The sequence below is a fragment of the Sulfurimonas sp. NW7 genome (genome assembly GCF_051132265.1).
Classification (GTDB): Bacteria; Campylobacterota; Campylobacteria; order Campylobacterales; family Sulfurimonadaceae; genus Sulfurimonas; species Sulfurimonas hydrogeniphila.
The window spans coordinates 690,496-748,166 of record NZ_CP093235.1; the positions used below are offsets into that span (position 1 = coordinate 690,496).

The 57,671-nt window shown below is 37.4% G+C and carries 51 protein-coding genes, 1 tRNA gene and 3 rRNA genes (2 of these 55 only partly in view); 41 read left to right on the forward strand and 14 right to left on the reverse strand.

Annotated features, from left to right (window positions below):
- From flhF to ccoS, 16 genes are all read left to right on the forward strand, one after another.
- Nucleotides 1–970 carry the 3' portion of a flagellar biosynthesis protein FlhF gene (gene flhF, locus MLC35_RS03755; protein WP_346389562.1) on the forward strand. The gene continues 311 nt to the left of window position 1, outside the view, so only the last 970 of its 1,281 coding nucleotides appear in the window; its start codon lies beyond the left edge, outside the window; its stop codon occupies nucleotides 968–970.
- Complete coding sequence (locus MLC35_RS03760; RefSeq protein WP_151900778.1) at nucleotides 967–1,845, forward strand: MinD/ParA family protein; 879 nt, start codon at nucleotides 967–969, stop codon at nucleotides 1,843–1,845. Before flhF ends, MLC35_RS03760 begins: the two co-directional genes overlap by 4 nt.
- Before the next feature lie 18 nt (nucleotides 1,846–1,863).
- Complete coding sequence (locus MLC35_RS03765) at nucleotides 1,864–2,199, forward strand: hypothetical protein (RefSeq protein WP_151900777.1); 336 nt, start codon at nucleotides 1,864–1,866, stop codon at nucleotides 2,197–2,199.
- Nucleotides 2,196–2,882 (forward strand): RNA polymerase sigma factor FliA, encoded by a 687-nt coding sequence (locus tag MLC35_RS03770; RefSeq protein ID WP_151900776.1) that lies wholly within the window; start codon nucleotides 2,196–2,198, stop codon nucleotides 2,880–2,882. The genes MLC35_RS03765 and MLC35_RS03770 overlap by 4 nt, the downstream gene beginning before the upstream one ends.
- A gap of 1 nt (nucleotide 2,883) precedes the next feature.
- On the forward strand, nucleotides 2,884–3,984 hold the full coding sequence (fliM, locus tag MLC35_RS03775; RefSeq protein WP_151900775.1) for a flagellar motor switch protein FliM: 1,101 nt from the start codon (nucleotides 2,884–2,886) through the stop codon (nucleotides 3,982–3,984).
- A 3-nt stretch (nucleotides 3,985–3,987) separates the two neighbouring features.
- Nucleotides 3,988–4,872 carry a flagellar motor switch protein FliY gene (fliY, locus tag MLC35_RS03780; protein WP_418641174.1) on the forward strand — a complete coding sequence of 295 codons (885 nt, stop codon included), beginning with the start codon at nucleotides 3,988–3,990 and terminating at the stop codon, nucleotides 4,870–4,872.
- A 20-nt stretch (nucleotides 4,873–4,892) separates the two neighbouring features.
- Nucleotides 4,893–5,918 (forward strand): tRNA 2-thiouridine(34) synthase MnmA, encoded by a 1,026-nt coding sequence (gene mnmA, locus MLC35_RS03785; RefSeq protein WP_346389564.1) that lies wholly within the window; start codon nucleotides 4,893–4,895, stop codon nucleotides 5,916–5,918.
- A gap of 449 nt (nucleotides 5,919–6,367) precedes the next feature.
- A 16S ribosomal RNA gene (locus tag MLC35_RS03790) occupies nucleotides 6,368–7,888 on the forward strand.
- Between the two features lie 137 nt (nucleotides 7,889–8,025).
- Nucleotides 8,026–8,101: transfer RNA gene (locus MLC35_RS03795), tRNA-Ala, on the forward strand.
- Between the two features lie 287 nt (nucleotides 8,102–8,388).
- Nucleotides 8,389–11,282, forward strand: a 23S ribosomal RNA gene (locus MLC35_RS03800).
- A gap of 249 nt (nucleotides 11,283–11,531) precedes the next feature.
- Nucleotides 11,532–11,648, forward strand: a 5S ribosomal RNA gene (gene rrf, locus MLC35_RS03805).
- The 16S, 23S and 5S rRNA genes sit together here with 1 tRNA gene alongside, the layout of an rRNA operon.
- 120 nt (nucleotides 11,649–11,768) lie before the next feature.
- Complete coding sequence (locus MLC35_RS03810) at nucleotides 11,769–12,362, forward strand: D-sedoheptulose-7-phosphate isomerase (protein WP_346388491.1); 594 nt, start codon at nucleotides 11,769–11,771, stop codon at nucleotides 12,360–12,362.
- A 3-nt stretch (nucleotides 12,363–12,365) separates the two neighbouring features.
- Nucleotides 12,366–12,878, forward strand: a complete 513-nt coding sequence (gene gmhB, locus MLC35_RS03815; protein WP_418641176.1) for a D-glycero-beta-D-manno-heptose 1,7-bisphosphate 7-phosphatase — start codon at nucleotides 12,366–12,368, stop codon at nucleotides 12,876–12,878.
- Nucleotides 12,862–13,365, forward strand: a complete 504-nt coding sequence (locus MLC35_RS03820; RefSeq protein ID WP_230973246.1) for an asparaginase domain-containing protein — start codon at nucleotides 12,862–12,864, stop codon at nucleotides 13,363–13,365. Before gmhB ends, MLC35_RS03820 begins: the two co-directional genes overlap by 17 nt.
- Nucleotides 13,355–15,748 (forward strand): heavy metal translocating P-type ATPase, encoded by a 2,394-nt coding sequence (locus tag MLC35_RS03825; RefSeq protein WP_346388493.1) that lies wholly within the window; start codon nucleotides 13,355–13,357, stop codon nucleotides 15,746–15,748. The genes MLC35_RS03820 and MLC35_RS03825 overlap by 11 nt, the downstream gene beginning before the upstream one ends.
- Nucleotides 15,749–15,751: 3 nt before the next feature.
- The gene (gene ccoS, locus MLC35_RS03830; RefSeq protein WP_151900769.1) at nucleotides 15,752–15,994 is read left to right on the forward strand and encodes a cbb3-type cytochrome oxidase assembly protein CcoS; all 243 of its coding nucleotides are present in this window, start codon (nucleotides 15,752–15,754) and stop codon (nucleotides 15,992–15,994) included.
- 40 nt (nucleotides 15,995–16,034) lie between these two features.
- Here ccoS and MLC35_RS03835 read toward each other — a convergent pair whose 3' ends face one another.
- Nucleotides 16,035–16,322 carry a c-type cytochrome gene (locus MLC35_RS03835; RefSeq protein ID WP_151900768.1) on the reverse strand — a complete coding sequence of 96 codons (288 nt, stop codon included), beginning with the start codon at nucleotides 16,320–16,322 and terminating at the stop codon, nucleotides 16,035–16,037.
- A gap of 362 nt (nucleotides 16,323–16,684) precedes the next feature.
- Here MLC35_RS03835 and MLC35_RS03840 point away from each other — a divergent pair, with 362 nt between their 5' ends.
- The 4 genes from MLC35_RS03840 (at nucleotide 16,685) to MLC35_RS03855 (ending at nucleotide 21,302) form a co-directional block, all read left to right on the forward strand.
- Entirely contained in the window at nucleotides 16,685–17,920 is a 1,236-nt protein-coding gene (locus MLC35_RS03840; RefSeq protein WP_434636480.1) for an IS110 family transposase, read from the forward strand.
- A gap of 374 nt (nucleotides 17,921–18,294) precedes the next feature.
- Complete coding sequence (gene rfaD / locus MLC35_RS03845) at nucleotides 18,295–19,302, forward strand: ADP-glyceromanno-heptose 6-epimerase (protein WP_434637878.1); 1,008 nt, start codon at nucleotides 18,295–18,297, stop codon at nucleotides 19,300–19,302.
- Nucleotides 19,303–20,733 (forward strand): D-glycero-beta-D-manno-heptose-7-phosphate kinase, encoded by a 1,431-nt coding sequence (rfaE1, locus tag MLC35_RS03850; RefSeq protein WP_434637880.1) that lies wholly within the window; start codon nucleotides 19,303–19,305, stop codon nucleotides 20,731–20,733.
- Nucleotides 20,727–21,302, forward strand: coding sequence for a YfaZ family outer membrane protein (locus tag MLC35_RS03855; RefSeq protein ID WP_151900765.1), 576 nt, complete (start codon nucleotides 20,727–20,729; stop codon nucleotides 21,300–21,302). The genes rfaE1 and MLC35_RS03855 overlap by 7 nt, the downstream gene beginning before the upstream one ends.
- On the opposite strand, the gene waaF is transcribed toward MLC35_RS03855, so the two are convergent.
- Nucleotides 21,299–22,273, reverse strand: coding sequence for a lipopolysaccharide heptosyltransferase II (gene waaF, locus MLC35_RS03860; RefSeq protein ID WP_434637882.1), 975 nt, complete (start codon nucleotides 22,271–22,273; stop codon nucleotides 21,299–21,301). The genes MLC35_RS03855 and waaF overlap by 4 nt on opposite strands.
- 1 nt (nucleotide 22,274) lies before the next feature.
- Nucleotides 22,275–23,564 carry a glycosyl hydrolase gene (locus MLC35_RS03865; RefSeq protein WP_434637884.1) on the reverse strand — a complete coding sequence of 430 codons (1,290 nt, stop codon included), beginning with the start codon at nucleotides 23,562–23,564 and terminating at the stop codon, nucleotides 22,275–22,277.
- A 189-nt stretch (nucleotides 23,565–23,753) separates the two neighbouring features.
- Here MLC35_RS03865 and MLC35_RS03870 point away from each other — a divergent pair, with 189 nt between their 5' ends.
- The gene (locus MLC35_RS03870) at nucleotides 23,754–24,719 is read left to right on the forward strand and encodes a glycosyltransferase family 9 protein (protein WP_434637886.1); all 966 of its coding nucleotides are present in this window, start codon (nucleotides 23,754–23,756) and stop codon (nucleotides 24,717–24,719) included.
- 193 nt (nucleotides 24,720–24,912) lie between these two features.
- Here MLC35_RS03870 and MLC35_RS03875 read toward each other — a convergent pair whose 3' ends face one another.
- Entirely contained in the window at nucleotides 24,913–25,686 is a 774-nt protein-coding gene (locus MLC35_RS03875) for a glycosyltransferase family 2 protein (RefSeq protein ID WP_434637888.1), read from the reverse strand.
- Entirely contained in the window at nucleotides 25,676–26,416 is a 741-nt protein-coding gene (locus MLC35_RS03880; protein ID WP_434637890.1) for a lipopolysaccharide kinase InaA family protein, read from the reverse strand. Before MLC35_RS03880 ends, MLC35_RS03875 begins: the two co-directional genes overlap by 11 nt.
- A 58-nt stretch (nucleotides 26,417–26,474) precedes the next feature.
- Between MLC35_RS03880 and MLC35_RS03885 the strand changes: the two genes are divergently transcribed.
- Genes MLC35_RS03885 through MLC35_RS03895 form a run of 3 tightly spaced genes read left to right on the forward strand, consistent with a single transcriptional unit; the run spans nucleotide 26,475 to nucleotide 29,114 of the window.
- On the forward strand, nucleotides 26,475–27,500 hold the full coding sequence (locus MLC35_RS03885; RefSeq protein ID WP_151900760.1) for a glycosyltransferase family 9 protein: 1,026 nt from the start codon (nucleotides 26,475–26,477) through the stop codon (nucleotides 27,498–27,500).
- A complete protein-coding gene (locus tag MLC35_RS03890; protein ID WP_434637892.1) occupies nucleotides 27,490–28,569 on the forward strand; it encodes a glycosyltransferase family 4 protein in 1,080 nt (359 codons plus the stop codon). The genes MLC35_RS03885 and MLC35_RS03890 overlap by 11 nt, the downstream gene beginning before the upstream one ends.
- A complete protein-coding gene (locus tag MLC35_RS03895; RefSeq protein WP_151900758.1) occupies nucleotides 28,566–29,114 on the forward strand; it encodes an acyltransferase in 549 nt (182 codons plus the stop codon). The genes MLC35_RS03890 and MLC35_RS03895 overlap by 4 nt, the downstream gene beginning before the upstream one ends.
- Here the strand turns inward: MLC35_RS03895 and MLC35_RS03900 are convergent.
- On the reverse strand, nucleotides 29,111–29,779 hold the full coding sequence (locus MLC35_RS03900; RefSeq protein WP_151900757.1) for an acyltransferase: 669 nt from the start codon (nucleotides 29,777–29,779) through the stop codon (nucleotides 29,111–29,113). The genes MLC35_RS03895 and MLC35_RS03900 overlap by 4 nt on opposite strands.
- Entirely contained in the window at nucleotides 29,769–30,977 is a 1,209-nt protein-coding gene (locus MLC35_RS03905) for an O-antigen ligase family protein (RefSeq protein ID WP_434637895.1), read from the reverse strand. Before MLC35_RS03905 ends, MLC35_RS03900 begins: the two co-directional genes overlap by 11 nt.
- A gap of 110 nt (nucleotides 30,978–31,087) precedes the next feature.
- Between MLC35_RS03905 and MLC35_RS03910 the strand changes: the two genes are divergently transcribed.
- The 6 genes from MLC35_RS03910 (at nucleotide 31,088) to lgt (ending at nucleotide 37,414) form a co-directional block, all read left to right on the forward strand.
- Nucleotides 31,088–32,020: a glycosyltransferase family 2 protein gene (locus tag MLC35_RS03910; RefSeq protein ID WP_434637897.1), complete on the forward strand. Its 933-nt coding sequence runs from the start codon at nucleotides 31,088–31,090 to the stop codon at nucleotides 32,018–32,020.
- Nucleotides 32,010–32,381: a GtrA family protein gene (locus MLC35_RS03915; RefSeq protein ID WP_434637899.1), complete on the forward strand. Its 372-nt coding sequence runs from the start codon at nucleotides 32,010–32,012 to the stop codon at nucleotides 32,379–32,381. The genes MLC35_RS03910 and MLC35_RS03915 overlap by 11 nt, the downstream gene beginning before the upstream one ends.
- A 184-nt stretch (nucleotides 32,382–32,565) precedes the next feature.
- Nucleotides 32,566–33,852, forward strand: coding sequence for a 3-deoxy-D-manno-octulosonic acid transferase (locus tag MLC35_RS03920; protein WP_434637901.1), 1,287 nt, complete (start codon nucleotides 32,566–32,568; stop codon nucleotides 33,850–33,852).
- Between the two features lie 118 nt (nucleotides 33,853–33,970).
- Nucleotides 33,971–35,341 carry an oxygen-independent coproporphyrinogen III oxidase gene (hemN, locus tag MLC35_RS03925; protein WP_151900753.1) on the forward strand — a complete coding sequence of 457 codons (1,371 nt, stop codon included), beginning with the start codon at nucleotides 33,971–33,973 and terminating at the stop codon, nucleotides 35,339–35,341.
- Between the two features lie 2 nt (nucleotides 35,342–35,343).
- A complete protein-coding gene (locus MLC35_RS03930; RefSeq protein WP_151900752.1) occupies nucleotides 35,344–36,627 on the forward strand; it encodes a (Fe-S)-binding protein in 1,284 nt (427 codons plus the stop codon).
- A gap of 1 nt (nucleotide 36,628) precedes the next feature.
- Entirely contained in the window at nucleotides 36,629–37,414 is a 786-nt protein-coding gene (gene lgt, locus MLC35_RS03935; protein WP_434581365.1) for a prolipoprotein diacylglyceryl transferase, read from the forward strand.
- Nucleotides 37,415–37,498: 84 nt separating this feature from the next.
- On the opposite strand, the gene MLC35_RS03940 is transcribed toward lgt, so the two are convergent.
- Entirely contained in the window at nucleotides 37,499–37,987 is a 489-nt protein-coding gene (locus MLC35_RS03940) for a DUF2062 domain-containing protein (RefSeq protein WP_151900750.1), read from the reverse strand.
- Between the two features lie 79 nt (nucleotides 37,988–38,066).
- Nucleotides 38,067–39,917: an EAL domain-containing protein gene (locus MLC35_RS03945; protein ID WP_434637903.1), complete on the reverse strand. Its 1,851-nt coding sequence runs from the start codon at nucleotides 39,915–39,917 to the stop codon at nucleotides 38,067–38,069.
- Nucleotides 39,918–40,070: 153 nt separating this feature from the next.
- On the opposite strand from MLC35_RS03945, the gene MLC35_RS03950 reads away from it, so the two are divergent.
- Nucleotides 40,071–41,345 (forward strand): DEAD/DEAH box helicase, encoded by a 1,275-nt coding sequence (locus MLC35_RS03950; RefSeq protein WP_434637905.1) that lies wholly within the window; start codon nucleotides 40,071–40,073, stop codon nucleotides 41,343–41,345.
- On the opposite strand, the gene MLC35_RS03955 is transcribed toward MLC35_RS03950, so the two are convergent.
- Entirely contained in the window at nucleotides 41,342–43,150 is a 1,809-nt protein-coding gene (locus tag MLC35_RS03955; protein ID WP_434637907.1) for an EAL domain-containing protein, read from the reverse strand. The two genes, MLC35_RS03950 and MLC35_RS03955, sit on opposite strands and share 4 nt — an antisense overlap.
- 210 nt (nucleotides 43,151–43,360) lie before the next feature.
- On the opposite strand from MLC35_RS03955, the gene pepN reads away from it, so the two are divergent.
- The 5 genes from pepN to MLC35_RS03980 all read left to right on the forward strand — a co-directional run bounded on the left by pepN (nucleotide 43,361) and on the right by MLC35_RS03980 (nucleotide 50,934).
- Nucleotides 43,361–45,922 (forward strand): aminopeptidase N, encoded by a 2,562-nt coding sequence (gene pepN / locus MLC35_RS03960; RefSeq protein ID WP_434637909.1) that lies wholly within the window; start codon nucleotides 43,361–43,363, stop codon nucleotides 45,920–45,922.
- A 169-nt stretch (nucleotides 45,923–46,091) separates the two neighbouring features.
- Entirely contained in the window at nucleotides 46,092–47,561 is a 1,470-nt protein-coding gene (locus tag MLC35_RS03965; RefSeq protein WP_151900745.1) for an NAD(P)/FAD-dependent oxidoreductase, read from the forward strand.
- Between the two features lie 15 nt (nucleotides 47,562–47,576).
- Nucleotides 47,577–47,753, forward strand: a complete 177-nt coding sequence (locus tag MLC35_RS03970) for a hypothetical protein (protein ID WP_188109968.1) — start codon at nucleotides 47,577–47,579, stop codon at nucleotides 47,751–47,753.
- Nucleotides 47,754–47,810: 57 nt separating this feature from the next.
- The gene (locus MLC35_RS03975; protein WP_151900744.1) at nucleotides 47,811–48,629 is read left to right on the forward strand and encodes a peptide deformylase; all 819 of its coding nucleotides are present in this window, start codon (nucleotides 47,811–47,813) and stop codon (nucleotides 48,627–48,629) included.
- A 10-nt stretch (nucleotides 48,630–48,639) separates the two neighbouring features.
- Nucleotides 48,640–50,934 carry an ATP-binding protein gene (locus tag MLC35_RS03980; RefSeq protein WP_434637911.1) on the forward strand — a complete coding sequence of 765 codons (2,295 nt, stop codon included), beginning with the start codon at nucleotides 48,640–48,642 and terminating at the stop codon, nucleotides 50,932–50,934.
- Here MLC35_RS03980 and MLC35_RS03985 read toward each other — a convergent pair.
- A complete protein-coding gene (locus MLC35_RS03985; protein ID WP_151900742.1) occupies nucleotides 50,931–51,683 on the reverse strand; it encodes a response regulator transcription factor in 753 nt (250 codons plus the stop codon). The two genes, MLC35_RS03980 and MLC35_RS03985, sit on opposite strands and share 4 nt — an antisense overlap.
- Before the next feature lie 159 nt (nucleotides 51,684–51,842).
- Between MLC35_RS03985 and MLC35_RS03990 the strand changes: the two genes are divergently transcribed.
- Together MLC35_RS03990 and MLC35_RS03995 are read left to right on the forward strand one after the other, a co-directional pair.
- Nucleotides 51,843–52,103 (forward strand): GIY-YIG nuclease family protein, encoded by a 261-nt coding sequence (locus MLC35_RS03990; RefSeq protein WP_434637913.1) that lies wholly within the window; start codon nucleotides 51,843–51,845, stop codon nucleotides 52,101–52,103.
- On the forward strand, nucleotides 52,093–52,299 hold the full coding sequence (locus MLC35_RS03995; RefSeq protein ID WP_434637915.1) for an RNA-binding S4 domain-containing protein: 207 nt from the start codon (nucleotides 52,093–52,095) through the stop codon (nucleotides 52,297–52,299). The genes MLC35_RS03990 and MLC35_RS03995 overlap by 11 nt, the downstream gene beginning before the upstream one ends.
- A 4-nt stretch (nucleotides 52,300–52,303) precedes the next feature.
- On the opposite strand, the gene MLC35_RS04000 is transcribed toward MLC35_RS03995, so the two are convergent.
- Complete coding sequence (locus MLC35_RS04000; protein WP_346388515.1) at nucleotides 52,304–53,011, reverse strand: DUF445 domain-containing protein; 708 nt, start codon at nucleotides 53,009–53,011, stop codon at nucleotides 52,304–52,306.
- Between the two features lie 75 nt (nucleotides 53,012–53,086).
- Between MLC35_RS04000 and MLC35_RS04005 the strand changes: the two genes are divergently transcribed.
- Nucleotides 53,087–53,560 carry a hypothetical protein gene (locus MLC35_RS04005; RefSeq protein WP_434637917.1) on the forward strand — a complete coding sequence of 158 codons (474 nt, stop codon included), beginning with the start codon at nucleotides 53,087–53,089 and terminating at the stop codon, nucleotides 53,558–53,560.
- Nucleotides 53,561–53,689: 129 nt separating this feature from the next.
- Here MLC35_RS04005 and MLC35_RS04010 read toward each other — a convergent pair whose 3' ends face one another.
- Nucleotides 53,690–54,088 (reverse strand): rhodanese-like domain-containing protein, encoded by a 399-nt coding sequence (locus MLC35_RS04010; protein ID WP_151900737.1) that lies wholly within the window; start codon nucleotides 54,086–54,088, stop codon nucleotides 53,690–53,692.
- Between the two features lie 78 nt (nucleotides 54,089–54,166).
- Here MLC35_RS04010 and MLC35_RS04015 point away from each other — a divergent pair, with 78 nt between their 5' ends.
- Nucleotides 54,167–54,538 carry a hypothetical protein gene (locus MLC35_RS04015; RefSeq protein ID WP_151900736.1) on the forward strand — a complete coding sequence of 124 codons (372 nt, stop codon included), beginning with the start codon at nucleotides 54,167–54,169 and terminating at the stop codon, nucleotides 54,536–54,538.
- 9 nt (nucleotides 54,539–54,547) lie between these two features.
- Here the strand turns inward: MLC35_RS04015 and MLC35_RS04020 are convergent, their stop codons facing one another.
- A complete protein-coding gene (locus tag MLC35_RS04020) occupies nucleotides 54,548–56,461 on the reverse strand; it encodes a methyl-accepting chemotaxis protein (protein WP_434581377.1) in 1,914 nt (637 codons plus the stop codon).
- 181 nt (nucleotides 56,462–56,642) lie between these two features.
- Here MLC35_RS04020 and gdhA point away from each other — a divergent pair, with 181 nt between their 5' ends.
- Nucleotides 56,643–57,671 carry the 5' portion of an NADP-specific glutamate dehydrogenase gene (gene gdhA, locus MLC35_RS04025; RefSeq protein ID WP_347400469.1) on the forward strand. The gene runs 321 nt beyond the window's last position, so the window shows 1,029 of its 1,350 coding nt (coding positions 1–1,029); the start codon lies at nucleotides 56,643–56,645; its stop codon lies beyond the right edge, outside the window.

Below are 57,671 nucleotides of genomic sequence, written 5' to 3' on the forward strand. Positions count from 1 at the left end.
ATATCAGCCTTCACCGTTGCAACAAACAGCTGCTTCTGTTGAACCCAAAGAGCTAAAAGAGATAAAATCTGAAATCAATAAACTGACAGATAAGGTAAAAATTATTCAAAATATGTTTTGGGATGAAAAGTCACCAAATCTTTCGAGTCAAATTCCGCCGGAATTTTCTGAAATTTATCGTCTTGCCTCACAAAGCGGAATGAACAGGGAACATCTGGATACTCTCATGCAGGTTACTTTGGAACATATGCCGTTGAAAATGCGAGAAAACTCTTCCACTGTAAAAAGGTATTTTCAAACAATACTTCGAAAAATGGTTCCTATCCGAAGAGAAACACTGCCTAATATAGGTGCGAAAAAAGTTATTATGCTTGTCGGACCAACAGGTGTGGGAAAGACAACTTCTATTGCCAAACTTGCTGCCAGATACTCTTTTTTAATGGAAAAAAAGTACAAAGTCGGACTGGTTGTGCTTGACACCTATCGTATAGGGGCAGTCGAGCAGTTGATGCAGTATGCACGAATGATGAAACTTGGAATTGAAACAGTTGTTGATCCTCCGGAGTTCTCAAGCGCTCTGGAATCTCTCAAATATTGTGATTATATATTGATTGATACAATGGGATCGAGTCCTTATGACAGAGTGAAAATTGAAAAAATATATGAGTGTCTGAATGCAAACAACACGCAATACAATGTGGATGTAGTACTGGTAATGCCAAGTTCAATTAAATATGAAGACTTAAAAGTGACCTATGACAGCTTTTCAACACTGGGCGTAGATACACTGATGTTTACAAAGCTGGATGAGACAATGGGTTTTGGAAATATTTTTTCGCTGGCTTATGAAACAAAAAAACCGATAAGTTATTTTTCTGTAGGTCAGGAAGTACCGGAAGATTTAGTATGTGCGAGCAGTGATTTTTTAATTGAGTGTCTTTTGAACGGATTTAACAGGAGTAAGGTATGATTGGGAATCAGGCGCAAAAGCTTGAAGAACTAGTTGCTTCAAATTCCCAAAAGAAAAAATCAAAAAAAACACGTTTTATCGCAATTACAAGCGGTAAAGGCGGGGTAGGCAAAAGTACTATAAGTTCAAACCTTGCCTATGCGTTGTCTCAGCAGGGTTTGAATGTGGGAATATTTGATGCAGATATAGGACTGGCCAATCTGGATGTTATGTTTAATGTAAAAATCAAAAAAAACATTTTACATGTACTCAAAGGTGAAGCGACGGTTAGCGATATTTTAATTCCTATTACCCGTAATCTTATTCTGATTCCTGGTGAGAGTGGTGATGAAATATTAAAATATTCCGATATGGCACTGTTTGACAGATTTATGCAAGAAGCACAGGTCTTGAACAAACTTGATGTAATGATTATAGATACGGGAGCCGGGATTGGAGAGCATATTCAAATGTTTTTAAATGCGGCAGATGATGTAATTGTTGTAACCGTTCCCGATCCTGCAGCAATTACCGATGCATATGCAACGATTAAAACAATTGCGACACTCAGAAATGATGTATTTATGATAATGAATCAGGTGAAAAATGAAAAAGAGGCTTTTGGTGTTTTTGAAAAAATTAAAAAAGTTGCCAAGGCAAATATAGGTGAAAAACTGGATTTGCAGTTGATTGGGAAAATGAATGCTGATGCAAAAGTTTCAACATCGGTAAAGCAGCGTGCACTTTTTAGAATGCTTTATCCTGCATCACAGCCGAGCAAAGACATAGATGCAATTGTGCGTAAAATTACACAAAAGCTGGAACGAAATGTGCTGGTTACATCCAATGAAAGTGGATTGTCAGGTCTGTTTAAAAGATTAATGGATCATTTTTAAGTCTTATTTGGGGTAGTTATGTTTGGTGAAAACTTTGTTTATTTTTTTACTGTTCAAGGGTTTTTTGTAGGAATAATCTTTGGGTTGTTAAAATCTTTTGATGCTGAAGGGTTATTACTTTATACATTTTTTATTACCATCTTTTTTTATCTTTTTTCACATGTAATTGTTGCACTTTATTACAGAACAATAACGGTTAAAGCCTATAATTTTCCAAAAGAAACCCATGAAACAGAACTAGATGTTTTTGTAAAAGAGATAAACAAAAGAGAAAAACTGATAGACTCAGCGTGTAAAATTACAGATATTGCTGTCAAAATGAACTCTGAAGATGTAGCCGGACAAAAATTATGACAAAAAATGCTTACCTTCAAGATCTCAAACACAAAGAAGATGAACTGGCACTGCAATATCTTCCTGCCGTAAAAGCAATGGCTTTTCGGCTCAAAGAGCGGCTTCCAAGTTCGGTGGATTTTAGTGATCTTTCAGCAATCGGGACAGAAGAACTTATAAAACTGGCAAGGCGATATGATGAAAAGCTCAATGACTCTTTTTGGGGCTATGCAAAAAAAAGAGTTTATGGTGCAATGCTTGACTATTTGAGAAGTCTGGATATTTTAAGCCGTGCCAGCCGTAAACTTGTAAAAGCTATAGATTATGCAGTTCAAGAATATATGCTGACACATGATGAAGAACCGAGTGATGAAGAACTGGCAGATATACTGGGCGAAAGTATTGAAAAAGTTCATGAAGCACGCATCGCTTCAAATATTTATACAGTCATGCCTCTGCATGATCAGTTGCAAATTGGTGATGAGGGTGCAGCGCTTGTTCAAATTGAAAAAGAAGAGTTGATTGGCGTAATAAAAAAAGTTCTTTCCTCTTATAAAGAGAGAGAACAGATGATAATTCAGCTATACTACTTTGAAGAGTTGACTTTAAAAGAAATTAGTGATATTTTAGATATAACTGAGTCCCGTATCTCACAAATTCACAAGTCTGTAATCCAAAAAATTAAAGAGAGTATAGGAGCATAACATGGCAGATATACTATCACAGGAAGAAATCGATGCGCTTTTGGATGTTGTTGAAGATGAAGGTGAAAATGTCTTAGAGAGTGATGAAGATGCTCTTTTGCCTCAACGGCAGGTAACTCTCTATGATTTTAAACGTCCAAACAGGGTTTCAAAAGAACAGCTTCGTGCATTTCGCGGTGTTCATGACAAAATGGCCAGAAGTCTGGCTTCTCAGATATCTTCAATTATGCGTTCTATTGTTGAAATACAACTGCACTCTGTTGATCAGATGACCTATGGTGAATTTTTGATGAGTTTGCCAAACCCTACAAGTTTTAATGTGTTTTCGGTGAAGCCTCTTGAGGGAAGCGGCATTATAGAAATCAATCCTTCCATTGCTTTTCCTATGCTTGACAGATTGCTTGGAGGAAAAGGAGAACCTTTCGATGCAAGTCGGGAATTTTCAGATATAGAACTCAGCCTGTTTGAAACAATACTTCGTGTTATGATGAGCACGCTAAAAGAGGCATGGGCTCCTGTTATGGAAATTTATCCGGCAATAGAATCCAAAGAATCTTCTCCGAATGTCGTTCAAATTGTTGCACAAAACGAAATTGTTGTTATGGTGGTAATGGAAATCATCATAGGGCACAGTTCCGGTATGATGAATATATGCTATCCTGTTATCTCATTGGAACCTGTTTTGCCAAAACTTGCAAGCCGTGATTTAATGTTAAACGAAACAAGTTCTAAAAAAAGCAGAAATATGGAGCTGAAGGTTCTTCTCGGTGGGGCAAAAGTAAATGTAGAAGCAAATTTGGGTGATGCAGATTTAACTATGCATGATATACTTGAATTGAAAATCGGTGATGTAATCAGGCTCTCAAGTGCTGCAGATGACATTGTGACTGTTGCAGTAGATGGAAAAGAGAGATTTCGTGGTGAAATAGGACTGCGGAGGTTCAGAAAATCAATTAGTATTACAGAGATTATTGAAACAGAAAAAGATACCGTCAAGCGTGCACTTGAGAATTTAGAAAAACAAAGACACGAAAAAATTTCCGGGGTTAAAGATATAATTCATGAAGGTGAAACGGAATTTGAAAACAAATATGAGGAGTAAAAAATGAGTGACTTTATAAAACTATTTGAAGATGAAACAGTTGGTACTATTGAAGCACTTATTGGAACTGCTCCAACTTTAGAGTTAAAAGAAGAACAGGAATTAAGCATCATTTCAAACATTGTTCCGCCTATTGTTTTGGTGAAAATCAAGGTAAGCGGAGATGTGGATGCAGAGGCAATGGTAGCGTTACCACCAAATCTGGCAGCATCACTTTCAGATATGATGATGGGTGAAGAAGCCAGTGAGAGAGAAGATGTAAGCGAAGACGATATGGATGCTACAAAAGAGATAGTATCAAATATTTTTGGTGCTATTGCAAATACGCTCTCTGCTCAAAAAGAGTTGCCTGTATTGTCTTTCAGTATTGAAAATATAGAATTGGTCGGCGATAATGATGAAGTAAGTCTCGAAGCTTTCAGCAGAATGTATGTATATAAGTTTAACCTGGAATCCGTGCATTCATTACTGATGTTTATTATAGATGAAAAATTAAAAAATGTCCTGTTTCCAGCAGAATCTTCAGAAGAAACAGTAAATGCACATGACCATGCGAGCAGTGCCGATACTTCGGAACATGTAATATCAAATTGTGAAGAAGATATTACCTTGAGCAGTGAAGAGATGAAAAACATTGCTCTTATTATGGATGTAAAACTTCCTGTAAAGGTAAGAATCGGGAAAAAAAGAATGTTGCTAAAAGATGTACTGAATATGGATATCGGCTCGGTTATTGAATTAAACCAACTGGCAAATGATCCGTTGGATATTTTGGTAGATAATCATGTGATAGCACAGGGTGAAGTAGTTATTGTAGATGGTAACTTTGGAATACAAGTAACAACGATAGGCACGAAAAAAGAAAGATTAACACAGCTTAAAGGTTAATAAGAAAGTTTGAGGACATAATGAAAGAAAAAGTTTTAGTGGGAATGAGTGGAGGGGTTGATTCAACAATTACTTCTTTATTGTTAAAAGAGCAAGGGTATGAAGTTGAAGGATTATATATGAAACTTCATTCAAAACCCGGATATCATGAAATTCACCAGGCACGTGCACAAAAAGCTGCTGACTTTGTCGGTATTAAATTGCATGTACTGGATTTACAAAAAACATTTAATGAAAAAGTATTTCAACCGTTTATTGATACATACGCTGAAGGAAAAACTCCAAATCCGTGTGCCCTGTGCAACAGAAATCTTAAGTTTGGTGAAATGATAAAATTCGCTGATGAAATCGGTGCAGAGTATTTGGCAACCGGACATTATATTAAAACAGATGGAAAGTATCTCTACTCTGCAGATGATGATACAAAAGATCAAAGTTATTTTCTTTTTTATATTAACAGAGAAATTCTACCAAGATTAAAATTTCCATTAGGTGAAAGACATAAAAAAGATATAAAAGCGTTGGCTGCATCCATAAAAGGATTGGAATCATTTTCATCTCAGGCAGAATCAAGTGAAATCTGTTTTGTGGAAACAACATATACGGACCTTTTAAAAGACTATGTTCAGGTTGATCAGCCGGGAGAAGTTCTTGATCAAAATGGCAATGTTATAGGTGAACATAAGGGATATATGCACTATACGATTGGAAAGCGTAAAGGCTTTACAGTACATGGTGCCCATGATCCTCATTTTGTACTGAGTATTAATCCGAAAAAAAATCAAATAGTTGTCGGGAAAAAAGAAGATCTGGCATGTTATGATGTGAAACTCAATAATCTCAATATGTTTGATGACAGAAAAGAGTTTGACACAACAGTGAAACTGCGTTACAGAACTAAAGCAGTCAAGTGCCATGTAAAAATAGAAGCAGATGTAGCCTATCTGAAACTCGAAGAGAGTGTATTCGGTGTTGCAGTCGGACAGGCCGCGGTATTTTATGATGATGATAAACTTATAGGCGGCGGCTGGATTATAGAGTCTTAGCTGCCAACAAACTTCTATAAAAAGTAACAAATAAAAAACTTCAAAAACTTTTTCAAAAACCCACCAAACATTAAGCAGTCTCTAAGCAACACTCCCCTATAATTCCCATCCACAAACAGAGAGACCTTGTTTAAAAGGCCTGAAGAGACTTCGAGTAGAAGCTTTTAAAAATGTTTGAGATCATTGAAAACTAAGCAAGTAAGAGACTCTTTAACTTTAGAGTTAAAGAGATAAATTACTTAGAAATAACTAATAAACAACAACCGTCTATTCTATTTTGAAATCCATACAGGCTTGCCTGTATGGTTCCCTTAATAGTAATAGATAACTATACAGTCTAGTAATAGAACCTTAAGCAGTTTTATTAAGACTTAAAATAACAAAGCCAATGATTTAATAATCTTGGGCAAAAGATCAGTAATAAGTTTACTTATCTTTCTGTAATAACAATTATGGAGAGTTTGATCCTGGCTCAGAATGAACGCTGGCGGCGTGCTTAACACATGCAAGTCGAACGGTAACAGATGGTAGCTTGCTACTATGCTGACGAGTGGCGCACGGGTGAGTAATATATAGATAATGTGCCCCTTGGACCGGGATAGCCATTGGAAACGATGATTAATACCGGATACTCCTTCTTACCATAAGGTAAGTCGGGAAATGGATTCCGCCAAGGGATCGGTCTATATCCCATCAGCTAGTTGGTAGTGTAAGAGACTACCAAGGCGATGACGGGTAGCGGGTTTGAGAGGATGATCCGCCACACTGGTACTGAGACACGGACCAGACTCCTACGGGAGGCAGCAGTGAGGAATATTGCACAATGGGGGAAACCCTGATGCAGCAACGCCGCGTGGAGGATGACGCATTTCGGTGTGTAAACTCCTTTTATATGTCAAGAAAATGACGGTAGCATATGAATAAGCACCGGCTAACTCCGTGCCAGCAGCCGCGGTAATACGGAGGGTGCAAGCGTTATTCGGAATCACTGGGCGTAAAGGACGCGTAGGCGGGTTGGCAAGTCAGATGTGAAATCCTACAGCTTAACTGTAGAACTGCATTTGAAACTGCCGACCTAGAGTATGGGAGGGGGAGATGGAATTAGTGGTGTAGGGGTAAAATCCGTAGATATCACTAGGAATACCGAAAGCGAAGGCGATCTCCTGGAACATAACTGACGCTAAGGCGTGAAAGCGTGGGGAGCAAACAGGATTAGATACCCTGGTAGTCCACGCCCTAAACGATGTTCACTAGTCGTCGCTCTGCTAGTCAGGGCGGTGATGCACTTAACAGATTAAGTGAACCGCCTGGGGAGTACGGTCGCAAGATTAAAACTCAAAGGAATAGACGGGGACCCGCACAAGTGGTGGAGCATGTGGTTTAATTCGAAGATACGCGAAGAACCTTACCTAGCCTTGACATTGAGAGAACCTGCCAGAGATGGCGGGGTGCCCTTCGGGGAGCTCGAAAACAGGTGCTGCACGGCTGTCGTCAGCTCGTGTCGTGAGATGTTGGGTTAAGTCCCGCAACGAGCGCAACCCTCGTCCTTAGTTGCTAGCAGGTTAAGCTGAGCACTCTAAGGAGACTGCCTTCGTAAGGAGGAGGAAGGTGAGGACGACGTCAAGTCATCATGGCCCTTATGGCTAGGGCTACACACGTGCTACAATGGGGCGTACAGAGTGTTGCGATACCGCGAGGTGGAGCTAATCACTTAAAGCGTCTCTCAGTTCGGATTGGAGTCTGCAACTCGACTCCATGAAGCTGGAATCACTAGTAATCGTAGATCAGCAATGCTACGGTGAATACGTTCCCGGGTCTTGTACTCACCGCCCGTCACACCATGGGAGTTGATTTCACCCGAAATCGGGAAGCCAACCTTCGGGGGGCTACCGCTTACGGTGGAATTAGCGACTGGGGTGAAGTCGTAACAAGGTAACCGTAGGAGAACCTGCGGTTGGATCACCTCCTTTCTAGAGTAAAGAAGAGTCATTCGTTTGACTACTTCATTCAAAAGAAAATCTCACAGAGATCGTTTATTGGTTATCTTTTAAGTCTTACTTGCTTAGTTTTCAGTGATCTGTGTTCATTTGAATTACGATTATAAAATGGGGAATTAGCTCAGCTGGGAGAGCGCCTGCCTTGCACGCAGGAGGTCAGCGGTTCGATCCCGCTATTCTCCACCATTTCTTAGCGATTTGCACTTAAAAAAGAAACTCACATACTAAAGTATGCTTCGCTTCTTTTTTAAGCACAACTCATCTAAGAAACAAGTTTTAAATTAAATATAAGTTCTTAAAGTCATAAGAATTTATATTTGGTTTAAAAACCAAACGATCATTAAATTACAATTGTTAAAGTCAACAACTTTAATTATAGAGATATAATTAAAAACTAAATAACTACAATAACAGATCATTCATCTTGTTTAATGTATTCATACATTAAATAAGGTAGTGAACGCAACATAGAATAAAAAGATATTAAGGGCCATAGGTGGATGCCTTGGCTAGTAGAGGCGATGAAAGACGTACTAGGCTGCGAAAAGTCTCGGGGAGCTGCCAAGAAGCTTTGATCCGGGAATTTCTGAATGGGGCGACCCAGCACGGAGCGATTCGTGTTACCACCTTCGGGTGGGGCGAACTTGGGGAAGTGAAACATCTCAGTACCCAAAGGAAGAGAAATCAAACGAGATTCCGAGAGTAGCGGCGAGCGAAATTGGAATAGGGCGCATACATTTAGCATATTTGTTAGCAGAACATTCTGGAAAGGATGAGCATAGAGGGTGATACTCCCGTAAGCGAAAACATTTATGTGGAACTAAGGTATGGAACGAGTAGGTCGGGACACGTGTTATCTTGACTGAATATGGGGGGACCACCCTCCAACCCTAAATACTACTACTAGACCGATAGCGAACAAGTACCGTGAGGGAAAGGTGAAAAGGACCGCGGTGAGCGGAGTGAAATAGAACCTGAAACCTATGGCTTACAATCATTCGGAGCACTATTAAATAAGTGTGACGGACTGCCTTTTGCATAATGAGCCTGCGAGTTGTGGTATCTGGCAAGGTTAATCGAACGAGAAGCCGTAGCGAAAGCGAGTCTTAATAGGGCGACATAGTCAGATGCTGCAGACCCGAAACTGAGTGATCTATCCATGAGCAGGTTGAAGCTGGTGTAAGAGCCAGTGGAGGACCGAACCCGTAGAAGTTGAAAATTCTTGGGATGACTTGTGGATAGGGGTGAAAGGCCAATCAAACTCAGTGATAGCTGGTTCTCTCCAATATATTTAGGTATAGCCTCGAGCATTAGCGTATAGGGTAGAGCACTGACAGGGCTAGGGCTGCTTACCGCGCGTACCAAACCCTATCAAACTCCGAATACTATACGTGTAACCTCGGGAGTCAGGCGTAGGGGTGATAAAATCCTATGTCGAGAGGGGAACAACCCAGACTAACAGCTAAGGTCCCAAGTTTTATCTAAGTGGAAAAGGATGTGGAGTTGCTGTGACAACCAGGAGGTTGGCTTAGAAGCAGCCATCCTTTAAAGAAAGCGTAACAGCTCACTGGTCTAGCATTCTGCGCCGAAAATATAACGGGGCTAAGATAAACACCGAAGCTTTAGATTTTACAGTTTTACTGTAAGTGGTAGGAGAGCGTTCCATTCAGCGCTGAAGGTATACCGGTAAGGAGTACTGGAGCGGATGGAAGTGAGCATGCAGGCATGAGTAGCGAGAAAAGAAGTGAGAATCTTCTTCGCCGTAAACCAAAGGTTTCCTACGCGATGCTCGTCATCGTAGGGTTAGTCGGGACCTAAGTCGAGTCCGAAAGGGGTAGACGATGGCAAATCGGTTAATATTCCGATACCGACATTACATCGTTTGAGTGATGGGGGGACGCATAGAGTTAAAGGGGTCACTGATGGAATAGTGGCTCGAAGGACGTAGGTCGACGAGTAGGCAAATCCGCTCGTCAAGCGACCGAGATCTGACAGGCTGGTCAATCTTTTCGGAGAGCGACCAGAACCCTTGATACTGTCGTGCCGAGAAAAAGCCTCTAAACGAGATGTAATGTTGCCCGTACCGTTAAACCGACACAGGTGTGGTGAGATGAGTATTCTAAGGCGCGTGGATGAACCCTTGTTAAGGAACTCTGCACAAACTAGCACCGTATCTTCGGTATAAGGTGTGCCCTAAGTGTTATGGGATTTACTCCCAGAAGCACTGACGGGTCGCAGCAAAGAGTCCCTCCCGACTGTTTACCAAAACACAGCACTCTGCTAACACGTAAGTGGATGTATAGGGTGTGACGCCTGCCCGGTGCTCGAAGGTTAAAAGGATTGCTTAGCGCAAGCGAAGGCATGAATTGAAGCCCGAGTAAACGGCGGCCGTAACTATAACGGTCCTAAGGTAGCGAAATTCCTTGTCGGTTAAATACCGACCTGCATGAATGGCGTAACGAGATGGGAGCTGTCTCAACAAGGGATCCAGTGAAATTGTAGTGGAGGTGAAAATTCCTCCTACCCGCGGAAAGACGGAAAGACCCCGTGCACCTTTACTATAGCTTGACACTGCTATTGGGATATTCATGTGCAGGATAGGTGGGAGCCGTTGAATCCAGGACGCCAGTTCTGGAGGAGGCAACCTTGAGATACCACCCTTGAATATTCTGATAGCTAACTCCGTACGATTATCTCGTGCGAGGACAATGTCTGGTGGGTAGTTTGACTGGGGCGGTCGCCTCCTAAAAAGTAACGGAGGCTTACAAAGTTCGGCTCAGAAGGGTTGGAAATCCTTCGTAGAGTATAATGGCATAAGCCGGACTGACTGTGAGACATACAAGTCGAGCAGAGTCGAAAGACGGTCATAGTGATCCGGTGGTTCTGTGTGGAAGGGCCATCGCTCAAAGGATAAAAGGTACGCCGGGATAACAGGCTGATCTCCCCCAAGAGCTCACATCGACGGGGAGGTTTGGCACCTCGATGTCGGCTCATCGCATCCTGGGGCTGGAGCAGGTCCCAAGGGTATGGCTGTTCGCCATTTAAAGCGGTACGCGAGCTGGGTTCAGAACGTCGTGAGACAGTTCGGTCCCTATCTTCCGTGGGCGTAGGAACGTTGAGGAGAGCTGACCCTAGTACGAGAGGACCGGGTTGGACGTGCCACTGGTGCACCAGTTGTCCTGCCAAGGGCATAGCTGGGTAGCTACGCACGGATGAGATAACCGCTGAAAGCATCTAAGCGGGAAGCCAACTCCAAGATGAACGTTCCCTGAAGTACGCTTGAAGACTACAAGCTTGATAGGCTGGATGTGTACGCACAGCAATGTGTTTAGCTGACCAGTACTAATAGTACGTTTGTCTTTTTACCAAGTTCTTAAATGAACACAATTGCTTCACTACCTTATTTAGTGTATATATACTAATAAGAGATATGTTAGTAGTTATTTGGAACCGGTACTTTAGTGCCGGCTGTTGTTGATTTTACCAATTCTAACTTAATGAGCAATCATTTATTCTATGTTTCGAAATGACATAGAACATACAAAAACTCACTCAACTGGTCCTTGTAAGATCAGATATAAATACATCAGTCAGATGTCTTTATATCTGATCTTGTCTAGGTGGCTATAGAGAGAGGGAAACGCCTGGTCCCCATTCCGAACCCAGAAGCTAAGCCTCTCATCGCTGATAATACTGCAGGTTTCACTTGTGGGAATGTAGGTCGCTGCCTAGTTGATCAGATTTTTCTTTCTAACTTTCAATCTTTTTAATCAAACAACTGACTTTTTTACCAAATCTACCTTTTACTAAGTAATTCTATGATATTATTTTATATATAATTTTAGGATGATATATGAAAAAATATATAAAAGATCAAATTAAAAAATCATATGAAACAAAACAGGCTATTTATGAAAATGATGATTTACTTTCTAAGATAGAAAAGGTGGCGTATGAGTGCGTGAATATATACCGTCATACAAACAAAAAAACAATTCTTGCAGGAAACGGAGGCAGTGCTGCGGATGCACAGCATATTGCTGCGGAACTTGTGGGCAGGTACGGTTTTGACAGACCTTCCATTCCTTCATTGGCGCTTACTACAGATACATCAAATCTTACTGCCATTGGCAACGATTACGGATATGATCAGGTCTTTTCCCGTCAACTTGAAGGAATGGGACAAGAAGGTGATATTTTTATCGGTATTTCAACTTCTGGTAATTCACTTAATATTATTAAGGCATTTGAGTCTGCAAAGAAAAAAAAGATTATGACAGTTGCTCTCACGGGTCGTGATGGTGGTGAAATGGCAAAAATGGCTGATATTGCCCTTATTGTTCCTTCAAATGCAACACCTAGAATTCAGGAAGCTCATATATTGATAGGACATATTCTTTGCGACATCATTGAGAAAGAGATATTTGGTGAGGGTGTTGGCAGATAAGAGATGAAAAAAGCACTTTTTTTAGATAGAGACGGTGTTGTCAATGTTGAAATAGAGTATCTCTATAAGAGAGAAGATTTTGAATTTATTGATGGTATATTTGATTTGTGTAAACATTATCAGAATTTAGGATATTTGATTATTATTGTAACAAACCAGTCTGGTATAGCGAGAGCATATTATACAGAAGAAGATTTTGAGTTGCTTACAGACTGGATGATACAAGAGTTTAAAAAGAGAAATATTGATATTGCAAAAGTCTATCATTGCCCGCATCATCCGGATATTAATATAAAATGTAGTTGCAGAAAACCTGAACCGGGAATGATTTTGGAAGCACAAAAAGAATTTAATTTGGATTTAACACATTCTTTAATGATTGGTGATAAGGAACGGGATATTGAGGCTGCCATAAATGCCGGTATTTCAGAAACATATTTATTTGATGAAATGAATCAGATCAGAAGTTCCAAAGCAACAAAAACAGTCAGTAAACTTGATGAAATATGGAAATAAAATGCTGATACTCAACAGTGGTGGTACATTTAACAAACGATACAATGAAATAAGCGGAGAACTTGAAGTTCCTTATGACAATGCAGCTATTGAAAGAATTTTATTCAGTGCTCAGGAAGTGTACAATCTTGCAGGAGTCGTTTACAAAGACAGTCTGGAGATGGACAGTAATGACAGACGTATGCTTGCTGATATTATACGGGAATCAACAGAAGATACTTTTGTGATAGTGCATGGCACCGACACTATGGAGCTCAGTGCCGAGTTTTTGGATGAAGTATTTGATGACAGAAAAATCATTATTACGGGCGCTATGAAACCGTTTGAAATTGACAATATTGAAGCATCCTTAAATCTTGGTATGGCTATCGGATATGCAAAAGCGGTAGAAAAAAATGGTGTTTATATATGTATGAGCGGCTTAGTCGAACCTTGGAAAAACATTCAAAAAAACAGAAATATAGGGAAGTTTGAAGTTGTCAGATAAAATAGCCTGTGATCACTGTCATTTAGAATTTTCAAAAGATGTAATGATACAAGAGGATGAACATTACTTTTGCTGTAACGGCTGTCAGGGTGTATTTCATTTACTTTCAGATGAAGGATTGGACGGTTTTTATGATAAGCTGGGCAATAATAAACTTGCACCGCCTTCACAGCAGTACGAAGACTCTTTAAATTTTGATTCGCCGGCATTTTATGAACGCTTTGTTACACTCAATAAAGATGGCTTCTGTGAAGTTTCTTTGGTTATTGAGGGTATTCACTGTGCTGCATGTGTCTGGCTGAACGAAAAAGCTTTGACAAATATGCAAGGTGTTATTGCTACGAACATCAATTATACAAACAACAAAGCAAAGATTGTCTGGGATGATGATACGGTCAAACTCTCCAAAATTATAGATATGATTCGTGCCATCGGATATGATGCATACCCTTATGATGCTTCACTGCAGGAACAAAAAGCAGATAAGGAGCGAAAGGAATATTACACACGGATGGCTGTTGCTGTTTTTGCGACGATGAACATGATGACGATTATGGTTGCGCAGTATGCCGGTTATTTCAGTGGTATATCTGAAAATATCAAACATATACTCAATATCGGAGAGTGGGTTTTAGCAACTCCTGTACTTTTTTACAGTGGATGGCCTTTCATTCGCGGAATGTATTACGGGATGAAGACAAAAACAGTAAATATGGACACACTTGTTGCTACTGGGGCGATACTAACCTATATATACTCTATTTATATTACTGTTACGCGCAGTGGTGAAGCCTATTTTGATTCGGTGACGATGATTATTACTTTTGTACTGGTTGGAAAATTCTTAGAGGTTTTAAGTAAAAAAAGTATTGCCGATACTTTGGATATTATGAATCATCATCTGCCAAATGATGTTAAAGTTGTTGTGGATAAAAAGATTAGTACGAAAAATGTCAATGATGTCATTGTAGGCGAAATTGTTTTGGTAAATTCAGGAGAACGTGTTGCTCTTGACGGTGAGATACAAGAAGGAAGCGGAAATTTTGATGAATCAAGCCTGACCGGTGAGAGTGAGCCTGTTTTTAAAACTGCAGGAGAGAATATCATCAGTGGAACGGTAAGTATTGATGCCGATGTCAAATATAAAGTTACGAGAGATTTTGCACACTCCACAATGAGTAATATTGTAGCCTTGCTGGAAAATGCAATGAATAACAAGCCAAAAATTCAGCAGTTGGCAAACAGGCTGAGTGAATATTTTTCCGAAGTGATACTGGCACTCTCTTTTATAACTTTTATCGGATGGTATCTTTACTCATCCAATTTTGAGCAGTCTTTTATGATCAGTATTGCCGTTATAGTGATAGCCTGTCCCTGTGCCCTTGCTCTGGCGACACCTGTCGCAACACTGGTCGGTCTCTCTATCGCTTCAAAAAGGGGGATACTTTTTAAGGAAGCTGCTCAGCTTGAGACAATGGCAAAGGCAGATGTTTTATTACTTGATAAAACAGGAACGATTACAAAAGGTCGACCTGAGGTTGTCAAAGAGGAGATATTTCTGCCGTTTCACAAGTCTATGCTTTATTCGTTATTGCTTAACTCAAAACACCCTGTTGCCAAAGGTGTGGAAAAATATATTTTTGATGAGGATTTGGATCCCTTAGAACTGGAAAGCTTTCAAAATATACCTTCGCAGGGTTTGAGCGCGATGTATGACGGTAAGATGCTTGCAGGCGGGAACGCGAAACTCATGCAAACCATAGGGATTGACGTCTGTAGTTCAAGCCAAAACAGTGAATTTTATTTTGCGTACGGCGGAGAACTTTTGGCTAAATATGAACTTTTTGACATACCGCGTGAGGATGCAAAAGAGGCTATAGCCAAAATTAAAAAAATGGGTATAGAGATAATTATGCTCACAGGAGACCATGAAGAGAGTGCCAAAAAAGTAGCGCAACTCGTTGGAATTGAACAGTACAAATATGAACTGACACCTCAGGACAAAGCCGTATTTATAGAAAACCTGCATGAAGATGCCAAAGTAACCGTTATGGCCGGGGACGGGGTGAATGATATTTTAGCTTTGGCAGGTTCAGATATTGCAATAGCAATGGGCAACGGAAGTGATATTGCCATAGAGGTGAGTGATGTGGTGCTTTTAAATGATACATTCAGTTCACTTTATGACAGTTTTAAAATCTCTAAAAAAACATTTACAATGATAAAAGAGAATCTTGCACTCTCTTTTATTTATAACGCTATTACAATTCCGTTGGCAATGGCAGGATATATTATTCCTCTTATTGCCGCAATTTCTATGAGTATCAGCTCATTAATAGTAGTAGGAAATTCAATGAGAATCAAATTTGGGTATAAGGATTAGAGTATGAGCAGTTGGGTAATAGGTATGATGCTTGGAGTGTCTATTTTTTTAGGAAGCATAGCTGTTGTGGCTTTGATATGGGCGATAAAGAAAGGGCAGTTTGATGATTCGGAACATTTTTTAAATGCGGTAAAATTTGACGGAACAGATGATTTAAATGATGCTTATGAAAAAGAGCAAAGAGTAAAAGAGTTAAAAGATAAAAAGAAAGAAAGTCTGCGAAAGAAAGATTACAGACCTGAATGACGGTAAGAATGAGTTACCTAAAAAGGTAACTCTAAAAATACTATTTACCGATTGTTTGAGCAAAAGCTTCTAAATCAGCGTCAGAATAACGAGCAACCTGCCCTTTCATGATACCTTTCATTGGTCCGCCGAAAGTTCCAGCTTTATACCCTTTAAGAGCCTCAGCAATTTCAGCGTGAGTCATGTTAGCAACAACTTTAGATTTACCCATTGCTTTCTTTTCCCAGTTAGCACCATGACATGCAGCACAAGCTTTCCCGTTTACTGCAGCAGATGCAGCTGTAACTAATGCTAATGTAGCGATTGAAGCGATTACGATTTTTTTCATTTTGTTTCCTCGTATAATTTATTTTATGAGTAAATAGGTTCTTTTATTAAAGTTTTTTGACTTTTTTATCAAGAAATATTACTCTTTTAAGATTGAAGTACTAACTTCAAATCTTGTAACTATCACAGTCTATGACTAAAGGTAAAACAACATTTTTCTCCTTATAGCAGAATATAAAATTTACCAAATTTGATCTACTGACTACATCATTAAGCCAGTTGGTATCTTTAGTTGTTAATCACTTATTACAAGCTGTTGGGGTAGCTGTTATTTTAGCACTTACAACATATAGATTAACGAGGCTGTGAACTCTAACATTAAGTTGTTAGGCAACCAAAGATTACACGACAAGGATTACAAAGATGTATTATGTAGGTATAGATATTGCAAAGAGTTTTCATGTTGTTTCTGTTATCGATGATAATGAAACTAAAGTTATTAACAAACCTTTTAAAATTAACAATGACTTAAAAGGATTTGAGAAACTACTTACTATTTTAGATAGTGTCACTTTAGAGAAAGATGACTTTCTTATTGGTATAGAAGCAACAGGTATTTATGGTGAAAATCTTTTAGAGTTTTTAAAGTCTAAGGGGTATAGTGTTAAACTATTAAATCCATTCCAGACTTCAAGGTATCGAGAGCAAATAACTATGAAAAAAGTTAAAAATGACAACATAGATTCTTTAGTAATAGCACTCTTTTTAAAAGATGGCAAATACTCTTCTGGTTATGTGACTGATGATGAGTATCAAAGTCTTAGAACACTCTATCGTAATCGTGCTTCTATTCAAGCAGATATGAAAGAGGTTAAAAAGAGAATACTAACTCAGATAACGGTTACATTTCCAGAGTTTGAAAGCTTTACAAATCCATTTACAATCAGTGGATTAGCACTGCTTGAGAAATATCCTACTGCACACCACTATAAGCATAGCAGTGTAGATAGAATCATGAAAGTTTTTAGTCATATTCAAGGGAATAACTTTAATAAAGATAAAGCCCTAAGACTACTAGAACTCTCAAGAGAATCTATCTACTCAGGTAAAGCCAAAGATGCACGAGCTATCGCTATTAGAAGCACTATTAGGCTTTTAAAAATGTACCTTAGTGAGTTAGATATTATTGAAGCTGAGATAGTTGCTTTACTGGATAAAAAAGGTATTAACTCTCAAACACTTGATGAACTTCCAACTAAAAATAGTTTAATAGAGAATCTTAAAACTATACCTGGGGTAAGCGATAAGACTATTGCTGCTGTTATTAGTGAGTGTGGAGACCTAACAAGGTTTCCATCCATTCCTAAGTTCATAGGCTACCTTGGGTTATTTCCTACTGAAAACAGTTCTGGTAACTCCAAGAGTGTTGGACATCTTAGTAAAAGAGGCTCATCCTTAGTTAAGCATGCACTTTATCTGAGTGCTACAAGTTGTTTGATACACAACAAACAGATGAAGCAACTCTACGATACTAAACGAAGTCAGGGTAAATCTAAAAAAGAGGGTTTAGTTGCTGTCTCAAGAAAACTTGCAACCATTATCTACTCTATTTTTAAATACAATACACCCTATAATCCAAATCGTGTATTTACAAATTAGTCATAAACAGTGATAAGTTAAAGATCCCAAGTTAGTACTTAAATCATTACTAAATTGTTAACCAAAATAGAAAAACTATATAGTTTATTCTATAGTTTGATTATCAAAATACTCTGTTCAAATTCAACAAAACTGAACTCAAAAAAGAGTATTTAAAAAATCAAACTCTGCAAGAATTTCATCTTGCATCGCTCTTTGAAATAATATTGTTACTATTCTGATGCCTATTTTTTAGTTTCCTTGCTTTTTAAGTTATTCTTTATAAAAAGGCTTAATTTCGAATTCAATTTATATTATAATGGGTAAAGTCTTAAATACTTGTTAATGAATTAAAAGGTATCATTTTATTAAAATTTATTTAGACGGATGGGAAGATGCGATACATAGAAGATGACTTAAAAGAAAAAACAATACTTATTACAGGCGGTGCGGGATTTATCGGTTCAAATTTAGCATTTTATTTTCAAGAAAACCATCCGGATGCCAAAATTGTGCTACTTGACAGTTTTCGAAGCACAGAGACACTGAGTAACGGAAATTTAAAAAGTTTTGGACATTTTAAAAATCTCATAGGCTTTAACGGTGAAATTATCAGCGGTGATATTAATGATAAAGATTTACTGCTTGACTTGGAAGTAAATTATGACTTTGATTATATTTTCCATGAAGCGGCCATTTCTGATACAACGGCACAGGAACAGGATTTGATGATAAAAACAAATGTCAATGCCTATAAAGATCTGCTTGATTTGGCAGTGGCACATAATGCCAGTATGATATATGCATCTTCTGCCGCAACATACGGAAATGCTGAGTCTCCGCAGCGAGTTGGGCGAGAGGCACCAAACAATGTGTACGGTTTTTCAAAACTCTCTATGGATCATTTAAGCCGTGAGTATATGAAAGAGTGCGATATAAATATAGTAGGGCTTCGTTATTTTAATGTGTACGGTGCACGTGAATATTTTAAAAATACAACGGCTTCAATGGTGTTGCAGTTTGGACATCAGATACTTGCAGGAAAAAATCCCCGTCTTTTTGAAGGCAGTGATAAAATTCTTCGAGATTTTATCTATATAGAAGATATTATACAGGCCAATATAAAAGCAATGCAGCCAAATACAAGCGGTATATACAATGTCGGAACAGGAAAGGCGAGAAGTTTTCAGGATATTGTTGATATTTTGCAAAAAGAGCTGGGTACCTCTTTGGAATGCGAATATATTCCAAACCCGTTTATCGGTTCGTATCAGTTTCATACAGAAGCAGATATAGCAACAACGAAAGAGGCTTTGGGCTATACACCGGCTTATGAGATGGAAGAGGGCATAAAAGAATATATTCCTGAAATTAAACGTATATATGAGGCAGAAGTAAAATAGATGCAGGTATTTAAAGAGGCAAAACCAAACATTTTGGTTCTGGGCGATTTGATGATTGACCACTACCTTTGGGGAAGTTGTGAACGAATCTCTCCTGAAGCACCTGTGCAGGTTGTGGATATCAATAAAGAAACGACAGTTTTAGGCGGTGCGGGAAATGTGGTTAACAATCTAAAAGCTTTGGGTGCGAATGTCAGTGTCAGCAGTGTGATGGGTGATGATGACAATGGTAAAGAACTTGTGAAAATGTTGCATGCTATTAATGTCAATACGCAAAATTTAATTATAGAGAAGAACAGAAAAACATCAAAAAAGAGTCGTGTTATTGCCGTTTCCCAACAAATTCTCAGATATGACAAAGAGAGTAAAAATGACATACTTCCAAGAAGTGTACAAAAGATTTTAGATTCCCTTGCAAAAAGTATTGATACCTATGATGCAGTGATTTTGTCCGACTACGGCAAAGGCGTGTTGACACAGGAACTTTCACAGGGCATCATCAAACTTGCAAAAAAACATAATGTAAAAGTCTTGGTTGATCCAAAAGGAAAAGATTTTTCAAAATATCGTGGAGCTTATCTGCTGACACCAAATAAAAAAGAAGCGGTTTTGGCAACAGGTATTGATATAAATGATGAAGCATCTTTAAAAAAAGCACTCTTGAAACTGAAAAATGAGTGTGATTTGGATGTTTCTTTGATAACACTTTCAGAAGAGGGAATAGCAACATTTGAAGAGGAAGTAAAAATTTTTCCTACCGTTGCCAAAGAAGTATTTGATGTAACAGGTGCGGGTGATACGGTGATAGCCTCTATTGCATTTGCTTTAAGTGTCGGCAAAAGTCTTGAAGAGACAGCAGCATTTGCAAATCTTGCAGCAGGTGTCGTGGTTGGCAAAATAGGCTCGGCTACAGTAACCATTGATGAGATAGAAGATTATGAGGCTTCTTTGCATAAAAGTACCTCGGATGCGCATATTAAAAATTTTGAAGAGATCGATGCCATTGTGCAAAGATACAAAAAAAGCGGTAAAAAAATAGTCTTTACAAATGGCTGTTTTGATATCTTGCATGTAGGGCATGTAAAGTATTTGCAAATTGCCAAAAGTTTTGGGGATGTTTTGATTGTCGGGCTTAATTCTGATGCCTCGGTTTCTCGTCTCAAAGGTCCGAGCCGTCCTGTAAATCCTGCGGAGGACAGAGCCTATTTGCTGGCTGCACTTGAAGCGGTCGATTTTGTCGTGCCTTTTGAAGCAGATACACCCTATGAACTGATTAAAATGATAGAGCCGGATGTGCTTGTAAAAGGAGGGGATTATGCAGGAAAAGAGGTTATAGGTACGGAATTTGCTGGTGAGTTACGACTGGTTGATTTTGTCGATGGCAAAAGTACAACAAAAACAATAGAAAAAATACAAGGAAAAATATGTTAAAAAAAATCACTTTAATGGCAGTTTCGGCTGTGGCTGTATTTGCAATGAACAGTGCAAGTATCAATATAAACAATGAAGATTTAGAATTAAATGCAAATCTTGATGTTGGACAGTTTAATGAGAATGTTGAACCGGAAACAATGTTTGTGGGAGTTCGATTTTTAGATGCTGATAATGCAAATCGTGTAAACAATGAAGCACTGTATGAAGTTAGTTTTTTAATGAAAAAAGAGGTGGGTGAGAGTGACCTGTCTGTTGGTTTGGGTATTAAAGCGAACTATACAAAGGATTACAGAGCTTTGCCTTTGGGAATTGTATTTGAGTATGCTTTACCTTCGGCAACAGTCGTCCCTATGGCTTTACACGCAGATGTTTATTATGCGCCAAAAGTTTTAAGCTTTGACAAAGCAAATAAATATTTTGAATACAGAGTGGAATGTGATGCCGAGGTTATCGATCATGGTCATGTTGTGCTTGGATACCGGCACATCAGAACTGATTATGATGATCTAAGAGGAAATTTCACATACAATGCATCAGGATATATAGGGTTTAAATTTGAATTTTAAACTGCTGACTGTTTTACAGCTTCTATAACCTCAGAAGCTGTAATGCCTTTCATGCAGTCGTGATGCTTAAGTGGGCATTCCCGCTTCATACACGGACTACAGTCGAGTTCATGCCGTACGATGATACTCTTTTCATTTTTCCACTGCGAAGTCTCTTTATATCTTGTCGGTCCAAAGATAGCTACTGTGGGTACTTGATACGCGGCAGCTACATGCATAGGTCCACTGTCGTTGGTAATAAAAAGAGAACATCCGCCGATATTTGCGCATAACTCCTCTATATTTGTTTTTCCGGCTAAATTTATATAGTTGTTTACATGTAAAGCTTTGAGATTATCTTCTATCTCTTGTGCCATTTCGACCTCATTGGGCCCGCCGAATATTATAATGTCATACTGTTTGCTAAAATAAGCCGCAACTTGGGCAAAACGTTCGGGGTACCATCTTTTTGCACTGCCGTAGGTTGCACCGGCATTGATACCAAGTGTCGGTTTTTCAAAACTTTTTGCCTTTATATAAAGTTTGAGCGGTGGAATTTCCTGGGTAAAATCATCTACATTGACCATGGCAATTTGTGTGTACTGCTCTACCAAGTGTTGGTTTGTTCTGATCTTCGGTGTGTGTGAAAGAAGCAGTCTTGAATGCCACGAAGCCCTTGCACAGCAGATGACGGTGCTTGTAAAACGCAGTAACAGAGTAGAGTGGATTTGATCCCGAAAGCTGACTGCCAGATGAAAAGTTCCCAGCTCTTTTGCCAGTCTGTAGGTTGCCACAAGACGCGAAGATGCTTTTTTTGTCTCATCAACAATGGCACGTTCACATAAAGGGTGGTGTTTGAGTGCTTCTATGCTGACATAACTGCCGACAAAAGTAAACTGTGCATTGGGATATTTTAAAGCCAAAAGTTCTATGGCCGGAGTTGCCATGATGGCATCACCCAGCCAGTTTGGCAAAATGATTAAAATTTTCATATTAGATGCGCTCACTTGCATTGACCTGTTTTCCTACCTCTTTTGTAATGAAAATATACAAAGGAGAAGAGCCGACAGTCAAGGTTTCATCTTCTATTTTTTCACCGGTTTTGGAGTAAACATCAAAAAAGTCTTGATTTTGGAGGGTTGTTTCTTTGAGTGACCAGTGGATTTGAAGTATCTTGTCATTGACAAGTACCTGCATTGTGTAGTAGCCTCGTTTAATATCCATGCGTAAAAACTGCGCATTTTCAAGTGTTTGAAGCATGTACATGTAAGTATAAAAAGCTTCTCTTTTTTTAATCCCTTCTCTGTTGTCAACCAGACCGTAGCCGGGAGCTATGAGCTGATGCCAGGAGACGGAATCGACCTGCTGGGAAGCAAAAGTCAAAAGATAGTAGCGCAGCATATAATCAGCATAGAGTGCTTCACTGACACATTCATACTCACTTGTCGGTGCATAAGGTGCCGTATTTGAGAGAGGCCAGTTCACTTCGGTTACATGTAACTCCTGCTTTGTTTTTAAAGAGAGCCACACCAGAGTGCTCAGCAGGGCAATTTTATCGCTTAGGGTAAATCCGAGCTGTGTATTTTCAGGAGCACCGCGTCTGTCAACATATAAAAGTGCCGCAATGCCGTCATATCTGCATTTGCAAAAGTTAAAAAGAGTGTGTACAGTAAAGTAAAATTCAAAATCTATAACACCGCTGCCAAGGAGCCGAATGTCGGGAAATTCCTTTTTTTTCAAATCATATGCAACTTTATAAAAATCAAGATATTCGCGTACGGAGAAAAATCCCCACTTTGCACGGTTGAGTGTTGAACCGATTTCATAGCGTGTTACAGAGGTGCCCAAGCTTGTAAAGATTACATGTAAATTATTTTTAAGGAGTTGTAAATCTTCTATATGTTCACGGTCCTGCAGGATTTTAAGTATAATCTGCTTATTGCTGTTTTGCTTGATAAATGCTGCAAGTTCATTGAGTCGGTCCATCTCCCAAAGTTTAAAACGGACAAGAATGCTTTTTACTTTCAACTCTTCAAGCATTGCCTGTGTCTCTTGAGTGTTTCTCTGCCAGTCGACACCTAAAGAAAAAAAGTTTGCTGTATTAACCTCTTTTCTTTTGACAAAGGGCATCATTAAAATACTCAAGGGAAGAATAATCAAAGAAGAGACAAATGTGAAAAGCAAAGAAAATTTCTCTTTTTTACGCATAGACTTTTTGTATCTCTTGTCTTGCAGCGGTGCCGGTTGGTCGGAATAGTCATCCCAGGTAAAAGGTTTTTTCATAAGTAGGATTATATCCTTTTTAGGATAAAATACATAAAAACTGAGACAGATTATAAAAATTATGTAGTTTTTTGGAACCTGGATTTTAACCTGGGCTGATTTGCTTATATGCCTAAAAGACGAAGCTAAAGCATCGTTTCCGAAAAAAATAAAAATTAGTTTTGAATTCTTTTGTTAGGATAATACGGAATGAGAATATTGGTCGTGCGTACAGACAAGCTAGGCGATTTTATAACAGCGTTGCCGGCAATGTATCTCCTTAAACAGCATAATCCTAAAAATAAAATCATAGCACTTGTCGCTCCTGTGAACAAAGCTTTGGCACTTACATGTAACTTTATAGATGAGGTTATTGTAGATGATGGAAAAAGCTCTGTTTTTTCACTTGTCAAAAAGCTCAAGCATTCAGATATTGATGCATCAGTCACGCTTTTTTCAAATACAAGAGTGGCGCTTGCACAGTTTTTAGCAGGCATACCAACAAGAATTGCTCCCGCAACAAAAATAGCGCAGATCTTTTATAACAAACGAATAAAACAGAGACGCAGTGAAGTTAAAATGGCTGAGTTTGAATACAATCTTGCACTGACACAAACTCTTTTTCCGGATATTAAACTGCAATATCCAAAACCACTGCTTCAGTTTGATAATGCCCAAAAGGAGTATGAAAAGTTTTGCCAAAAGTATAATATAACAAAAGATGTTATAGCTTTTCATGTAGGTTTTGGCGGTTCTTCGGATGCCAACTGGAATTTGGATGAGTATGAAATACTGATTCGTGAAACCTTACATGTAAACAGGTATAGCGTAGTACTAACTTTTGGTCCGGATGAAAAAAGCCTGGAAGAAGAGATGCAAAAGCGTCTGCAAGATACTGATGCTGTTTTTTATCTTTCAAATGACGGCATAGTAAATTTTGCAAGACTTATCAGCAGTTTTAAACTTTTTATCTCTACTTCTACAGGTACCTATCATTTGGCATCTTTAGTAGGAACCCCGACGATGACATTTTTTGGTGACTCAAAGTTTGCAAGTGCGCAGAGATGGAAAGCCGTTGGGGATGAAAAACTGCAAACACATTATATGTTGCCGAGTGATAAAGCCAAGCGTGCAGAGATGTTTGAAGCAGTGAAACAGGATTTGCTAAACGTATAAAAATATTCAGGCATACATCAGCCGGCACTGAAGTACCGGTTCTGAGAAACACTTTGGAACTCAGACTTTTAATGCTAAAGCATAACTTAGAAAAAAACTAAATTTTTTCTGTAGTCTGGGCTGAAAATGGCAAGAAAGTTCTAACAGCCGGCACTGCAGTACCGGTTCCGAGAAATATTTTGGAATCGGTACTTTAGTGCCGACCGGGTTTTTTGTTTTTTTGTTCTTTATTGAGTTCATAGAGTTTGATATATTTATAAAAATTCGTCACCATATGCGAACAGGCGATGACAAGTCCCACATAGCCGTCTCGAAATCCCTGTTTGAAAAAATAGGTTTTAATGAAAGAATAGGCTCCGTTAAAGAAAGCTTTTGCCGGAGAGGAATATTTTTTTCCTGCATTGTTTTTTGCAAAAAGAGTGGAGTAGGTGTTGGCTTTGTTTATAAACTGCTCTATGCTCTGGTAGCTGTAATGCAGTACGTTGCCGTCTAAAATCTCTGTATGCAAACCCTCTGTGATGATGTCTTCATGGACATCATTGTCATTATACTTTGTGACGGTTCTATTGTAGAGGCGTTTGATTTTTTGATTGTTCCAGCCACAGTGTTTGACTTCTATATTTTTGTAAAAAGCTCGAAAATTTAGAATATAGACAGTGTGCGCATCAAGCTTTTTTTGTTGCAGTGTCTTTTTCAAAGTATCATCGATGACTTCATCGCTGTCGATGATGAGAATCCAATCATTTTTGGCAAAACCTGCCGCTCTGTTTTTACTCCAGCCAAAACCTTTAAATTCGCCTTGGACTAAGTTTACATTTGAAAACTGTTTTGCAATCTCCATTGTTTTGTCAGTAGAACCGTTGTCATACACCACAACATCTTCAAATTCGCGCAGAGATTGGAGTGTTTTTTGTATAGTTGCTTCGTTGTTTTTTGCTAATACGACAGCAGAGATATTACCAATCAATTTCTTTTCCTTTGAGTCGTTTTTTGAAGTTTTTTCGTCTTTTGTTTTGAACAGAATACTCTATAACCTTTTGTACAAAATCTTCTTTGACTTTGCGGTGTTGCATATACTCCTGCGCAATGATCTGTAAATCTGCATTGCTTGCCCAGAGTTTTGCAAAGCTTTTTGCTCTTTTATTTTTATTTAGGGAACAAAAATCCATGCGGTTAACATCTACTATTTTAAATATATAGTTTTCAGCTTCTTGTTTGATCAAAATATTTCCCGGAGAATAGTCATTGTGAAATATACCGGCATTATGCAGTTGCAGACTGAAGCGGGCAAAGGCTTTTAGAATTTTTTCTCTTTTTGGAAAATTTTTATCGAGTAAAGGTTCTCGGATTGTAAAATCATAATCAAATTTTTTTGCCACAAAATAACTCTCAGCCAGAAGTCCCTGTCTGTAAAACTCAATATACCCAATAGGTTCAGGTGCAAAATTGCCTACTTTTATGGAGTTGTCATACGATTTTTTTGCTTTTGAATCCCGAAAACAGGTATAAAAAATGCGACGAAAGAAGTTTGGAATTTTAAAAGATTTGACAACAGTCTGTATCTCTTTGTAAGAAATTATTTTTAGTTCATTGCGGGCTTTGTGAATAGAGTTTTTGTTATCCCTGAAATATTTTTGCATGTGCAGCAAAAAATCTTTAAACTCATTTTCAAAAGACGGATTTAGTTTGTATTTCATAGAACTCTCATAAATAATTTTGTATAATAAAAATAATTATACAAAAAAAGGCATTAGCTTGAAGTTAAATTTTAGAAGAGGCAGTGCGTTTGCATCTCAAAAAGCACGAGAATATTTAAAAGACAAAAAACCGCAAGATATAAAAAGTATAACAGTTATCCGTCATGCGGCTATCGGCGATTTTATGAACATACGTCCTTTTTTGATAGAACTTCGTAAATTTTTCCCCAATGCAAAAATTACTTTAAGTGTTGTAAAACATTATATGTACGGCATTCCAGAGGATCTGACAGATGCATTACATGTAATGAGCAGATATAAAGAAGACGGTTCAAAAACAGGACTTCTTACGCGGATCAAAGAGGCAAAAGAACTGCCTCCTCAGGATATTATATTTGATTTGACAGACAGTACTTTGAGCCTTTTACTGGTTTTTTTGTCTCAGGCAAAATTAAAAATAGGTTACCCGTATAGAACTATCAGAAGAATGTTTTTTGATATAGCGACACTCAGAAGTGATTTTGTTGTGGAGGCTGTTTCTGTGGAACATATGCTCAATATTTTAGGGGCAAAAACAGAGTTTCCGCTTCATTACGGATTGGAAAAACTATACCCGAAAACAGAGGATCTCAAACAAATTGTTTATTTTGCCGGTGCTTCGACAAAAAGCAAGTGTTGGGAGGAAGATAAGTTTCGGGAGTTAATTGCAAAGATGTCCCAAAACTATCAGGATTATGATCATGTTATTCTTCAAGGTATCGGCAAAGATGAAAAATTTTATGAAATTTACGAACCGCTCAAAGAGAGAAAAAACATAAAACTTCAAGAAGTTATGCCCATAGAAGAAGTAATGCACTTTTTGGCAAACAGTCGATGCCTTGTTTCTAATGACACCGGTGTACGAAATATGGGCATTGCATTGGAGATTCCGACAGTAGGCATCTTTTTTCATATACCGCCGTTTCGGTATTGGCCACGCGAAGAGAAGCATGACTGTGTTTTTAATGTTGAATATACCTCACCGGAAGTTGCGGATGTATTCGCCGTTACAAAACAACTCATAGACAAACTGTATGAAAAATAAAAATATTTTGGAATTGTGTCTGGCACACGGACTGGGTGGGCTTGAGATGTTTGTGGCAAGTTGTTATGAAGAGTTTTCTAAAAAGACTACATGTAAAGTGGTTGTAGCACCGCAAAGCAAACTTGATGACTATCTTGATATCAATGACAAGTTTTATCTTAAACGAAATAAATTTTTTCCATTTATACCGGCTTTGCAACTAGCTAAATATATAGATGAAAATGACATTGATATAGTACATTTTCATTGGAGTAAAGATATCGTAACGGCTGTTTTGGCTAAAGTACTGAGCAGAAAAAAACCAAAGCTGGTGCAGAGCCGACATATGGGAATGACCCGTTTTAAAGATGATTTTTACCATAAATGGCTTTATAAAAATATTGATATGATACATGCGGTAACCCTGCAGGTGAAAAAACAGCTTGAAAAGTTCATTCCTACAGAAGTAAGACCACAACTTGAAATGGTCTATCTTGGCGTAAAAACTCCGGAGACAGATGCAGATAAAGTGGCGCAATTGCGACAAAAATATCAACTTAAAGATGCTTTTGTTGTCGGAATTGTCGGCAGAATAGAAAAAGGCAAAGGACAGTATAAAGTTTTAGAAGCTGTAGCAAGGTTAAAAGATGCAAATCTAAAAGCAGTTGTTGTGGGAGCTTTTATGGATGATAATTATGCACAGGAACTGCAGGCGTATGTAAAAAAGCTGGGTATAGAACAACAAGTGATTTTTACCGGTTTTACAAAAGATGTGAATGAGCATATGCAACTTTTTGACGTGAATGTGCTTGCCACAGAAAACGAAACCTTTGGACTTGTAGTCATTGAAGCGATGGCAAACAGAATTCCGGTCATAGCTACATGCAAAGGGGGGCCATTGGAAATTATAGATGAGGGTGTGGATGGACTGCTGTTTGACGGAAGTGTAGATGACTTGGGAGAGAAAATCCGATTTTTATATAATGATTTACATGTGAAGGAAGGAATTGCTCAAGCAGCTTTTAAAAAAGTAAAAGAAAAGTTTGATTATACTGCACAGCTTGAGAAACTCTACAGAGTAATAAGATGAAAAAATTTACACTCCTTCAGAAGCTCCGCAATAAAATAAGAATCAAAGGCAGCGTCGTTTTGTCGCTTTCAAAAAACGCAAAAATTACCAACTGTGATATTTCCATAAAAGGAAAAAATAACAGCCTGACTATTGAAGACGGTGTAACGATACGATACACACAGATAGAAATTTTAGGAGACAACTGTTCCATACATATAGGTAAAAATACTATTGTGGGTCACGGTTGCTATCTCTCAGCAAAAGAGGGCAAAAAATTAATTATTCAGGATGAGTGTATGTTGTCTAGAAATGTGAAAATTATGACTTCAGACGGGCATTTTATTTATGTAGACACTGCTGTTATCAATGAAGGGAAAGACATTGCAATAGGCAAACACGTCTGGCTTGCTGATAACGTTACTGTTTTAAAAGGAGTAGATATAGGGGACGGAAGTGTGTTAGGCATCAATGCTACTGTGACAAAAAATATTCCTGCTTTTTCTATCGCTGTTGGCAATCCGGCTGTTGTTGTGAAAAAAGGTATCACGAACTGGATGCATTAATGATTCCAACTTATATTTTCTTTTAAAATTTCAGCAGGATTGCCTGCAATAATACTTTTTTTCGTAGTGAAAGATTTTGTAATTGTTGTATTTGCACCGACAATACAGCCATCCGGAATTACAGACCCTTTGAGTATAAAACTTCTCGCCCCTATCCAGACATTATTGCCAATAGTGATTTTTTTATCTTGATTGATAACAGTATGCTGCGCATTATAAATAGCATGCTGGTCGGTATCCATAAGGATACTTTGCCACGCTATCATAGTGTTGTTCCCGATTTCAATCTCTTTTGCACAGATTATGGTGGCGTCACCGGTGATATCGAACCTGTCTCCTAAAGTAAGGTTTCCGCTGACCATTATTTTTGCACCTACGCCAATTTTTGTTTTGCCCTGAAAATGAATCTTTCCTGTAATTTTTAAAATAGTGCGTTCATAAGCATAGTCCATCATATCTGTCCCACCAAAACCTATGCGAACAATGCCGGTTTTTACTTTGGAAAGTTGCACTTTTCCAGATAACGAACGCAGTTTTGTTTTACGGGAAACTATTATAGGCAGAAGAACTGCCTGTGAAAGTGGCAAAAGTCTCAGGTTGACATAAATACTTTTTGGAAGTCCTGCAGTATATCGTATGAGTTTTACTATTTTGTCAATGTTCATGTTGCGTCTCTAATCTTTGAATTGTGTTAAAAAGTCCTGTAAAAAGAGCAAAAAAGATCATAGGATTCATGGTGTGGAAAGTATTATGTGTAAATGAAAATATTATAAATGATATTCCAAACAAAAGGCTCATCAGTTTGTATTCTTTATTCTTAATTTTAAAGGTTAGTAAAACATAAATAATAAGTAAAGAAATAAGTAGACCGACAATACCAAGCTGAGTAGATATTGTCAGAAAAGTGCTATGATAGTCAGCAAATCTTGATATTTGTTGAGCATTGAAATTATGTGCTTTGGCGTAGACTGTTATATTGTGTATGTTATAAGCGAGTCCTGTGCCAAGTAATGGGTGATCAAGAAAGGTGTCAACCCCTACAATAGTCAAGGCTATTCTTGAGCCTCCACTTCCTGTATAATTGTTATGCGTAATTACATTGTTGAAATCAGTATAAAGTTGATTTACTCTATTGTCAAAATTTTCACTAAAACTATAAGCTAAACTAAAAGTAAGCAGGACTATAATGAAAGAACTTATAAAGGCTTTTATCTTGTCTTTCATGGAACTGAAAATTGTGAAAAATATCAAACTTATAAATATAATTTGTCCCGTCCGACCTCCATTTATAAAGAGGTTTGTTGTTGCCGTAAGAAAAAAGAGGATATAGAAAAATTTGTACTTTAGATTTTTTTCATAAAAGAGTTTAATTAATAAAATACTTATCGTAAAAGCCAAAACCGTACTGTATGTCATATGACTCATAAAAGGGGAAGGATCATTTGGTGAAATATTTTTATATTTTATTAATTCAAAAAATATGGCATAAGACATTATTTCACTTAGAAACATGCTTAATAAAAAGGCTGAGATTATATGTGATGTATATTTATTGTCAAAAGAGCTGTAAAAAACAAAAATAATGAGTAAATGTCTATATTTTGCTACATATCTAAAAGTAAGTTCTGCATTACCGTGCCAAAGAATAGAGAGAAGACTAAATCCTATAAGCAGTGCTATGGTTATGCTAAGGAGATTATTTTTGTAAAGTGCAAATTTTTCTTTCCAGTTTCCTTCCACTATCCATAAAAGGATGGCCAGTATTTCAAAAAGATTTGTAGCTGCTTTGGAAATTGGAAAACTAAAGGCATATCCAATTAAAAGATAGCTGATATATTTTTTATAATCTATTTGTTTTTGCATATTGATTGGATTTTACCCTAAGTTGTTATTTTATATTTGCAGCAGAAGTGTACAAAAATATTCCTAAAAAAGGTATAATTACGAATACAAATCAGAAAATATGAGTTAATATGCAAAAGAAATCTCCTTTTTTATCAATAGTCGTTCCCTGTTACAATGAAGAAGACGTTATAAATGTATTTCTCAATAAAATTTTTTCTGTTTTAGAATATGTAGATGAAGACTTTGAAATAGTCTTTGTAAATGACGGGAGTCGTGACAGTACTTTGTCTGTGCTCAAAGAAAAATCCAAAGAGTATGACAATGTACGAGTAATAAATCTCTCAAGAAACTTTGGCAAAGAGGCGGCACTTACAGCCGGGATTGATGCATCCAAAGGGGAAGTTGTCGTTCCTATAGACGTTGATTTGCAAGATCCGCCTGAGTTGATACTTGATTTTATCAAAAAATACAAAGAAGGCTATGATGTGGTCGTTGGTAAGCGTGTCGATCGTACAACAGACAGTGTTGCCAAACGTATCAGTGCCGAATTTTTTTACAAAATTCATAATAAAATTTCAGATATTGAGATTCCTCATAATGTCGGTGATTACAGGTTAATGTCTCGGCGTGTTGTAAATGAGCTGAAAAAACTGCCTGAGAGTCAGCGTTTTATGAAAGGGCTTTTTGCCTGGCTTGGGTTTAAAACGGCGGTTGTCGAGTACAAAAGAGATGCGCGTATTGCCGGAGACAGTAGTTTTAATGGCTGGAAGTTGTGGAACTTTGCGCTTGACGGTATCACGAGTTTTTCAACGGCACCGCTTCGTGTGTGGCTATATATAGGTTTGGGGCTTGCTTTTATCTCTTTTATTTATGGTTCATGGATTATCTTAAAAACGCTTTTGTTTGGCGCAGATACTCCCGGGTATGCTTCTATGATTACGGTTGTACTCTTTTTAGGCGGTATTCAGTTGATGGGCATAGGCATACTCGGCGAATATATCGGTAGAATATATGTAGAATCAAAAAACAGACCGATTTATATAGTAGAAAATGAATATTAAAAGCCATATTGTTCAGCTGGCAAAATATGGCTTTTTTGGAGTCATAGCAACGCTTGTGCATCTTTTGACTGCTTGGGCAATTATTTACTTTTTTGCGGCCTCTGTTTTTGTTGCCAATACTTTAGCATTTTTTACGGCGTTTGTCTTTTCTTATGTTTTTCAGACGCTTTATGTATTTCACAGCACTTTTCATTTTAAAAAATTTATGAAATTTTTTTTGGTGCAGTATGGAACTTTTCTGTTTTCTTATCTGCTTTCTGATATTTTTCCGATTCAAAACAGCTATTTGCACACACTGGTGATAGTTGCTATAATGCCGCTTATTACATTTGTTATTCATAAGTTTTGGACATTTAAATAATTTTTTTGTCAATGCCATTAAGTTAAGAAAATTAATGCTTTTTCGGAACCGGTACTTCAGTGCCGGCTGTTGCAATAGTCTTTCCACTCTCAGTCGGCACTAAAGTACCGATTCCGATTAAATGGCTTTGTGCTCTTTTCAAGTTTAAAGTTTAGGTTGCAAATATTTAAAAAAGGAAGTTGATTTGTTTTTAGAACAAAGATTTAAAATTATTCAGATAAGTTTGCTTGTTTTGGGTCTGTTTTTAGCGTGGTTTTATGCACAGCACCAAATACTTACGGGTGATCAAACGCAAATGCTTTACAAGGGTTATATGGGGGCATATAATCATGTCTGGATTAACTACGGCAATGCGGCAAGTGCGGTCGGTAATGTACCGGGAAGTATGATTTCTTATGTGGTAGCACTGCCTGTGATGCTTTATGATTCTCCGATGTCACCGATGCTTTTTTTGATATTTTTGCATCTTGCTTCTTATTTTCTCTTGGACAGTGTGCTCAAAGATATATACAAAACAGATGTTCGTTTGATCTTTTTGGTGCTGTACTGGCTCAATCCCTGGTTTTTGTTTGAAAATATTTTATACAATCCGTCATATCTTTTTTTCTTTTCTGCCCTGCATATTTGGACTGCCTACAAACAGCGTGAGAAAAGTTCTTTTGTTTATTCTTTTTTACATGTAACAGCTATAGGGTTGGCGTTGCAGTTTCATTATTCGTGGATTATACTTGCGCTTATTTCACTCTATCTGCTTTATAGAAACATGGTAAAAGTAAATTGGTACGGCGTGTTGTTTGGAACGCTTGTTATTGGTATCTCTTTGGTGCCTTATTTGCTGACCGTGATGCAAAACAGTGCAATAATCCATCATGCTGATGATACGGGACGGTATATAGGCTGGGGCGGTGTGCATGTCTATCCTGTCCTGAAGTCATTTCTTTACTGGTTGCGCTATGGTTCTTTTTTCTTTCCAAACAAGCTCATTGCCAGTGCACATTTTGACTGGCTGGGGGCTTCGCATTTTGTGCAGATGATTTTTGTGTATGGGTATAAAGCACTTGTTTTTTCAGTAGGTGCTTTTACAATTTACATATCTTACAAAGCAAACAGATATTTTTACACACTTGTCAAAGGAAAATTATTTACAAGACATCAACCCATAGAAACAAAACAGGAATGGCTGCTTCTGTATGTGTTTGGTGCACTTGTCGGGGTGTTTGTCAGTTCTGTTTTGTCGCCGATTATTTTTAGCTACTGGCACCTTATCATTGTTTTTCCTTTTGCCATTCTTCCTGTTGTGATTTATCTTAAAGAATATGGACAAAAGTATATGACAAAAATATTAATTTTTATCGTGTTGTATTTTACTTTTATCAATATAATGGGTGCGTTAGACAGTCGAAAATACTCTATCAATACCAATTACATCCAAGATACTGAAGCGTATATCAAAAAGAGTGTCATTCAATAGGTGTTGGCTTTAAATATAAAATGAAAATTAGATTTCATTCGAAACTCACATGCTTTTATGAGTTCTTCAACACTTTTTGGAGATAATCCAATGAATTATTGACAGAGGGAAGCAACAGATGGAATTAGACTTCGCAAAATTTACAAAATACTCCAAGCCGGGACCAAGATATACCTCGTATCCTACAGCGTTGGAATTTAATGATGCCTTTGGTTATGACGAATATATAAAAAAACTGCAAACACAGGACTCTTCTCGTCCTTTGAGCCTTTATTTTCATTTACCGTTTTGTAAAAATGCCTGTTATTTTTGTGGGTGTAATGTTGTTTTTACCTCAAAAGAAGATAAAATGATTCGGTATATGGAGTATCTCAAGCGTGAACTGAAAATTCTCTCAGAGCATTTGGATTGTAAGCGAGACGTGATTCAAATGCATTTTGGCGGAGGTACGCCTACTTTTTTTTCTGCTGCACAACTAGATGAAATCATAACTGAAATCAAGTCCTATTTTCCGAATTTTGTCGCAGATGCAGAGATTTCCTGTGAAATAGACCCGCGCCATATCAATGAAGAGCAAATGCGTGTGATGAGTGAACACGGATTTAACCGTGTAAGTTTTGGTATTCAGGATTTCAATGAAAAAGTGCAAGTTGCTGTGCATCGCGTCCAGCCGTACAATATCACAAAAGATGCAATGGATCTGGCACGCAAATACAATATGGACTCAGTCAATGTTGACTTGATTTACGGGCTGCCTTTTCAAACACTTGATACATTCAAAGAGACGCTTTCGTTGGCATTGACGTTAAATCCTGACAGGTTTGCGGTATTTAACTATGCACATGTGCCATGGCTGAAAAAGACAATGCGCAAGATAGATGAAACAACACTGCCGCGTCCTGATGAAAAACTGCAGATTATGCAGTACACAATTGACTTTTTAACAAACAACGGGTATAAAATGATAGGTATGGATCATTTTGCGAAACCAGAAGATGAACTTTTTAAAGCCATAGACAAGGGTGAGTTGCATAGAAACTTTCAAGGCTATACCACCAAAGGCGGAGCAGACTTGATCGGAGTAGGACTAACTTCCATCGGAGAAGGGGTTGATTACTATGCTCAGAATTTTAAAGATATGCCTTCGTATGAAGCAGCAATTGATGCGGGCAAACTGCCGTTTGAACGGGGAGTGGCTTTGAGTGAAGATGATATGATTCGCCAGCATGTCATTATGGAACTCATGAGTAATTTCAAGCTTGATATTAAAAGATTTGAAGCTATGTTTGGGTTGGAATTTAAAAAGTATTTTGAAGATGCACTTTTGGATTTAAAACCTTTTATGGAAGAAGAATTAATAACAATGAATAATGAGTATATAGAGTGTTCCCCAACAGGCACCCTGCTCATTCGAAATATTGCCATGCCTTTTGATGCCTATATGAAGCGTCATGCCGGCAGTGACAAAACATTTTCAAAGACGGTGTAAGTATGAGTAAAAAACCAGAAGATATTTTTAATTTTAATGAGATCGCTGATGATTGTGTCAAATGCGGGAAGTGTATTCCTGTGTGTACCATTCATAATGTCAATGCGGATGAGGTGACTTCTCCACGTGGATTTATAGACCTTTTGGGAGCGTACAAACGCGGAAATCTGGAGCTTGACAAGACGGCAAAAGATATATTTGAGAGCTGTTTTTTATGTACGGCCTGTGTTGAAGTGTGCCCCAAGTCACTGCCGACAGATATGATAATAGAGCAGGTGCGCAGTGACATTGCACAAAAATTCGGTATAGCATGGTACAAAAAAGCCTTCTTTTTGCTTCTGCGTCACAGATGGCTCAATGACATTGCATTTAAGCTTGGGTATACCTTTCAGACCTGCGGATTTAAAATCAAAGATGATATTAATTCTATGACATCACGCTTCAATCTGCCGATTATAAAATCTGACAGATTGATGCCGAGTTTGACAAAAACATCTTTTTTAAATTCTCATCCTGAAAATATAAACAACGGCGGAAAGCGAAAAGTAGCTGTTTTTATAGGCTGTTTGGCAAATTACAATTACAAAAACATAGGAGATTCTCTTTTAGAAATTTTAGAAGTGCTTGAAATTGATGCATTTTTGGCAAAAAGTCAAAAATGCTGTTCTGCGCCTGCGTATTTTACGGGAGATTTTGATACAGTTGATGCAAATGCAAAGTTTAACATAGAATACTTTGAGAGTTTTGCCAAAGATGTTGAGGCTATTATCGTTCCTGAGGCTACATGCAGTGCAATGCTCAAAATAGATTATGAACACTATTTTCATGACCAGCCGGAGTGGAAAGCCCGTGCCAAAGCGGTTATGGAGAAGGTTTTTATGGCTACGGAGTGGCTGCAGCACCATACCCATTTGGAACATCTTCTGGCATCCAAGAAAAAAGCAAGTCCGATAGTAACCTACCATGACCCCTGTCATGCGAAAAAGATGCAGGGCATTCACGAAGAACCGAGAAATCTGATTCGCCAAAACTATAAAATAGTGGAAATGAGTGATCCGAATTTATGCTGCGGATTTGGCGGTGTGACCATGCAGACAGAAAAGTATCATTTTGCAAAAGCTGCAGGTGTGCCAAAAGCGGCCATGATTAAAGAAACAAAGGCGGAGATTGTCAGTGCAGAGTGCAGTGCCTGTCGTATGCAGATAAACAATTCTATGCACAATGCTGGGGTTGAGACGGTTTTTAAAAATCCGATTGAACTTATAGCAGAGGCGTTAAAAGAGTAGTATGAATCATTTTGTCTGGAACGCTGACCCTATTTTAATTTCATTTGGACCCTTGCAGGTACATTGGTACGGGCTGTTGTTTGCTGCAGCGATACTTTCGGGTCTGGAGTTTATGAAATGGGTCTATCGTTTGGAAAACAAAGATGAAAGCACGATTGAACCGCTTTTTTTGTATGCGGTCGTCGGAATAGTTATAGGAGCAAGACTCGGTCATGTCCTGTTTTATGATCCGGATTATTATCTGGCACATCCTATGAAGATTTTTGCCGTATGGGAAGGCGGATTGGCCTCTCACGGTGGTGGACTGGGTGTTTTGATTGCTCTGTATTACGGATGTAAAAAGTATAAAACAGACTTTTTATGGCTGATTGACCGGCTTGTAATCCCCACGGCACTTTTTGGTTTTTTTGTCCGCATGGGAAATTTTATAAATTCCGAAATTATAGGCAAACCGAGTGACCTGCCCTGGGCTGTTGTCTTTAGCAGGGTGGATATGATTCCAAGACATCCTGTGCAACTCTATGAGGCTTTGTCGTACCTTTTTATCTTTTTTGTATTGACATTGATTTATAAAGGAAACTATAAGAAGCTGCAAAAGGGCTTTTTGTTTGGGCTTTTTCTTGTGTTGGTTTTCAGTGCAAGATTTTTAATTGAATTTGTCAAAGTTCGCCAAGCTGATTATTCATTAGGAATTGATTTGACAACCGGGCAGCTGCTTAGTATTCCCTTTTTGATTGTAGGCATTGGCCTAATGGCGTGGAGTTATAAAAAGAGTCAAAAGGTTTAAGCCTTAATATCTCTTTTGGAATCCAGACTTCAGTCTGGACTATGCGTCTTTAAAGACTAAAAGGTGAAGCAAAAACAAAGCAGTTTACCTGTCTGAATAATGTTTCTTTTTTTCCTTTTCAACAGATTGTTTCCAAAGAAAGTTTACTAAGAAGTACCCTGCAATGGAACCAAAAACAGAATAGATCGTAGTACCAAAATAAAGAGGTATGAAAATATTGTCTAAGTTGTTTGAAAACCATTCAAGTGTCATTTGTACAGGTTCCGGTTGTATGCCAAGCAAAAATGAACCGGTCAGGTACTCCATATAGTACATTGGAGGCATTGTCAAAGGATTGCTCAGCCAACACATGGCAAGAGCTACAGGTACATTGAATTTTATAAAGGGCACAAAAAGCAAAACGGCTGCCATCTGCATAGGCATAGGAATAAATGCTATAAAGAGACCTATAAGTACACCGCGTGAAATCATTTTACGGTTTGTTGCAAGATACTCTGGGGGTATTTTATATTTTTTTATTAAATCTCTGAGTTTTTTATGTTTGGAGGTTTTTTTTAAAGTTTTTCTTATCATCTCTGTACTTGTTTTATATAAATTATATTTGACCATGATTATAGCAGGAGAGAACTTATAAACAGCAGTGAAAAATGTTTTAGTGCAGGTCTGCACTCGGTTTGTCTATATAATAACCCTGTGATTTGTTTACACCCATTTTTATGAGTTTTTCATGTATCTCTTTCGTTTCAACATATTCTGCTATTGTTTTTATATTCATCTCTTTGGCAAAGGAAATAATGACGGAGGTCAAAACTTCTGAACTTTTGTTGTTTAGAATGGATTTGATAATACTGCCGTCTATTTTGATGAAATCTGCCTGCAGTTTCATAAGGTATTCAAAGTTTGAGTACCCTGTGCCAAAATCATCTATGGCAATACGGCATCCGTAGGATTTCACTTTCTTTATAAAGCGTTCAACGGTGTCAAAGTTTTTTATACTTTCACTCTCGACAATTTCAAAAATAACTCTCTTCCCTATGCCATAGTTTTGCAGCATTTGAAAAATATATTCATTCATATTGTGATCCAGAATGTCTTCAATGGTTAAATTAATGGAAAAATCATAGGTGTTGTCTTTAAAAGCTTCAAAACTCTTTCTGATCACAATTTTTGTCAGTTTTTTATAAAGTTTGGCTTTTTTTGCAATTTCCAAAAAGTGCCATGGTGTAATAATATTGCCTTTCTTGTCTACAAGCCGTATCAGTGATTCGTATTTGGTAACTGTACGCGTTTTGTTATCCATAATAGGTTGAAAAAACATAACAATTCTGTTCTCAAGGATGGCATCTTTTATCTCCTGAATCCATTTTAGATTATTTTCATATTCTTCGTTGAGTGAGGCTTCATCACTGTAAAAAACGATATTTTTTGACTCTTTTTTTGCAAGTTTGAGTGCCATATTTGCAGTAGGCAGGAGAAGTTCTGTTTCTTCAAAAGAGATACCGACGGTTATGTTTAAATAGATATCATGGTCTTCAATTGTAAGAGGATGTTTGTGTATCTCTTCTATAAGTTTTGTGAGATTATTTTTGAGTGTGTTGCGGTTTTTCTCTTTGGAGAGTAAAACAAACTCGTCTCCGCTGAGTCTGAACAGTTTGCATTCCGGATTCTTTTTAAGATTTTCCTGCAAAAATTCAGAAAATTTTATAAGAACCTTGTCTCCGAATTTTTCACCATAAAGATCATTTATCTGACTGAAAGTATCTATGTTTATCAAAAGAAGCGAGAAATTGTTTATCTCCTTTTTTGCTTCTATCAGGGCCCGTCTGTTTGGCAAACCTGTCAGAGAGTCTGTGTAAAACATTTTGGTTAACTCATCCTGGGTATATTCCATGAGTTCATTGTGTTTTTCTTTGAGTTTTTCTTTTGTGTTGATATCTGTTTTGCGAATAAAATATTTGAGTAAAAGATATATACCGCACAAAGCGGCAGTAACATTCAAAAAGAAAAAAACTTCCTGTGCCAGCGGCGGTATGGTGTGATTGTAATGTGTAATCAGGAGAGGATCTATGACTACTGACAACACCACCAGGGCTACAAATGAATAGAGCCAGTACTGAGACTTTTGCTCTTTTTCATGAATAAGCGAGGCAATAGGGGCAAAAAATGCCCAAATCATGACATAGCTTCCCTGTGCGAAGCCTCCTAAGGTCCACATGAGCAGAAATGGTAAAATAAGGACCAGTAACATTTGGACTTTCTGAATGATTAACAAATTTTTATTTCGCCTGTAACACCAAAGGTTTATAAATGAGACACAAGAGTAAAAAAGAGGGATGAGTGCCGGAATATACTGTTCAAAAGCGATATAAATAAGAGCCCAGACAAGGCTTACGGGCCCTATAATCATCGGTACTATAATAATAGATGCTTCTTTGAGTTCATCTTCACTGACCTGTTCAGTGTTAAGCAGTATATGTAAATAATGTTTATAGGCTTGAATCATTCGCTAACTTTTAATTTTTTGGTAATTATATCACAAAATTATCACAAGTATTGCTGAAACAGCTATTAAATTTTATTATCTGATTTATAAACAAAATGTGATACAAAGGGAAGAAAATATGCTAAAATTAGATATATTAATTGAGGGAAGAAAATGTCATTTGAAAAGCTGGGAGTTTTTAAGCCGTTACTGGATGCTATAAAGGATTTGGGCTATACAGAGCCTACTCTGGTGCAAACAAGGGCTATCCCCTTGGTACTGGCAAAAAAAGATGTTTTTGCAACAGCACAGACGGGAACGGGCAAGACAGCCGCTTTTGTTTTGCCGATACTGCAAAAACTGAGAAAACCTGTACAGGGCAAAGGAATTCGTGCTGTTATACTTTCTCCTACACGGGAGTTGAGTATACAGATATATGATGATATTACGGCTTTATCAAAATATATGGAGATTCGGACAACGATTCTGGTTGGCGGCAAAGATTTGCAAAAGCAGCGTGAAGCCTTGAAAAAGGGGACGGAGATTGTTATTGCAACGCCCGGACGTCTTTTAGAACATATAGAAAACGGTCTGAGCCTCAAAGATGTAGAAATCTTTGTGCTTGATGAAGCGGACAGAATGTTAGATATGGGTTTTACCAAAGATATTCGAAAAATTCATCCGCTTATGCCAAAGAGACATCAGACACTTCTTTTTTCGGCAACATTCAGTGACAAGGTACGCAGGCTCTCCAAACTGATTTTGACCAAACCGGCATTTATAGAAACAGCGAAGAAAAATACAACGGTAGATACAATCAATCAGGTGGCCTATCTTGTGGATACTGCAAGAAAAGCCGAGCTTTTGGCGTATCTCATCGGTTCAAGAAACTTTCCTCAGGTTTTGGTTTTTACAAGAACAAAAGCAAGTGCCGACAGACTTTTTGAGGAACTGCAAAAAGACGGACTAAAATGTGGGATTCTTCACGGAGACAGAACAAAAGCAAACCGCTTAAAAACACTCAAGCAGTTTAAAGAGGGTAAAACAAGAGTATTGGTGGCAACCGACATTGCTTCACGTGGTTTGGACATAGAAGAGTTGCCTTATGTCATTAACTACGAACTGCCTTCAATTCCTGAAGATTATGTTCACAGGGTCGGTCGTACGGGGCGTGCAGGACGTGAAGGTGAGGCAATTTCTCTCATTGATATTTATGAAAAATATGACATAAAAGATATAGAAAAGCTTATAGGGCAAAAAATTCCTCAAGAAGTGGTAGAAGGTTTTGAACCGGACCCGACGATACGAAGAAAAGATGTGGATGAAGTCAAACTCAAAGCAGAGCATAAAAAGCCTGAAAGTAAAAGAGTTCGTCACTACAGTAAAAATACCACAGGTATACAGACGAAACGAAATCCGAAAAAGCGTAAGACAACCAAGAGAGACTAGTCTAAAATATCGGGCAGAGGCTTTCCTATATGATAGCCCTGGAGCATATCAATCCCAAGTTCTATAGCCTTGTTTTGTATCGTCTCGTCTTCTATATACTCAGCAATGGTTATAAGGTCAAGCTCTTTTGCCAAATTGATAATATTTTTAAAGAGTTTTTCATAATGTATGTCTGATGCAATATATTTGACTATGGAACCGTCAATTTTAAGATAATTGAGATTCAGTTTGATGACATTTGAAAGATTGGAATATCCGCTTCCAAAATCATCCATGGCAATTGTGATCCGGGCATCTTTTGCTTTTTGTATAAATTTACAGAGTGCATCAAAATTGTCAAACTCCTCACTTTCTAAAATTTCCAAGGTTAACTGCCGGGCAATATTTTCTTGGACCGCCTGCGTAAAAATGGCTTCGCAGAATTCCGAATTTTGAATATCCAAAGCGGAAATATTAAAAGAAAAGCTTAAAGAAGGGTTCTTTTTGGCTATTTGAATAACCTGTGTAAACATTTGCAGAGAGAGTTTATGATAAAGAGGTGTCTTTTTGGCTACATCCAAAAAATACCATGGAGCAACAATCTCTCCGTTTTGTCTCTCTAGGCGCATAAGTGTCTCATATTTGATGATTTTGTGCTGTTTGACATCATATATGGGTTGCAGATAGCTGTAGACCTTGTTATATTGCAGGGCATAATCTATATCATCCAAAATACGTTTGTTTTTTTTGTTGTGATTCATATTTTCATGATACAAGGCTAAGAGCATATTGTGTTTTTTTGCAAACTTCAAGGCTATTTCGGCATGAATAAATGGATTGGAACTTTCAACAACTTCTCCTATGCCGGCTTTCATACTGAGTGTAGTTTTGTATCCCTCACAGGTAAATTTTTGGTGATGCAAAGCAGAGAGGATATCTTCTGTTTTTTGCATAAATGCTTTTACCGGCATTGTCTGTGTGTTGACTATGCAAAACAAGTCTGCATGGAGTTTATACAGTTTCAGGTCCAAAGAGATATTTTTTTGCAGCAGTTTTGCAACATATTTCAGATATTCATTTCCGTAGGCATAACCGTAAATATCATTCAGCATACCAAAATGTTCAATATCCAAAATGGCAATAAAAAAGGGAATGTCATTGTGTTTTTTAGCTAAGTCATAAACAAGTTTTTTGGCATTTTCAAGCTGCGTAAGTGCATCAACATTGTAAGCCTTTTCAATTTCGTCTGTTTTTTGTGTCACAATACTGTTTAAACGTTTGACAACGATGAAGTTGAAAAACATATAAAACAGAATGATAAAAAATACAGGGACAATCAAATACAGAATTTTACTTAAAAGTATATGTTTGAGTGTGATGATGTCCTCAATATTGTAATCGGCACCGACAACATATTTTTTACCGTTTTTTGTCTGTTTAAGGATGTAGACACTGTAAAAGTCTCCCCATTTGTCTTTTGAATGATTAAAAAGAGGTTGGTTGAAGTTTGTAGTGTTAAAAAGCTCTTGCAGTTGTGGGTCTGTATATGTATCAAAAGAGTAGATGTCACTGCTGTTTTGTTCCAAATCTTTTTCTTTGGCACTTGAACTTGAAAATCTGATGATATTGTTTTTATCCCGGACGAAGGAGTATACATATGCAAGATGGGTATTACGGATAAACTGAGTAAGATTTTTAATATTTTCAAAATCTTGTGCATACGAAGGCTTCTTTGCAAGCAAATTATCATCATGGTAGGTACTTTTAAGAATCAAAGGGACACTGTTTGCACCATGGAGCAGTTCTTGTTTAATATTTGCATGCAAGGCTTTTTCGGCCGTACTGTAAGAATATAATCCGTAAAGAAAGAAAAAGAGTGTGTATATGAGGATAAAAACAAGTAAGTTTTTGAAATTTATTAATTTTGAATTGAACATGTGGAATTATATTGTATAAAACTTTCTTATACTTTAAAATTAATGAATTTTCATGGAAAATTTAAGTAAAATATCAGTATTAAAAATGAAAGAGTAATAATGAATACAGAAGTAAAAACAAAATATCTAAAAGATTATAAAAAGCCCGCCTATGCAATTGAGAGTGTTGATTTGTTGTTTGAATTATTTGAAGAAGAGACACTCGTGACAAATACTATGCAGATAAAAAAAATAGATGCAAGTGTGAATGATTTAACTCTTGATGCTGTGAATCTGGAACTTTTAGAGCTTTCTTTAAATGCTTTAAAGTTGCAGGAGAGCCGTTATATTATCGAAGAGGAACACCTGACTGTTCTCAATGTTCCTGATGCGTTTGAGATAAAAATAAAAAACAAAATATATCCGCAAGACAATACAGAACTTGAAGGGCTGTATAAATCAGGCGATATTTTTTGTACCCAGAATGAGCCTGAGGGATTTAGAAGTATTACACCTTTCCTTGACCGTCCGGATATCATGAGTCTGTTTACAACGACGATTTTTGCAGACAAAAAGAAGTATCCTGTTTTACTCAGTAACGGCAATAAAATTAAATGTCATGATGATTTCAATGAACGCCATGGGGTGACCTGGCAGGATCCGCATCCAAAACCTTCGTATCTTTTTGCGCTTGTGGCAGGAAATTTGGGCAGCATAAGTGATGAATTTACAACAATACAAGGCAATAAAGTCGCATTGAATATTTACTGCGATTTGGGAAATGAGCAGAAGTGTCATCATGCCATGCACTCGCTGAAAGCCTCTATGAAATGGGATGAAGAGAAATACGGGCGTGCCTATGATTTGGATATATACAATATTGTAGCGGTTGACAGTTTTAACATGGGTGCAATGGAGAACAAGGGACTCAATATTTTTAACTCCGCCTATGTACTGGCAGATACCGATACAGCCACTGATGCCAATTTTATGGGAATAGAGTCTGTGATAGCGCATGAGTACTTTCACAACTGGACAGGAAACCGCATTACATGTAGAGACTGGTTTCAACTCACACTCAAAGAGGGACTGACAGTTTTTCGCGACCAGTGCTTTTCAGCAGATATGAATTCAGTACAGGTGCAACGCATTGAAGATGTAAAAGCACTCAGAGAAAGACAGTTTGTCGAAGATGCTTCCCCGACACGCCATCCTATTCAGCCGGAGTCTTATATATCTATGAACAATTTTTATACAGCTACGGTCTATGAAAAGGGTGCAGAAGTGATACGCATGGTTTATACACTTTTGGGTGAGAAAAACTACAGACAGGCAATGGATTTGTATTTTGAAACCTTTGACGGACAGGCGGTTACCACTGATGACTTTTTATGGGCGATGCATCAATGCGGTGATTTTGACTTGGAACTTTTTAAAAGATGGTACAAACAAAGCGGTACACCGCGTTTACATGTAAAGGAGTCGTTTGAAAACGGGACATATAGCATAGTATTAACACAAAAAGTTCCAGATGATGTTGATGGAAAAAAACAAAAGCCTTATTATCACCCTTTAAAGATGGGGCTTTTAGATAGAGATGGTAATGAGATTTTGGCAGAAACTTTGATAATATCGAAAGAAAGTGAAACTTTTGTATTTGATAATTTAAAAGAAAAACCGGTACTTTCGATAAACAGGGATTTTTCTGCACCGATAATTGTAGAACAGGAAGAAAATAACTATGCTTTTTTAATGAAGTATGATACAAACAGTTTTACGCAGTATGAGGCAACACAGAATTTTGCACTCCGGACAATCAATGAAATTATAGAGTCGAATGCAATCAATAATGATTTTGTAGATGCCTATGGACATTTGCTTGATTTGGATGTCGACTTGTCTTACAAAGCACTGCTTTTGGAACTGCCGTCTGTTTCAGCAATTATGCAACTGCAAAAAGAGATAGATTTTGACGTGATATATGATGCACAGGATCAACTGTTGTTGCATATAGCGCAAAAATACAAAGAGAAGTTGTTAGATATTTATAAGCAAAATCATCTGCCTGCATCAGGAAGTTTAGCAGCAAAACATATTGCAAAACGAGCTATAAAAAACAGAGCATTGAAAATTCTCTCTATTTTGAAAAATAGTGAGGTCGCAGAGTTGGCACAAAAGCAGTATGAAGAATCACTTACGATGACTGACCGTATTGTTGCTTTGGATGTTTTGGAAAACTTACATGTATCGTATGCTGAAGTTGCACTGCAGGATTTTTATAACAGATATAAAGATGAAACACTCGTCATGAACAAATATTTTGCAATTTTGGCATCTTCGAGCCGTTATGATGTGCTCGAACGTGTTGAAAAACTTCAAAGAGACAAAGTATATGATGAAAAAGTACCTAATCTTGTCCGCTCTTTAGTCGGTTCTTTCGCGCGAAACCATAAACATTTTCATGCCAAAGACGGAAGCGGATATAAATTCCTGGCTGACAAAATCATAGAAATAGATAAAATCAATCCGCAAATAGCTTCAGGGCTCTGCGGTGCTTTTAAAGTCTGTGATAAAATGAACAAACATAATCAAGAACTGATAAAAAAAGAACTCTCGCGTGTAATTTCTACACAGGGGCTTTCAAAAAACAGTTTTGAAATTATTGATAAAATATTAAAATAAACTTAATTTATGGAGTTACTGTTTTTACAAATGCCCTGTTTTAGGCATTTTCAGACTGTTGTGTCTTTTGCTTTTAAAATTTATCTAAAAAAGAAAGAAAATCATGTGATAACATTGTGATATTATTTTGATAAAGTTACCAAGAACTTAAATTATAGAGGAAAATTATATGGCAAGATTAGTTGTATTAGGTGGTGGTGTTGCTGGTCATACAACAGCTACATTCGCTGCAAAATGGTTAGGCTCAGATCATGAAGTTGTTGTTGTCACTCCAAATGCCAAGTGGAACTGGATTCCGTCAAACATCTGGGTGGGTGTCGGCCAAATGAAAAAAGAGGATGTGACATTTGATTTAGCGCCTGTTTATGCAAAAGCCGGTATTGATTATCGTCAGGCAAAAGCGCTCTCTTTAAATCCGGAAGGTTCGCAGTCAAGTGATAAACCTTTTGTGACTATTGAGTATACAAGTGCTGACAAAGCAGGACAGACTGAAAATATAGAGTATGATTATATTGTCAATGCGACAGGACCAAAGCTGAATTTCGGAGCTACTCCGGGTTTAGGCGAAGGTAGTCAATTGGGTGAGCATACTGTTTCTGTCTGTACAGCTGACCATGCAGTCCATGCTTCAGAAAAATTAAATGAAGCCATTGAAAAAATGAAAGGCGGTACCCGTCAAAAATTCCTAATAGGAACAGGACACGGAATGTGTACATGTCAGGGGGCTGCATTTGAGTATATTTTCAATATTGAGCATGAATTAAGAAAAGCCGGTGTGCGTGACATGGCAGATATGAAATGGATTTCCAATGAATCTTTTTTAGGTGACTTCGGTATGGGCGGACTGCATATGAAAGTTGGCGGCTATGTTGTTTCTTCCAAACTGTTTGCAGAATCCCTTTTTGCCGAAAGAAATGTTGACTGGCTTATCGGTGCACATACAAGTAAAGTAGAAGCCGGAAAAGTTGAGTATGAACTGCTTGACGGTTCAACTGGTGAAGAAGAGTTTGATTTTGCAATGCTTATTCCTCCTTTTGCGGGTGTTGGTTTAAAAGCCTACAACAAAGCCGGTGAAGATATTACTGATACGGTATTTGCTCCAAACGGCTTCATGAAAGTGGATGCGGACTATACGCCAAAGCCATACGAAGAGTGGAAAGCAAGTGACTGGCCAAGAACATACCAAAATCCTACTTATAAAAATATGTTTGCTGCAGGTATTGCTTTTGCTCCGCCACATCTTATCTCTAAACCGATGAAATCACCAAACGGAACACCGATTAATCCGACGCCTCCAAGAACGGGTATGCCTTCTGGTATTATCGGAAAAGCGGTTGCACACTCTGTTTGTGATATGATTACAAAAGGCGAAAATGCCCACCTGCATGAAGCGTCAATGGCTGAAATGGGCGCTGCCTGTGTTGCAAGTGCCGGAAAAGGTTTGTTTGACGGAACTGCGGCTGCTATGACAGTCTATCCTGTTGTTCCTGATTTTGAAAAATATCCGGGAACAGGGCGTGATACAGACTATACATTTGGTGAAATAGGTCTTGCTGGACACTGGATTAAACATATTTTACACTATCTGTTTATCTATAAAGCAAAACTAAATCCAGGTTGGACATTAATTCCAGAATAAAAAAGAGGAGATATTATGAGCGAAGTAAAACATGTTGAAGAAGAGGTAAATTTTCAAAAGAATGATCAGTTTACATTAACAATGATACCGGGGGCATTTGCTAGAAAAATGCGTACGTGTGTAATCTGGCAGTTTATCAGATTTATAATAATCAATATAAAAATGATTATAGTTGTAGGTAAAAGTCATTAACAAGAAGAGTCTTGAAATTTTATTCAAGACTCTTTCGTGTATAAGGTATAAAAAATAATGGTAAGAGAGATTATAACGCATCCTACGCCCCTGAGTATAGAATACGCTGTAGACATAAGAAAATTTGATGATGAATTGTTTGCCTTGATAGAAGATCTCAAAGATACTATCAATGAAAATAATTTGGATGCTTTGAGTGCTTATCAGATAGGGAGTTACTATAACCTGATTATTGTAAAAGATGATGAAGGGAAGCTGATAGAGATGATAAACCCCCGGTTGATAAACCATAAGGGTACTGTCACGGCTACAGAATCAACGCTGTACTATCCTGGAAAAACAGCACAGATACAACGGTTTGAAACTATCAGCGTTGTTTATCAAGACAGAAACGGAAATGATAAGTCACTGCAGGCAAGTGGAGATTTTTCTGTAAGAATTCAGCGAAAAATAGACTATACCTTTGGCGCTACTTTTGTGCAAAAAATGTCCAAAGAAGAAAAAGAGAAGTTTGAAAAAAATTTAGAAAATGGTATAAATACTACAAATGCCGATTACTGTCCTACGGTCTTTTTCAGAGACAAAATTTTGAAACTCATACATGTCGTTATGTTTTTTATGCTTCTTCCGCTTGTAGCATCTTTCTTTATTGATAAGGAGCAGACGTTACAGACTTTATGGACATATCAACTTTATACGATATACGGAGTCCTTGGGTTAAACATAGTTTACTTTTTTTATGCTCAGTATGAAGGAAAACTTTATGTCGCATGCAGTAGTTGCCAATTGGGCAATATTGTCGGAACAACTGCAATATCTTTGGTGAAACTGTTTGTCATTACAGTTGCGTCATACTTTTTGTTACATGTAGGATAATGGTATAACAATGAAAGAAGGCAGCATCCATTTAAGAGCAGTAAAAGGTATATTTGTATCTTCAAAGTCAGATATATTACAGCAATGGATATCGTATGCTTCTGTAAAAGAGATCCTTCATTTACATAAGATAGATGAAAAAGAATTTATAGAAAAATATGCCAGCGGTGTATTTGACTACTTTATGGGTGTAATCGCGGGTGAGAGAGATATCGGTGACTGTCCTGTTATGCAGGAGTTTTTGGCCTATTTGAAACATCGTGAAATCAGTGCTGACGAGTTGTTTGAGATATGCAGTAATTTTCGTCGTTCTATGGTAGAGTTCACGTATGATGCGAAGATAAATTCAAAAGAGATCTTTGAAGAAATTTCGTATATTTTTGATAAAAATTTTAAAGGTATTTTAAAGTATTATACAGACAGTATTTTTCAAAAGCTTATTGACGCAAGACAGGAAGCACTGCGTGCTTCTCAGGCAAAAGAGTACTTTCTTTCCAATATGTCTCATGAAATTCGCACGCCTTTAAATGCTATTTTAGGCTTTGTAAACCTTTTGATGGATGAAGATATAAGCAATAAACATAGAAATTATTTAGATATTATATTAAGCAGTGGCGAAAACTTACTGAGTATTATCAATGATATTTTGGACTTTTCAAAACTGAGAAGCGGTGAGTTTACGATTGAACCAAAGATTTTTTCTCTGCATGAAGAGCTAAGCCATACGATGGAGCTTTTTGTAGCCAGTGCAAATTCAAAAAATATTACCATTACTTCATTTATAGATCCTCGTATTCCAAAAGAGTTGTTTGGCGATGTCCTTCGAATTCAACAGATAGTCTCAAATTTTTTAAGTAATGCCATAAAATTTACACCCGACGGTGGTGTGATAAAGGTTGAAGCAAGCTGTCATGACAACCAACTGAAAATCAGTGTAACAGACAATGGAGTCGGCATAAACGAAAAAGATATGGAAAGTATATTTGTAGCATTTACACAGGCACAGTTTAGCCAAAACAACAACAAAGAGGGAACGGGTCTGGGTCTGTGTATATCACACCAGCTTGCAGAGTTAATGAATGGAAGTGTTCATGTAGAATCACAGGTGGGAGAGGGCAGTACCTTTTGGCTGGATATTCCTGTTGCAGTGCAAAATGATGAGTGTCAGGTATTTAAAGATATCAGTGATTTTCAGAAACTAAAAATGGTACTTTATGCAAAAGACAAAGTTTTGGATTTCCGACATGAATCCTTTTTGAAGTATGCTGAAATTTTTGCGATGAACATCAGTGTTGTAGAGACGCTGGACTGCGAGTTTGACATATGTATATTTGTACATGAGACATGTGACATAAACATACAAAAAGAGATTATCTACTCTGGGAAAAAATATATAGCACTTATGAGCAAAGAGTATGATACATATGAACACTATGCGCACATCAAAGCGATGAGTTTTCCTCTGTATTGTTCAAAAATTCATAAACATTTCAATGAGCTGCTCAACCCTGAATTATCATTAATTCATAATAAAAAAATATCCAATAGATTTAAGGGACATATCCTGGTTGCTGAGGACAATGAGGCAAACCAGGAATTAATGAAGATTGTCCTCAACAGATATGGCTTGACATTTGATTTGGCTCACAATGGAAAAGAAGCGGTTGCACTGTATCAAAAAAACAAATATGATTTGATTCTTATGGATGAACAGATGCCTGTTATGAACGGAACAGATGCCGTCATTAAAATTATCGAATACGAGGAAAAAAACGGTTTAAGTCATACGCCAATCTCTGCCCTGACGGCCAATGTGTTAAAGGGGAGTAAAGAGAGAGATTTACTGAACGGATTTGACACATTTTTAGGGAAGCCTCTGGTTTTAAAAGAGTTGGAACGTGTTTTTATGGCATATCTGAAACTGGATTCCTACAGTGTTATACAGGAAGATAAAACAGATATATCTTCCACTGACAACCAAAAGATTACAGGGTTGGATGCGAAGAAACTGATGAAAGAGTTGATGTTGAATGAAGATGAACTTATTATGCTTTTGACACTTTTTATCAAAAAAATGAAAACGACCCTGAGTGACTTGGCAAAAGCGGTTGCTGCAAGAGATTATAAAAAAACAGCACTTCTGGCTCATAGTATTAAAGGGTCAAGTGGAAATTTCAGAATTGAAATTTTACAAAAAAATGCAACTGAAATGGAAAGAATGGCAAAACTTGAAAATGCAGACTATAATTATGAGAAAACCCTGAAAGAAATAGAAGAAAAGATTGCATCCATTAAAATAAATTAATCTTCTATATAATAGCCAATTCCTGAGGCATTTTTTATAATGTCTGTTTCAAGTTTGTTTCGCAGTCTCCAAACCAGTGTTCTGACACTGTTTTCTGTAGCACCGTGCTCGTCCCAGACATAGTTCATTGCCTGCTCAAATGATACAACCAAACCAAGTTGGGCAACAAGAAGGCGTAAAAAAGCATTTTCTTTTTTTGTAAGCTTGATTTTTTTCCCTTTGTAAAAGGTTTCGCATATACTGATGTCAAGATGGTAATCACCACCCCCGAACGGAACAATTGGTTTGTCTTGTGAACGCTTGGAATAGAGTAATTTTTCCAGATTCAGTTTATCTACTTTGAGTGAATTGATATTCTCTTTTCTCTCATTTTCCTGTTGGTATTTGAACAAAGCCATTTGAATAGTTGCATGCAGAGATCCGGGGTCAAAAGGTTTTACAATATATCCATAAGGTTCAGTAAGTTTTGCCTGGGCAATAATGTCATCATCACTGTACGAAGTGAGATAAATAAAAGGAATATCATATTTTTCTTTTATAGTTTTTGCAAGTTCGATTCCGTCATTGCTTTCTTGTAAAGAGATATCAATAATAATGACATCCGGATTGTGTGTAGCTATTTTACTTTTTGCCATAGGAGCATTATCACACATCGCCACCACACTGTATCCGTGCTTTTGTAAAGACATATTTAAGTTAAGTGATGTGATTTCATCATCTTCGACTATTATTACTTTTTGTTTTTCCATATTCTTTTCCTATATTAAAAAAAAGTGACCAATTTGTGATAAATTAAGTCTTTATTATATTATAACTTTTTGTTATTTACAACTAAATTCATATATTTTTAAGAAATTGTTACAAAATGATACTGTAGTTATGATATAGTTTGATGAAAGGACGTATAAATGGTATATTATGTATATATTTTACAATGTAGTGATAATAGCCTGTATACAGGGATAACAACAGATTTGAAACGACGGGTTTCTGAACATAACCATTCAGAAAAAGGTGCAAAATATACTAAAATCAGAAGACCGGTAAGATTGGTATATAATGAAGAACATACAAACAGAAGCAGTGCTTCAAAGCGTGAATATGAAATAAAAAAATTATCACGGTCAGAAAAACTGAAAATTATAAAGAGGAGAGTAGATGAAATTTGAGTTAAAAGATGAGTATATAGAGTTGTATAAATTATTAAAAGTGTTAGATCTTGTAGACAGCGGCGCACAGGCAAAAATGATTGTAGCTGACGGATATGTGACCCGTAATGGAGAAGTTGAACTGCGCAAACGTGCCAAAATAAGAGCAGGCGATGTGTTGAGTGTAGGTAATGATGTAACTATAGAAGTTGTTTAAACTTCTATAGTATAAAAGAACTCAGTAGTCCGATCAGCCCTCCAAACACACCACCCCATACAACCAGCCAGTCAAGGTGCTCATGTATCATTTTTTGTACGATTTCTTTGACCATTTGAGGCGTCAGTTCACTTAGTCTTGCATCTACAACCCGTTCGATTGATTGTATCATATCGTCATTTAAGGATGAATGGGTAAGGTGGTGTTGCAGGGTGTTATTAAATGCTTTGGATGTGACTATTTTTATGACTGCTGATTTGAGTTTGTTTGTAAAAGGTTCTTTTAAAGTGCTCAAGGCTTTTTCTCCGCCGAACATCCCTAACATGCCGCCAAAAGAGGACTCCATTACTGTTTTGCTTAAAGCATCAAAAGCAGGTGTAAAATCTGTCTCTTCTATGATAGGTACAAGGTTTATTTTTTTTTCTTCATTGGCAAAAAACTTTTCCAGCTGTTCTTTTGTGAAAAATTCATTCATGATAAGATTTTTTATAGCACTTTTAAATGCTTCAAATCTCTCTACGATAACACCGGAACCATACAAAAAAGGTACTTTTTCAAAGAGCATGTGAATTGCCAACTGATTTGTCAAGGCACCAGAGAGTGCAAACAGACCTGCATATAATAAAGCTTCTTTGTATAAAGGCACTATAAAAGATATTCCAACTAGAAACAGCGCAGTGAGGTTTGTGATAAAACTTTTATGTAATTTCATACTATTGCTCCTTTTTAAATGTGAAATTATATACTAAAAGTGTATGATTATAAAAAATATTACATGGATGAGGGTATGAAACAAAAAACATATGAACTTTTTAAAAATGAAAGTCTAGATACGATAGTAAATGAAATTGAAAAAGAGCTCAAAACAAGAAATGAGTCACCATTTTGGAGTGATAAAGTGGCCCCCTTTTCACGTGCAATTTTATCGGTACTGATTCCTTTGCGGGACAATGATCTGTTGTTTACACCGGAAGGAGAGTATATAGAGACGTTGACTCCCGAAATTTTTCTTCGATGGAGTGATTTTTTGAGTTTGAAAACACTGGCTTTTACCCTTGCACACTCTAATGAGGCAAATAAATTAGTACGGACAAAACTTGAAGAGGAGAAATGTGGGCAGTACACACCGATAGACTTGAATGAGTTAGGGACATATTTAAGCAGGTATACGGTGAACTTGGAAAATGAAAGTCTGGACTTTCCAATAGCCAATTATAATCTGCACCAAGGGGTCAGTAATGTTATAAAATCATTACTCTGATTCGGATTTAGTAAAAAATAAGATAAAGAGCACCCCAGAGAAGAAAAATCAGCAATCCAAGCACTCCGAATGTTATCGCAATTCGGAGTGTCAGAAAAAGAAGAAATTTTAAAACTGTTTTTAATCGACTCATTGCCTGTAGGATACTGTTTTGAGATGTAACCCTTTGGTTGCATACTCCATTCCACCCTTGAGGTTGATTACTTTATACCCAAACTCTTTTGCAAGCCACGGCGCGACTATGGAAGTTCTGCTGCCTGTATGGCAGATAAGGGCGAAAGGTTTTGTGGTGTCAACTTTTTTATGTAATTCATTTAAAAATTTTCTTACATCATAGTTTCCTCTTGCATCCCAAAACATGATAGGAATTGCACCTTTTAAAAGACCGGTCTCTTTCCATTCTCCCGGTGTTCTGATATCTACGATAGGAATATTTTGCTTGAGTAATTCTTGTGAAATATATTCATTTTTTACTTCTGCTGCTAAGGACAGAGCAAAGAGCATCAGCAGTAAAATTGCTTTTTTCATGGTATTTTCTCCAAATATTGTTCGAGTTCTTAGAAATCTCTTGTATAATTATACTCATAAATAAATAATAGGCTTACAATGGCAGCATCTAAAAAAGCAATCGAGAATGCAAACAGGCTTCGGTATATCCGAGCACTGGAAAGATTTAAAAAAAGTATTTTGTCCTACTTGCTAAACAGCGATGCCCTGGACCATGAAAAGTACAATAAAAAGATTGACAATGCGCTGAAACTGCTCAATCGGGTGGAAGAGGTGCAACTGTACAAGGGTGAACTGCAGGATCTGCAACAGCTCGTAAAAAAAATGATAGGCTATAAAGATTCTGATGAAGATATTGATAATATTAAAGAAGAACTGCTTTACAGTATAAACCAGTTGGAAAAAAGTAAAAATGCCAAACGGTATAAAAAAGACAAGCACTCTCACTCCAAATATGAGGAGTGGGAGTAAACAAAGAGCTTATTCTTCTCTTTGTGTTTGACTCAGCATAGTGTCAAGAAGTATAAAGAGTTCTTCTGATGCTTTTTCCATATCTTCGAAGTTGTGTAAAATATCCTGAGCATGTTCCAATACCTCTTCTTGCGCGTTTGTTTTATCAAGGAATGCAAGGTTTTTGTTTGCATTTTCATGGACAATATTATGAGGTTGTGCTATTTGCGGATAAGCCGAAGTATTGCTAAATCGTTCTTTTCCTTCATGATCATACCATTGTCCAAGATTACATTCATGAGAAGAGACTGCTTTGAGTACTTTTTTCAAAGAAATCAAAGAGTTATATGCTCGTGATTTATATAAAATATGATCTATTTTTGCCAGTACAATAAATATACTGTTTTCCATATAGTATGACTGGTCTACAATTTTTGTTGAGGAGTCACTCAGTTCAATGAGTGTCGTTTCAAACTCTTCTATTTTAGCGGTAGAGGCATCTACTGTCTCTTTCATCAGTTCAGAACTTGTCTGAATTTCGCTCATACCCTGCTGGAGTGATTTTATAGAGATTGAAATTTCGCTTGTAGCCTTGTGTGTACGTTCTGCAAGTTTTCTGACTTCATCTGCTACAACTGCGAATCCTCGACCATGTTCACCTGCACGGGCTGCTTCTATGGCAGCATTAAGAGCTAAAAGATTTGTCTGATCGGCAATATCGGTAATAAGCTCGATGACTGATGTAATATTATTTGTTTGTGAAGCAAGTTCGTCTATATTTGAATGGTTTGTACCTACCTGTTCATTGAGTTCATGCAGTCCATTGACAACAGTGTTGATATTTGCCCGAGAGTCATTTGCAAGTTTTGCAGCAGAATCTGTAGCATGTGTTACTTCTTTGATTTTTTCTATATTTGTTTTTAAATCAGATTGAATAACGGTAAGAGATTCGGATACATTGACGCTTTTTACACTCAGTTTTGAGTTAAAAGAGTCTCTTTGTGCTTTTTGATACTGTTCACGCATAAAATCTATACTTTTACTGACATTTCTGATAGCAACCAGGAACTCTCCGTGCATTCCTTCAGTAGAGATAGGTTTGGAAAAGTCACCCTGGGAGGCATTTGTTATAGCAGTATTTACTTCATGAATCATATTTTCAGTGTGTTCTATAAGGATTTTGAGTGCTTTGCCCATAGCATCAAGTTCGGTGTCTCCCTGTGTTCTGATTTCATTCTTTTTGCTGAAATCACCATTGGAAGCAGTCTCTATCAGACATCTGAATCTGTTGATACCTGAAACTATGGAAGTTCTGATTTTTGTAGTGAGCAAAAATAATATAATGATAATAAGGAGACTTGAACCAAGTACAAATAATTTGTAAAATGTTATGGCGCTTCTCATGGCTTTCATATCTTTTATAAATTGTTCTTTTTTGTTTTTTACAAATGTTTTAAAATATTTTCGTGACTCCATAGCCAAAGGCGAGAGTTTTTGATGATAAACGTGGTAAATGCCTTCTTTGTTGTTTTTAATATCATCAGTGCTTAAAGAATCTATATACTTATATGCTTCATTGATAAATTTCAGTGTTGAATATTTTGCCTTTTTCAGAAGTTCTGCATTGGAACCGTTTTTGGATACTTTTTCAAGTTTTTTGAAATTTTCTGCAATTGCACTGATATTTTCTCTGAGCTCTCTTTTGTCTTTTTCAATATCGCCGCCGAGCATAACATCTCTGTCATTTCTGCTGATATAGTTCATTCTTTTTTCTATATCATAGATAGTCAGAGATGTGTCAATGGAACTCTCTTTTATCTCATTGAACTCTTTTTCTATGCTGTTAAGCGCATAATATGTAAATCCGGCTGCACCGACGAGAGATACAACAATAACTATTGTTAATAGCCACATCAGTTCTTTTATGCTTTTGTTTCTAAACATGAATATGTTCCTTATAAGTAAATCACAAGATTGTCACATAATAATATGTTATATATTATGACTGACTTAAAGCAAGGGCTTTTATGATAAATTTGTGACTTTTTTCAATAGTTTTTACTTTTTTTCCAGCTTGTGCTACAATTCCTTCACAATAGTAGTTTATAAAGGATTCTTTTTGTCGATAGCAGAGAAAGAAATTAAAAAATTTGAGCATGGTAACTGTGCTGAAAACAATGTATTTTACCAGGCGATGGAGGAGGTGATTTACTCGATTGCCCCGTTGCTTGAGTCTGATGAGAGATACAGCAGATTCGGAATTTTAGACAGATTGGTCGTTCCTGACAGGATTATAAAGTTTAAAGTGACCTGGCTGGATGACAATAATCAAATACAGGTAAATACAGGATACAGAGTACAGTTTAACAACGCACTCGGACCCTATAAAGGAGGACTCCGTTTTCATCCGAGTGTGAATGAAGGGATTTTGAAGTTTTTGGGTTTTGAGCAGATTTTGAAAAACTCACTGACGGGTTTACCTATAGGTGGTGCCAAAGGGGGGAGTGATTTTGATCCAAAAGGAAAAAGTGACTTTGAAGTTATGAAGTTTTGTACAGCCTTTATGACAGAGTTGCATAAATATATCGGGCCGCGCATAGATGTCCCTGCCGGTGACATTGGAGTCGGTGCCCGGGAAATCGGCTATCTCTTTGGAGAGTATAAAAAGATTACATCTTCATACGAAGGTGCTTTGACCGGAAAACCCTATTTTTTCGGAGGTTCTTTAATGCGTCCCGAAGCAACAGGCTACGGGGTGGTCTATTTTACACAGAGTATGCTTGAAATTGAAAACAAAGAGCCTCTTGAGGGAAAAATATGCACAGTCAGCGGTGCTGGAAATGTTGCTTTACATGTAATCGAAAAGCTGCAGGAGATTGGTGCTGTTGTAGTGACATGTTCGGATTCTCACGGGACAGTGTATGATCCAAGAGGGATTGACCTGGCTCTGGTAAAAGAGTTAAAACTGAATCGAAGCAATTCTTTGGAAATGTATGTACAGACACATACAGAGGCAAAATATACGCCTGTATCAGAGTACCCTGAAGGGGAGCATGCTGTTTGGAATATTCCGTGTTATGCGGCTTTTCCGTGCGCTACGCAAAACGAACTCTTTGAAGCGGATGCGCAAAATCTTATAGAAAACGGCTGCGTG

Coding starts and splice junctions, on each gene's coding strand:
- MLC35_RS03760 (WP_151900778.1), top strand. CDS start 967: ATGATTGGGAATCAGGCGCAAAAGCTTGAAGAACTAGTTGCTTCAAAT.
- MLC35_RS03765 (WP_151900777.1), top strand. CDS start 1,864: ATGTTTGGTGAAAACTTTGTTTATTTTTTTACTGTTCAAGGGTTTTTT.
- MLC35_RS03770 (WP_151900776.1), top strand. CDS start 2,196: ATGACAAAAAATGCTTACCTTCAAGATCTCAAACACAAAGAAGATGAA.
- fliM (WP_151900775.1), top strand. CDS start 2,884: ATGGCAGATATACTATCACAGGAAGAAATCGATGCGCTTTTGGATGTT.
- fliY (WP_418641174.1), top strand. CDS start 3,988: ATGAGTGACTTTATAAAACTATTTGAAGATGAAACAGTTGGTACTATT.
- mnmA (WP_346389564.1), top strand. CDS start 4,893: ATGAAAGAAAAAGTTTTAGTGGGAATGAGTGGAGGGGTTGATTCAACA.
- MLC35_RS03810 (WP_346388491.1), top strand. CDS start 11,769: ATGAAAAAATATATAAAAGATCAAATTAAAAAATCATATGAAACAAAA.
- gmhB (WP_418641176.1), top strand. CDS start 12,366: ATGAAAAAAGCACTTTTTTTAGATAGAGACGGTGTTGTCAATGTTGAA.
- MLC35_RS03820 (WP_230973246.1), top strand. CDS start 12,862: ATGAAATATGGAAATAAAATGCTGATACTCAACAGTGGTGGTACATTT.
- ccoS (WP_151900769.1), top strand. CDS start 15,752: ATGAGCAGTTGGGTAATAGGTATGATGCTTGGAGTGTCTATTTTTTTA.
- MLC35_RS03835 (WP_151900768.1), bottom strand. CDS start 16,322: ATGAAAAAAATCGTAATCGCTTCAATCGCTACATTAGCATTAGTTACA.
- MLC35_RS03840 (WP_434636480.1), top strand. CDS start 16,685: ATGTATTATGTAGGTATAGATATTGCAAAGAGTTTTCATGTTGTTTCT.
- rfaD (WP_434637878.1), top strand. CDS start 18,295: ATGCGATACATAGAAGATGACTTAAAAGAAAAAACAATACTTATTACA.
- rfaE1 (WP_434637880.1), top strand. CDS start 19,303: ATGCAGGTATTTAAAGAGGCAAAACCAAACATTTTGGTTCTGGGCGAT.
- MLC35_RS03855 (WP_151900765.1), top strand. CDS start 20,727: ATGTTAAAAAAAATCACTTTAATGGCAGTTTCGGCTGTGGCTGTATTT.
- waaF (WP_434637882.1), bottom strand. CDS start 22,273: ATGAAAATTTTAATCATTTTGCCAAACTGGCTGGGTGATGCCATCATG.
- MLC35_RS03865 (WP_434637884.1), bottom strand. CDS start 23,564: ATGAAAAAACCTTTTACCTGGGATGACTATTCCGACCAACCGGCACCG.
- MLC35_RS03870 (WP_434637886.1), top strand. CDS start 23,754: ATGAGAATATTGGTCGTGCGTACAGACAAGCTAGGCGATTTTATAACA.
- MLC35_RS03880 (WP_434637890.1), bottom strand. CDS start 26,416: ATGAAATACAAACTAAATCCGTCTTTTGAAAATGAGTTTAAAGATTTT.
- MLC35_RS03890 (WP_434637892.1), top strand. CDS start 27,490: ATGAAAAATAAAAATATTTTGGAATTGTGTCTGGCACACGGACTGGGT.
- MLC35_RS03895 (WP_151900758.1), top strand. CDS start 28,566: ATGAAAAAATTTACACTCCTTCAGAAGCTCCGCAATAAAATAAGAATC.
- MLC35_RS03900 (WP_151900757.1), bottom strand. CDS start 29,779: ATGAACATTGACAAAATAGTAAAACTCATACGATATACTGCAGGACTT.
- MLC35_RS03905 (WP_434637895.1), bottom strand. CDS start 30,977: ATGCAAAAACAAATAGATTATAAAAAATATATCAGCTATCTTTTAATT.
- MLC35_RS03910 (WP_434637897.1), top strand. CDS start 31,088: ATGCAAAAGAAATCTCCTTTTTTATCAATAGTCGTTCCCTGTTACAAT.
- MLC35_RS03915 (WP_434637899.1), top strand. CDS start 32,010: ATGAATATTAAAAGCCATATTGTTCAGCTGGCAAAATATGGCTTTTTT.
- hemN (WP_151900753.1), top strand. CDS start 33,971: ATGGAATTAGACTTCGCAAAATTTACAAAATACTCCAAGCCGGGACCA.
- MLC35_RS03930 (WP_151900752.1), top strand. CDS start 35,344: ATGAGTAAAAAACCAGAAGATATTTTTAATTTTAATGAGATCGCTGAT.
- lgt (WP_434581365.1), top strand. CDS start 36,629: ATGAATCATTTTGTCTGGAACGCTGACCCTATTTTAATTTCATTTGGA.
- MLC35_RS03940 (WP_151900750.1), bottom strand. CDS start 37,987: ATGATAAGAAAAACTTTAAAAAAAACCTCCAAACATAAAAAACTCAGA.
- MLC35_RS03945 (WP_434637903.1), bottom strand. CDS start 39,917: ATGATTCAAGCCTATAAACATTATTTACATATACTGCTTAACACTGAA.
- MLC35_RS03950 (WP_434637905.1), top strand. CDS start 40,071: ATGTCATTTGAAAAGCTGGGAGTTTTTAAGCCGTTACTGGATGCTATA.
- pepN (WP_434637909.1), top strand. CDS start 43,361: ATGAATACAGAAGTAAAAACAAAATATCTAAAAGATTATAAAAAGCCC.
- MLC35_RS03965 (WP_151900745.1), top strand. CDS start 46,092: ATGGCAAGATTAGTTGTATTAGGTGGTGGTGTTGCTGGTCATACAACA.
- MLC35_RS03970 (WP_188109968.1), top strand. CDS start 47,577: ATGAGCGAAGTAAAACATGTTGAAGAAGAGGTAAATTTTCAAAAGAAT.
- MLC35_RS03975 (WP_151900744.1), top strand. CDS start 47,811: ATGGTAAGAGAGATTATAACGCATCCTACGCCCCTGAGTATAGAATAC.
- MLC35_RS03980 (WP_434637911.1), top strand. CDS start 48,640: ATGAAAGAAGGCAGCATCCATTTAAGAGCAGTAAAAGGTATATTTGTA.
- MLC35_RS03985 (WP_151900742.1), bottom strand. CDS start 51,683: ATGGAAAAACAAAAAGTAATAATAGTCGAAGATGATGAAATCACATCA.
- MLC35_RS03990 (WP_434637913.1), top strand. CDS start 51,843: ATGGTATATTATGTATATATTTTACAATGTAGTGATAATAGCCTGTAT.
- MLC35_RS03995 (WP_434637915.1), top strand. CDS start 52,093: ATGAAATTTGAGTTAAAAGATGAGTATATAGAGTTGTATAAATTATTA.
- MLC35_RS04000 (WP_346388515.1), bottom strand. CDS start 53,011: ATGAAATTACATAAAAGTTTTATCACAAACCTCACTGCGCTGTTTCTA.
- MLC35_RS04005 (WP_434637917.1), top strand. CDS start 53,087: ATGAAACAAAAAACATATGAACTTTTTAAAAATGAAAGTCTAGATACG.
- MLC35_RS04010 (WP_151900737.1), bottom strand. CDS start 54,088: ATGAAAAAAGCAATTTTACTGCTGATGCTCTTTGCTCTGTCCTTAGCA.
- MLC35_RS04015 (WP_151900736.1), top strand. CDS start 54,167: ATGGCAGCATCTAAAAAAGCAATCGAGAATGCAAACAGGCTTCGGTAT.
- MLC35_RS04020 (WP_434581377.1), bottom strand. CDS start 56,461: ATGTTTAGAAACAAAAGCATAAAAGAACTGATGTGGCTATTAACAATA.